Origin of the sequence: Pseudoalteromonas sp. CnMc7-15 (assembly GCF_022347925.1) — a bacterium.
Classification (GTDB): Bacteria; Pseudomonadota; Gammaproteobacteria; order Enterobacterales; family Alteromonadaceae; genus Pseudoalteromonas; species Pseudoalteromonas ruthenica.
Genome location: NZ_JAKRFT010000010.1, coordinates 1 through 51,539, shown reverse-complemented (window position 1 = coordinate 51,539; position 51,539 = coordinate 1). Strand labels below are relative to the sequence as shown.

53 protein-coding genes are annotated in these 51,539 nt (G+C 46.7%); 33 read left to right on the top strand and 20 right to left on the bottom strand.

Going from position 1 to position 51,539, the window contains the following annotated elements:
- The first annotated feature begins 466 nt into the window (after positions 1-466).
- The 9 genes from MHM95_RS18355 to MHM95_RS18315 all read left to right on the top strand — a co-directional run bounded on the left by MHM95_RS18355 (position 467) and on the right by MHM95_RS18315 (position 10,814).
- Positions 467-976, top strand: coding sequence for a hypothetical protein (locus MHM95_RS18355; RefSeq protein WP_239385973.1), 510 nt, complete (start codon positions 467-469; stop codon positions 974-976).
- Between the two features lie 14 nt (positions 977-990).
- Positions 991-2,256 carry a hypothetical protein gene (locus tag MHM95_RS18350; protein ID WP_239385972.1) on the top strand — a complete coding sequence of 422 codons (1,266 nt, stop codon included), beginning with the start codon at positions 991-993 and terminating at the stop codon, positions 2,254-2,256.
- A gap of 23 nt (positions 2,257-2,279) precedes the next feature.
- On the top strand, positions 2,280-3,716 hold the full coding sequence (locus MHM95_RS18345; protein WP_239385971.1) for a hypothetical protein: 1,437 nt from the start codon (positions 2,280-2,282) through the stop codon (positions 3,714-3,716).
- Between the two features lie 5 nt (positions 3,717-3,721).
- Positions 3,722-5,710 (top strand): PEGA domain-containing protein, encoded by a 1,989-nt coding sequence (locus MHM95_RS18340; protein ID WP_239385970.1) that lies wholly within the window; start codon positions 3,722-3,724, stop codon positions 5,708-5,710.
- Between the two features lie 131 nt (positions 5,711-5,841).
- A complete protein-coding gene (locus MHM95_RS18335; protein ID WP_130147963.1) occupies positions 5,842-6,612 on the top strand; it encodes a MotA/TolQ/ExbB proton channel family protein in 771 nt (256 codons plus the stop codon).
- Between the two features lie 6 nt (positions 6,613-6,618).
- Positions 6,619-7,686, top strand: a complete 1,068-nt coding sequence (locus MHM95_RS18330) for a vWA domain-containing protein (protein WP_239385969.1) — start codon at positions 6,619-6,621, stop codon at positions 7,684-7,686.
- The gene (locus tag MHM95_RS18325) at positions 7,683-8,627 is read left to right on the top strand and encodes a hypothetical protein (RefSeq protein ID WP_239385968.1); all 945 of its coding nucleotides are present in this window, start codon (positions 7,683-7,685) and stop codon (positions 8,625-8,627) included. Before MHM95_RS18330 ends, MHM95_RS18325 begins: the two co-directional genes overlap by 4 nt.
- Positions 8,628-8,691: 64 nt before the next feature.
- The gene (locus MHM95_RS18320) at positions 8,692-9,384 is read left to right on the top strand and encodes a DNA-3-methyladenine glycosylase I (RefSeq protein WP_235420151.1); all 693 of its coding nucleotides are present in this window, start codon (positions 8,692-8,694) and stop codon (positions 9,382-9,384) included.
- Positions 9,385-9,392: 8 nt separating this feature from the next.
- Positions 9,393-10,814, top strand: coding sequence for a YdiU family protein (locus MHM95_RS18315; RefSeq protein ID WP_239385967.1), 1,422 nt, complete (start codon positions 9,393-9,395; stop codon positions 10,812-10,814).
- 48 nt (positions 10,815-10,862) lie between these two features.
- Here the strand turns inward: MHM95_RS18315 and MHM95_RS18310 are convergent, their stop codons facing one another.
- Positions 10,863-12,056 (bottom strand): dipeptidase, encoded by a 1,194-nt coding sequence (locus MHM95_RS18310; protein ID WP_022945922.1) that lies wholly within the window; start codon positions 12,054-12,056, stop codon positions 10,863-10,865.
- A 224-nt stretch (positions 12,057-12,280) separates the two neighbouring features.
- On the opposite strand from MHM95_RS18310, the gene MHM95_RS18305 reads away from it, so the two are divergent.
- Positions 12,281-12,673, top strand: a complete 393-nt coding sequence (locus MHM95_RS18305; RefSeq protein ID WP_239385966.1) for a hypothetical protein — start codon at positions 12,281-12,283, stop codon at positions 12,671-12,673.
- A gap of 139 nt (positions 12,674-12,812) precedes the next feature.
- On the opposite strand, the gene MHM95_RS18300 is transcribed toward MHM95_RS18305, so the two are convergent.
- From MHM95_RS18300 to MHM95_RS18280, 5 genes are all read right to left on the bottom strand, one after another.
- A complete protein-coding gene (locus MHM95_RS18300) occupies positions 12,813-13,076 on the bottom strand; it encodes a YheU family protein (RefSeq protein ID WP_138547935.1) in 264 nt (87 codons plus the stop codon).
- Complete coding sequence (locus MHM95_RS18295) at positions 13,073-14,047, bottom strand: hydrolase (RefSeq protein WP_239385965.1); 975 nt, start codon at positions 14,045-14,047, stop codon at positions 13,073-13,075. The genes MHM95_RS18300 and MHM95_RS18295 overlap by 4 nt, the downstream gene beginning before the upstream one ends.
- Before the next feature lie 164 nt (positions 14,048-14,211).
- A complete protein-coding gene (locus MHM95_RS18290; RefSeq protein WP_165381132.1) occupies positions 14,212-14,358 on the bottom strand; it encodes a hypothetical protein in 147 nt (48 codons plus the stop codon).
- 85 nt (positions 14,359-14,443) lie between these two features.
- Positions 14,444-14,917, bottom strand: coding sequence for a TIGR02444 family protein (locus tag MHM95_RS18285; protein ID WP_052698222.1), 474 nt, complete (start codon positions 14,915-14,917; stop codon positions 14,444-14,446).
- Positions 14,904-16,817, bottom strand: coding sequence for an ATP-binding cassette domain-containing protein (locus MHM95_RS18280; RefSeq protein ID WP_045979526.1), 1,914 nt, complete (start codon positions 16,815-16,817; stop codon positions 14,904-14,906). Before MHM95_RS18280 ends, MHM95_RS18285 begins: the two co-directional genes overlap by 14 nt.
- A gap of 133 nt (positions 16,818-16,950) precedes the next feature.
- Here MHM95_RS18280 and MHM95_RS18275 point away from each other — a divergent pair, with 133 nt between their 5' ends.
- Positions 16,951-17,151 (top strand): YheV family putative zinc ribbon protein, encoded by a 201-nt coding sequence (locus tag MHM95_RS18275; RefSeq protein WP_022945930.1) that lies wholly within the window; start codon positions 16,951-16,953, stop codon positions 17,149-17,151.
- Here MHM95_RS18275 and MHM95_RS18270 read toward each other — a convergent pair whose 3' ends face one another.
- Both MHM95_RS18270 and MHM95_RS18265 read right to left on the bottom strand, forming a co-directional pair.
- Positions 17,152-17,364 carry a SlyX family protein gene (locus MHM95_RS18270; protein ID WP_022945931.1) on the bottom strand — a complete coding sequence of 71 codons (213 nt, stop codon included), beginning with the start codon at positions 17,362-17,364 and terminating at the stop codon, positions 17,152-17,154. It lies immediately after the preceding gene.
- Positions 17,361-18,347 (bottom strand): hypothetical protein, encoded by a 987-nt coding sequence (locus tag MHM95_RS18265; RefSeq protein ID WP_151173336.1) that lies wholly within the window; start codon positions 18,345-18,347, stop codon positions 17,361-17,363. Before MHM95_RS18265 ends, MHM95_RS18270 begins: the two co-directional genes overlap by 4 nt.
- A gap of 208 nt (positions 18,348-18,555) precedes the next feature.
- Between MHM95_RS18265 and fkpA the strand changes: the two genes are divergently transcribed.
- Positions 18,556-19,311, top strand: a complete 756-nt coding sequence (fkpA, locus tag MHM95_RS18260) for an FKBP-type peptidyl-prolyl cis-trans isomerase (protein WP_022945933.1) — start codon at positions 18,556-18,558, stop codon at positions 19,309-19,311.
- A 93-nt stretch (positions 19,312-19,404) separates the two neighbouring features.
- Here fkpA and MHM95_RS18255 read toward each other — a convergent pair whose 3' ends face one another.
- Positions 19,405-19,872 (bottom strand): Rsd/AlgQ family anti-sigma factor, encoded by a 468-nt coding sequence (locus tag MHM95_RS18255; RefSeq protein ID WP_022945934.1) that lies wholly within the window; start codon positions 19,870-19,872, stop codon positions 19,405-19,407.
- A gap of 465 nt (positions 19,873-20,337) precedes the next feature.
- Here MHM95_RS18255 and hemE point away from each other — a divergent pair, with 465 nt between their 5' ends.
- Entirely contained in the window at positions 20,338-21,402 is a 1,065-nt protein-coding gene (gene hemE / locus MHM95_RS18250; protein WP_022945935.1) for a uroporphyrinogen decarboxylase, read from the top strand.
- Between the two features lie 78 nt (positions 21,403-21,480).
- Here the strand turns inward: hemE and MHM95_RS18245 are convergent, their stop codons facing one another.
- The 3 genes from MHM95_RS18245 to MHM95_RS18235 all read right to left on the bottom strand — a co-directional run bounded on the left by MHM95_RS18245 (position 21,481) and on the right by MHM95_RS18235 (position 25,571).
- Entirely contained in the window at positions 21,481-22,860 is a 1,380-nt protein-coding gene (locus tag MHM95_RS18245) for a TonB family protein (protein WP_239385964.1), read from the bottom strand.
- A gap of 123 nt (positions 22,861-22,983) precedes the next feature.
- A complete protein-coding gene (gene sthA / locus MHM95_RS18240; protein ID WP_022945937.1) occupies positions 22,984-24,423 on the bottom strand; it encodes a Si-specific NAD(P)(+) transhydrogenase in 1,440 nt (479 codons plus the stop codon).
- Between the two features lie 17 nt (positions 24,424-24,440).
- Complete coding sequence (locus tag MHM95_RS18235; RefSeq protein ID WP_239385963.1) at positions 24,441-25,571, bottom strand: fatty acid desaturase; 1,131 nt, start codon at positions 25,569-25,571, stop codon at positions 24,441-24,443.
- Between the two features lie 111 nt (positions 25,572-25,682).
- On the opposite strand from MHM95_RS18235, the gene fabR reads away from it, so the two are divergent.
- The 6 genes from fabR to MHM95_RS18205 all read left to right on the top strand — a co-directional run bounded on the left by fabR (position 25,683) and on the right by MHM95_RS18205 (position 32,014).
- Positions 25,683-26,297 carry an HTH-type transcriptional repressor FabR gene (gene fabR, locus MHM95_RS18230; RefSeq protein WP_053911819.1) on the top strand — a complete coding sequence of 205 codons (615 nt, stop codon included), beginning with the start codon at positions 25,683-25,685 and terminating at the stop codon, positions 26,295-26,297.
- Between the two features lie 385 nt (positions 26,298-26,682).
- A complete protein-coding gene (gene leuA, locus MHM95_RS18225) occupies positions 26,683-28,233 on the top strand; it encodes a 2-isopropylmalate synthase (protein ID WP_053911818.1) in 1,551 nt (516 codons plus the stop codon).
- Complete coding sequence (gene leuB, locus MHM95_RS18220) at positions 28,230-29,306, top strand: 3-isopropylmalate dehydrogenase (RefSeq protein ID WP_239385962.1); 1,077 nt, start codon at positions 28,230-28,232, stop codon at positions 29,304-29,306. The genes leuA and leuB overlap by 4 nt, the downstream gene beginning before the upstream one ends.
- Before the next feature lie 20 nt (positions 29,307-29,326).
- On the top strand, positions 29,327-30,730 hold the full coding sequence (gene leuC / locus MHM95_RS18215; RefSeq protein WP_138589236.1) for a 3-isopropylmalate dehydratase large subunit: 1,404 nt from the start codon (positions 29,327-29,329) through the stop codon (positions 30,728-30,730).
- Positions 30,727-31,326 carry a 3-isopropylmalate dehydratase small subunit gene (gene leuD / locus MHM95_RS18210; RefSeq protein ID WP_239385961.1) on the top strand — a complete coding sequence of 200 codons (600 nt, stop codon included), beginning with the start codon at positions 30,727-30,729 and terminating at the stop codon, positions 31,324-31,326. Before leuC ends, leuD begins: the two co-directional genes overlap by 4 nt.
- 85 nt (positions 31,327-31,411) lie before the next feature.
- Positions 31,412-32,014 carry a hypothetical protein gene (locus MHM95_RS18205; protein WP_022946121.1) on the top strand — a complete coding sequence of 201 codons (603 nt, stop codon included), beginning with the start codon at positions 31,412-31,414 and terminating at the stop codon, positions 32,012-32,014.
- A 10-nt stretch (positions 32,015-32,024) separates the two neighbouring features.
- Here the strand turns inward: MHM95_RS18205 and MHM95_RS18200 are convergent, their stop codons facing one another.
- Positions 32,025-32,372 (bottom strand): hypothetical protein, encoded by a 348-nt coding sequence (locus tag MHM95_RS18200; protein WP_052698221.1) that lies wholly within the window; start codon positions 32,370-32,372, stop codon positions 32,025-32,027.
- Between the two features lie 69 nt (positions 32,373-32,441).
- On the opposite strand from MHM95_RS18200, the gene MHM95_RS18195 reads away from it, so the two are divergent.
- From MHM95_RS18195 to MHM95_RS18185, 3 genes are read left to right on the top strand one after another with little or no spacing between them, the layout of a single operon-like run.
- Positions 32,442-32,891: a TerB family tellurite resistance protein gene (locus MHM95_RS18195; RefSeq protein ID WP_022946123.1), complete on the top strand. Its 450-nt coding sequence runs from the start codon at positions 32,442-32,444 to the stop codon at positions 32,889-32,891.
- A gap of 21 nt (positions 32,892-32,912) precedes the next feature.
- The gene (locus tag MHM95_RS18190) at positions 32,913-33,476 is read left to right on the top strand and encodes a Crp/Fnr family transcriptional regulator (RefSeq protein WP_239385960.1); all 564 of its coding nucleotides are present in this window, start codon (positions 32,913-32,915) and stop codon (positions 33,474-33,476) included.
- 55 nt (positions 33,477-33,531) lie between these two features.
- Positions 33,532-34,038: a YgjV family protein gene (locus MHM95_RS18185; RefSeq protein ID WP_239385959.1), complete on the top strand. Its 507-nt coding sequence runs from the start codon at positions 33,532-33,534 to the stop codon at positions 34,036-34,038.
- Here MHM95_RS18185 and MHM95_RS18180 read toward each other — a convergent pair.
- Positions 34,022-34,591: an NAD(P)H-dependent oxidoreductase gene (locus MHM95_RS18180; protein ID WP_053911811.1), complete on the bottom strand. Its 570-nt coding sequence runs from the start codon at positions 34,589-34,591 to the stop codon at positions 34,022-34,024. The two genes, MHM95_RS18185 and MHM95_RS18180, sit on opposite strands and share 17 nt — an antisense overlap.
- Positions 34,592-34,711: 120 nt before the next feature.
- On the opposite strand from MHM95_RS18180, the gene MHM95_RS18175 reads away from it, so the two are divergent.
- Positions 34,712-35,596: a LysR family transcriptional regulator gene (locus MHM95_RS18175; protein ID WP_239385958.1), complete on the top strand. Its 885-nt coding sequence runs from the start codon at positions 34,712-34,714 to the stop codon at positions 35,594-35,596.
- 40 nt (positions 35,597-35,636) lie between these two features.
- On the opposite strand, the gene MHM95_RS18170 is transcribed toward MHM95_RS18175, so the two are convergent.
- Positions 35,637-36,347 carry a hypothetical protein gene (locus MHM95_RS18170; RefSeq protein WP_239385957.1) on the bottom strand — a complete coding sequence of 237 codons (711 nt, stop codon included), beginning with the start codon at positions 36,345-36,347 and terminating at the stop codon, positions 35,637-35,639.
- A gap of 111 nt (positions 36,348-36,458) precedes the next feature.
- Here MHM95_RS18170 and MHM95_RS18165 point away from each other — a divergent pair, with 111 nt between their 5' ends.
- Together MHM95_RS18165 and MHM95_RS18160 are read left to right on the top strand one after the other, a co-directional pair.
- Positions 36,459-36,842, top strand: a complete 384-nt coding sequence (locus tag MHM95_RS18165; RefSeq protein ID WP_022946129.1) for a hypothetical protein — start codon at positions 36,459-36,461, stop codon at positions 36,840-36,842.
- 109 nt (positions 36,843-36,951) lie between these two features.
- Positions 36,952-37,458: a hypothetical protein gene (locus MHM95_RS18160; RefSeq protein WP_239385956.1), complete on the top strand. Its 507-nt coding sequence runs from the start codon at positions 36,952-36,954 to the stop codon at positions 37,456-37,458.
- Between the two features lie 50 nt (positions 37,459-37,508).
- On the opposite strand, the gene MHM95_RS18155 is transcribed toward MHM95_RS18160, so the two are convergent.
- From MHM95_RS18155 to MHM95_RS18145, 3 genes are all read right to left on the bottom strand, one after another.
- Entirely contained in the window at positions 37,509-37,793 is a 285-nt protein-coding gene (locus MHM95_RS18155) for a hypothetical protein (RefSeq protein WP_239385955.1), read from the bottom strand.
- 55 nt (positions 37,794-37,848) lie between these two features.
- On the bottom strand, positions 37,849-39,351 hold the full coding sequence (locus tag MHM95_RS18150) for an SIR2 family protein (protein WP_239385954.1): 1,503 nt from the start codon (positions 39,349-39,351) through the stop codon (positions 37,849-37,851).
- 84 nt (positions 39,352-39,435) lie between these two features.
- Entirely contained in the window at positions 39,436-40,377 is a 942-nt protein-coding gene (locus MHM95_RS18145) for a hypothetical protein (protein ID WP_239385953.1), read from the bottom strand.
- Positions 40,378-40,575: 198 nt separating this feature from the next.
- Between MHM95_RS18145 and MHM95_RS18140 the strand changes: the two genes are divergently transcribed.
- The 5 genes from MHM95_RS18140 (at position 40,576) to MHM95_RS18120 (ending at position 44,271) form a co-directional block, all read left to right on the top strand.
- Positions 40,576-40,866 carry a hypothetical protein gene (locus MHM95_RS18140; protein ID WP_239385952.1) on the top strand — a complete coding sequence of 97 codons (291 nt, stop codon included), beginning with the start codon at positions 40,576-40,578 and terminating at the stop codon, positions 40,864-40,866.
- A gap of 256 nt (positions 40,867-41,122) precedes the next feature.
- Complete coding sequence (locus MHM95_RS18135; RefSeq protein WP_239385951.1) at positions 41,123-42,196, top strand: IS1595 family transposase; 1,074 nt, start codon at positions 41,123-41,125, stop codon at positions 42,194-42,196.
- Between the two features lie 130 nt (positions 42,197-42,326).
- Positions 42,327-42,857, top strand: a complete 531-nt coding sequence (locus MHM95_RS18130; RefSeq protein WP_239385950.1) for an ATP-binding protein — start codon at positions 42,327-42,329, stop codon at positions 42,855-42,857.
- A gap of 3 nt (positions 42,858-42,860) precedes the next feature.
- Positions 42,861-43,916, top strand: a complete 1,056-nt coding sequence (locus tag MHM95_RS18125) for a hypothetical protein (protein WP_239385949.1) — start codon at positions 42,861-42,863, stop codon at positions 43,914-43,916.
- Positions 43,894-44,271 (top strand): ASCH domain-containing protein, encoded by a 378-nt coding sequence (locus tag MHM95_RS18120; RefSeq protein ID WP_239385948.1) that lies wholly within the window; start codon positions 43,894-43,896, stop codon positions 44,269-44,271. Before MHM95_RS18125 ends, MHM95_RS18120 begins: the two co-directional genes overlap by 23 nt.
- A 72-nt stretch (positions 44,272-44,343) precedes the next feature.
- Here the strand turns inward: MHM95_RS18120 and MHM95_RS18115 are convergent, their stop codons facing one another.
- Positions 44,344-45,966, bottom strand: coding sequence for an endonuclease (locus MHM95_RS18115; protein ID WP_239385947.1), 1,623 nt, complete (start codon positions 45,964-45,966; stop codon positions 44,344-44,346).
- Between the two features lie 295 nt (positions 45,967-46,261).
- Between MHM95_RS18115 and MHM95_RS18110 the strand changes: the two genes are divergently transcribed.
- Genes MHM95_RS18110 through MHM95_RS18100 form a run of 3 tightly spaced genes read left to right on the top strand, consistent with a single transcriptional unit; the run spans position 46,262 to position 50,594 of the window.
- Positions 46,262-48,073 (top strand): assimilatory sulfite reductase (NADPH) flavoprotein subunit, encoded by a 1,812-nt coding sequence (locus MHM95_RS18110; RefSeq protein WP_239385946.1) that lies wholly within the window; start codon positions 46,262-46,264, stop codon positions 48,071-48,073.
- Between the two features lie 36 nt (positions 48,074-48,109).
- Positions 48,110-49,828: an assimilatory sulfite reductase (NADPH) hemoprotein subunit gene (gene cysI / locus MHM95_RS18105; RefSeq protein ID WP_239385945.1), complete on the top strand. Its 1,719-nt coding sequence runs from the start codon at positions 48,110-48,112 to the stop codon at positions 49,826-49,828.
- Between the two features lie 25 nt (positions 49,829-49,853).
- Positions 49,854-50,594, top strand: coding sequence for a phosphoadenylyl-sulfate reductase (locus MHM95_RS18100; protein ID WP_045979512.1), 741 nt, complete (start codon positions 49,854-49,856; stop codon positions 50,592-50,594).
- Between the two features lie 26 nt (positions 50,595-50,620).
- Here MHM95_RS18100 and MHM95_RS18095 read toward each other — a convergent pair whose 3' ends face one another.
- The gene (locus MHM95_RS18095) at positions 50,621-51,079 is read right to left on the bottom strand and encodes an RNA-binding protein (protein ID WP_239385944.1); all 459 of its coding nucleotides are present in this window, start codon (positions 51,077-51,079) and stop codon (positions 50,621-50,623) included.
- Between the last annotated feature and the right edge of the window lie 460 nt (positions 51,080-51,539).

Sequence of the window (51,539 nt, the reverse complement as noted above, 5' to 3'; positions counted from 1 at the left end):
ATGCCGAACTCAGAAGTGAAACGGAACTGCGCCGATGATAGTGTGGGTTCGCCCATGTGAAAGTAGGTCATCACCAGGCTTCTAATTAGAGAGACCCGTTGCACCAGTGCAGCGGGTTTTTTTATGCGTGTAGACAAGGCTTCAGGCTTGCATCACCCTAGTCAGGGTAAAACCCTGACCCACAACACAGCTAAACATTCATCACCATATCTATATCTGTAGGCAAGGCTTTAGCCTTACAGAATCTAGTCGGGATAAATCCCGACCCACAACAGAACCAAACAACTAAAAGAAACCACACCTGTAGGCAAGGCTTCAGCCTTGCAAAAGCTACCATCAATACCACTGTTGAGATCTCCAGCTAACAAAATCCTACAAACTAATGATTGCTTTTATGGCTTAAAAAACGATACATATAGTCTATCTGTTGTCTTTATAAAGCAGTTGAACTCTGCCGAGGAGGTATATGCGTACTTGCTTTGTACTATTAATACTATTGAGCAGTTTATCAGTGAGTGCTGAGCAACCTCCTTATCGCGCCTATGATTGCACGGCGGTAGAGATTGAAGAGGTCGATCCGGCAACATTAACCAAAGAAGAGCGTATCAGCCTAATGGAAAATGCGTTACTTGATTCAGTTAACCGATACAGTACTTGCATGGACCAAGTGCAACAAAGCATGGCGGCACAGCAGGCGGGTGAAGATACAGGAAATAACAATGCCCAAGCAACACAGCAAACACAAAAGCAGGCTCAGGGGCAGAACGAAATGCTACAACAGCAAGCACAAAATAACACTGAGGTGGATGATAAAGAGCGTAAGGCAGGCCCTGGTCGAGAGCAGCAAGTGGTCGCGCCAAAAGACAACGACTCGATAATTTGCACTATGCTATACGAAGAGATTCAGAAGGAAACCAATGAGGCAACACGCAGTGCTTTACTGCAGCAGTATGAAGACTATCGTTGTACTCAGTAAGGATGGGCAGTGACATGAAATATTTAGTTCAAATACACCTAATGAGCGCATTATTGATATCACTCTTATTGGTGAGTGGTTGTAAATCTACCACTACACGGACTGGGCCTATAGCCGTGGGGCCGGGCGTCACGCAATCACAAAGCCCGTCTCCCGAGGCGAAGCGCTATACGTATAACAGCGATATTTATTTAGATGTGGCTATTCCTGTTTTCAACCCCGGCTTCCCTATCGACGATGATACCGGCCACGTTGATTATCAAGAGCTTGATGAGCTAGATATATGGCCACAACTACGCCGTGCTGAGGCCAAGCGTTTTGCCGTAGAAACCAAGCAGGCTTTAGCCAAGACCAAAGCATTCGGTTCCGTATCCGTGGTGCCCAATGCTAACACCAGTGCCGATTTATACGTGCTAGGTACAGTTTTACATTCAGACTCAGAATTTATTCGTTTAGAAGTCACCGTGGTCGATAGTAGCGGTGAACCCATTGACACTGAAGACTTTGAACACCAAGTATCGGAAAGCTTCTTTCGCGATGCAATGAACCAAGATAAAGACCCCTACGAGCCGGTGTTTGTTGAGGTAGCCGATTATGTCTATGAGCTGTTAACGGATATGTCAGAGCAGCAAAAGCAACAACTTAAAAACACCACTCTAGTGCGTTATGCCCACTACTATGCCCCCGATGCTTTCGATGGGTATTTATCGCAACAGTTAGAAAGTAAAAGAGGGACGCAGTTCTACAAGTACGAACTGAACGCCATGCCAGCAGAAAACGACCCTATGCTGCAGCGCATTGAGGTATTGCGTAATCAAGACATGCTTTTTGTCGACCGTCTACAGGATCAGTTTGCTGTTTTTCAGCAAACAACCAATGGCCCCTATCGTAAATGGCAAAGAGAGACCTTACCGGAAGCCGTACGGGCGCGCGAAGCGCGGTCCGAGCGCAATACTAAAGCGGTTATTGGGGCGTTAGGCTTTATTGCCGCCCTCGCCTTGGGTAATAACTCCACTTCCACATCCACAGCGGTAGCAAAAACCGCTGGAGCGTTGGGTAGCGCATGGCTATTGAAAGATGCATATCAGGCCAATGAAAATTTGCGAGTAGCGTCGGCGGTTATTGACGAAATGGGTCAAGGCTTAGACCTCACCCTAAGCCCTCAGGTGATGGAGTTCAATGAGCAAGAAGTTGAGCTGACAGGCACTGCGGCGGAACAATATGAGCAATGGAAAGCACACTTGCGCAAAATGTATCAGTTGGAAAGTAGTGCAAACTAATGCAGTAACCTAAGGCCATTGTTGTGCAACCAGAACAAAGCTCACTTGATGAGCAGTTAAAAAAGCAGACTCAGGTTCGCCAATCGCAAGTGGGTACTTATGTGGCGATTGCCCTAGCTAGCGTATTGTTGGTAGCTACTGGCATTGCGGCTTATTACTTCACCACCTTGGAGGTACAGCAGCAAGCCAGCACGCCGACAGAGGTGGCAGGCAGCGCTGTTGAGGCAAATGAACAACACCGTGAGCAAGCGCAGCAGGCGATACTTGCTTATGAGCAGCAATATCAACCACTATTAGCCCGAAGTCAGATTCAATCCTTTGCCCCAGCTAAGCACCAACAAGCAACGCAGGCCTATGAACTGGCCTTGAAAGCCTTTGCGCAAAGCCAATTCCGCGAGGTTGAAACGCACCTTAAGCGTTCGATAGCCATGGCTGAAAAGTTACAGAAGCACTGGCTTGAGGCAGCTGATAGCTGGTATCAACAAGCTGAGCAGGCATTGACTCAGCAGCGCCCGCAGGAAGCGCAGTTATATGTGCAAAAGTTAACGGCGGTTAATGACCAAGATATGCGCATCAAGGAATTGCAACAGCGCATTGATGGTTTTGCGCAGCAACAGCACTGGTGGCGCGTTTATCAAGGAGCGTTAGCGGAGCGAGATGTACCTAAGCAAGTCACTGCATTGCAACAGCTCGTTCAAGTGCAACCCAACCGAGATGAGTTAAAACAAAAATTAGCAGCGGCTCAAGAATCATTGCGACAAAACCAATTGAGTGCAGCCGTAGAGCAGGCTCAGCAGGCGTTGCAACAACAGCAGCTGCAACAGGCCCAGCAAGCGATATCGCGTATTGCACAATTGCAAGGTGATAAGAATACTCTGGCGCTGCTAAAGGCTCAGTTAGCTAAACAGCAAAGGCAATTGAGCACCGAGCAAACGCGCGCTTTACTCCTACAAGCCAGCGAGCAGCAACAGTGGCAACAGGTTATTCAGTTGGCCGAGCAATATCTACAGCAGGCGCCAGGAGATAGCACCATTACTGCGCTAGCCGCACGAGGACGCGAGGTGTTAGCCGCCAAGCAAAAACTTAATGTGTATTTAACGCGGCCACAGCGCTTAAGCGATAGCAGCGTGCGTGCTCAAGCCGAACAAGCGCTCATGAGCGCTCAACCACTCAAACCTTACTCCCGGGATTTAGCTCGTGGTATTGATACCTTGCGTGCGCACCTAAAAGAGATGAGCACGCCTGTGCAGATCACTTTGCTATCAGATGGCGAGACCCAGGTACGAATTTTTGGTGTTGAGCGCCTTGGTGAGTTTACTGAAAAAACGCTTCCGTTGTTGCCCGGCAGCTATACCATCGAGGGACGACGCTCTGGCTATGTCACGGTAAAAGAGAAACTCATCGTGAACAGTGACAGCCACAGCGTATCGCTCACCATAGCCTGTACTAAAAGGATTTAAGATCTATGTCTGATTTAGACGCACAACTCAAGCAGCGGCAAAAAAGCACTTTGTTGCCAATGCTTATTGGTGCTTTGTTAGCGCTGTTATTAGCGCTTACGGTTGTTGTCTATCTATTTGTAGTTAAAGGCCACACCATTAAAGTCTCACCTGAGCCTGCTGCGCAACAGGCACAGTTTAAGGTCACTTCAGGCATGGGGTGGTTGTCTGACAATGTACTATATCGCTTAGCCAGTGATGTGAGCGTGCAAGTGTCATCACCAACATACTATGACCATGCACAGCAAATCACAGCCACGACAGCCAGTGTGGTAGAGGTGGAGCTGAAGCCAAAGCCGGGCACGCTGGCAGCGAAAGTGTCCGTGCCCTTCGCCGAGCATACCTTGTGGGTCGTGGATGGGCGATTACTGGGCAAAGGCGCGGCCATCAGTGAGCCCCTTGAGCAAGGGCAATACCAGTTAAGCATAGAGAACCCTTACTACCAGCGCTGGCAAAAGCGCATTGAACTAGAGCGTGCACAAACATTAACCCTTGAGCCTTTACTTAAGCCTATTAAGGGCGCCTTGAACGTTGCTTCCGTCCCCAGTGGGGCGGATGTCTATGTCAATGACCAGCTTCAAGGACAAACGCCATTCTCCCTCTCCGTTAGTGGGGGAATTTATCAACTCACCGTGCAAAAGCAGGGCTACAGAGACAGTACCGAAGAGATCGAGGTAACCGAGCAGTTTCCCAGTGTGGAGCGCAACTATCAACTCAAGGCGCAACAAGCAACCCTCGCTTTTACCTTGCAGCCCAGCGGCGGCAGCTTATTTGTTAATGGTCAGTTGGTCAGTGAGACTGAGCTCTCGGTTGATGCCAATACCATGCATAGCGTGCGTTATGTCAAACCGGGGTTCTACAGCTTTAATAGCAAGGTGATTTTACCGCCGCAGGCCCATAAGGCGTATCCTATTACTCTTAAGCCTGAGCAAGGCAAGGTGACTATTACCAGTAATGTCCAAGCTCAGGTGTATATTGGTGAGCAGCCTGTGGCTACCACCCCATTGACCACCACGTTGCCAGCGTTGGCCCATGATGTGAAGGTGGCAAAACCGGGCTATCGCGCGGTACACAAAAAGCTTACACCGAGCGCTGAGCACCCAACCACTATGCATGTTGAGCTATTAACCGAGTTTGACGCTCGGCGTAGGGAAGGGCGGCCTTTGTTTGTATCAACCTTAGGTATAGAGATGAAGCGTTTCTCTATGGATGCCTTTACCATGGGTTCGCCGCAAAATGAAATAGGTCGTAAACGCAATGAGTTTCCGGTAAAGGTCGATTTTTCACGAACAGTGTGGGTGTCGGCGCATGAGATCAGCGAAGCGCAATTCAGTGCCTTCGCCAACGATGTCGCTCCATCCCCTTTACCCGTGAGCAATATCTCTTGGCTACGCGCGCTGCAATACTGTAATTGGTTGAGTGAGCAAGAGGCGCTTACACCCTACTATCGCATCGCCAATAACCAATTGCTTGGTATCAACCCACAAGCACGAGGTTACCGGTTATTAACGGAGGCGGAGTGGGAGTGGTTGGCGAAAAAAGCAAAACGCGCTCGCGCCACTAAATATGTATGGGGCGATAGTGAGCGTATTCCTCGTGATGCAGGTAACTTTGCTGATAGCAGTTTAAAGGGTCAGCAGCCTTTCTACTTTGCCAACTATCAAGATGGCTTTGCTAACAAAGCCCCAGTCGGTAGCTTTCGCGCTGATAAAGCGGGGCTGTATGATTTGGCAGGCAATGTCAGTGAGTGGGTGTTTGATAGCAGCTCTTATGTTACTCCAGATCTGAGCAAAGTGCATATCGACTACACCGGGCCGCGCTCTACTGGGAGCCCCATTGCTAAAGGGGGCAATTATTTATCTGGGCGCATGCAATCGCTGCGCGGCGCCGTAAAGATCATTAGCGACGGGCCAAGTGCCACTATTGGCTTTCGCATAGCGCGTTATGAGAGGTAAAAATGAAACGTAAACTTATTGTCGGCTTAGTCAGTGTCATATTGGCATGCACGGTAGGGGGAGTGGCGGTGGCTGCAAAAATTAGCCTCGACTCGCCGGCCACTTTCCCCGTTGATATTTAAGGATGCACTATGAGTAGTGATAATACGCGCATGAATTTACCACTTTGGGTGTCGGTGAGTGTGTTTGTGCTTACCGTCGTTGTTGTGCACCTCTTGTATCAGGGCCTTATCCGTCCCGCCGCTGAGGCTGCTATTGCCGCTCATGGGGCCGGAGCCACAGCGAATGTGTGGGTAATACTCAAAGATGCTGAGCAACAGGCTTGTATCACTTTGGCTATATTCTGCTTGATTCTGATGGCGTACAAATATTACCGCATTGTCAGTAAAGAGGAGCCGGTATTTACCTTCGATTATTTGCAAACCTTTGCCAAGGATAAGCCTTTAGTTGTGGATGAGGCGCTGGCTTATCTGGAACAAGGCGAAAGTGCGAAAAACAGCTCAGTTGCTACGTGGATCAACTGCTTACGTCGTTATAAAAACACGCAAAACGTGCAGCACGCTGCCGATGCGATTCGTGATAGCGTCGAGTCTCTTGCCGCGCAGTTAGAGGCAGGTAACGCCATGATCCGTTTTTTCATTTGGGCCATTCCCAGTATCGGATTTGTCGGCACAGTGCGTGGTATCGGCTCGGCGCTGGCCAAGGCCGAAGAAGCCGTCGCTGGGGATATTGCCGGCATGGTCGATAAGCTTGGCGTCGCCTTTAATTCAACCTTAGTGTCACTGCTGCTGTCCATTGTCTTGATGTATGTGTTGTTTCACTTAAATAACCGCCAAGATGAAATGGTGTTGAAGACCAAAAACAACTGTGAAACTCATCTGTTGACGCATTTGCATAAGTAACTGCTGATGTTTAAACGCCGCGCCGAGCAGGGGGTTAACCTATCTTTTTTAGACGTCATGGCATGTGGCCTTGGCGCGGTATTGCTGATCTTAATTGTTATTAAGTTTCAAGCTTATACAGCAGTGCCCAGCACCGAAATAGAGCGCTTACAGCAGCAATTGACGGCTGCAGAGCAGCGTGTTCAGACAGCACAAGCACAGCTGGACGACATGAGCGCGCAAGTTAAGCAAGCGCAGGCGGATGGGCAGATCAGTAAAGCGCGGGTGGAGGCATTGCAAGTGATTCAACAAGCGGCGCAGCAGGCCTTAGCGCAGCAACAAGCACTCGTTGCTCAGTTGCAGCAGTCAATTGCCGCAGCGGGGCCGGCCAAGGCCGATGATCCTGTCGCCTTGAGTGGGAGTGGTGAAGAGCAATACTTGTTGGGCCTTAAGGTCGAGGGCCAGCGCATTGGTATCTTGATTGATACCAGTGCGTCAATGACCGATGAGCAGTTGATTCAGGTGATCCGGCGAAAAATCGGCTCGGTGCAGCAAAAACAGCAAGGGCCCAAATGGCTGCGCACTAAGCGCGTAGCAAAATGGCTGTTAGCGCGCCTTCCTAACAATGCTCAAGTCAGTGTAATAAGCTTTAACTCCAGCACCCAAGTACTGGGTCTACGCGCTATCAACTCGGCCAAAGTCGAGTCCAGCATGCAAGCCGTCGTTGCCGATATAGATGCCTTGGTGCCAGAGCATGGTACAGACTTATATACCGCTTTAAAGACGATGCGCAGTACCTTGGAAAACCTTGATGCCCTGTATATCATTACCGATGGCTTACCCACCATGATGGCCGGTGCCCCCGGGTTTCGGGAAACTAAAAACTGCAAACCCCTGAGCGGCAATATGAAAACAATCGATGGTGACTGCCGTGCGCGTATTCATCAGTTTAGTGTTGCCGAGGCGGCCCCAAAGGTGCCCACCCATATTGTGTTGTTACCGCTTGAGGGCGACCCTTTAGCTCCGGCTCTTTATTGGAACTGGGCGAATGCCACCGGTGGCTTAATGATAAGCCCGGCTGGGAGTTGGCCATGAAAAGACGCGAGCCCATAGAGATATTCAGCCTGTCGTTTTTGGATATTATCTCCTGTGCCTTTGGGGCGGTTGTTATGCTTATTTTATTAGCAAAAAATGCCGATCAGGGCGAGTATAACGACGCCGGTCAAGTTGCCAATCTAGTGATTGCCCTCGATGGCGCCGAGCAGCAACTACAGCAATTACAGCAAGCGCTTAGGCAAAGTGAGCAAGCATTGGCGCAGGCGCAAGCACAAGGTGCCAGTAATGCCACCCAGCAACGCGCACTGGAAGCGCAAGTGGCCCGTGCCAAAAATAACGTGCAGCAACTGAGCGATGCCGCCTCTGGCCTCGAACAAAGCTTAATTGAACGCCAACGAGCAGCCATTAGTGCCGCTCAGGCCCCAGCACGTGATGATGAAGTAGGCGGCATTCCGGTAGATAGTAATTATGTGGTGTTTATTATCGACACCTCAGGGTCAATGAAGACAATTTGGCCGCGTGTGTTAACAACGCTGGATGAGGTACTTAACAACCACCCTCAAGTTACCGGCTTTCAGGTGTTATCCGATAACGGTGATGTGTTAGGTGGCAGTCAACTCGGTTCATGGCGTAGCGATAGTAAAGCGCAACGAGCCGGGGTATTACGGGGATTGCAGCATTGGAGTGGCAGCTCAAACAGTTCACCGGTTGAGGGGATTGCCGCCAGCTTAAAGGCTTATGCCCGTTACCAAGGTGATTTAGCCCTGTATGTGTTTGGTGATGATTATACCGGCACTAGCTATGATGCAGCGTTGGCACAAATTAATCGCCTCAATCGAAACCATGGCAATCAACCCATTGCTCGGATTCATGGTATCGCCTTTAAACGCCATAGCGGGGCCTCACGGGATATGGTCAAGTTCTCCACATTAATGCGCGAAGTGGCGCGACAAAACAACGGCACTTTTATGGGCTTATAGAGCCTTCTCCTGATGCTGCTCGCATGTTTAAATAGCGGCTATAGAGTCTATTGGTAAGTACGTTATGGAAACCTATCGCGCTATATACGAGCGTGCGCTTGAGCGAAAAGGCTCGTCAGCGCAGCTAGAAGCCTTATTGAGTCAACCCCTGAGCACCGCACAACTGCAGCGCCTTAGCGATGATGCCTGGTTAGAAGAATTTACTCGTAAGATATTTCAAAGTGGCTTTTATTGGTCGGTTATTAATGCCAAATGGTCAGGGTTTCGTGAGGTTTTTTGGGACTTCAATATCGACAAGCTGCTGATGATGTCGCCAGAAATACTCGAGCAAAAGGCCGCCGATGAGCGCATCGTGCGCAATTTTAAAAAGGTACAAACGGTGCCCGAAAATTGCTATATGATCTATGAAACAGCGCAGCAGCACGGCAGTTTTAGCAACTTCGTAGCGCAGTGGCCAAGCACCGACATTATTGGCCTGTGGCAGTATTTGAAAAAACAGGGTGCGCGCCTAGGTGGTAACACTGGGGCTTACGCGCTGCGCAGTATGGGCAAAGACACCTTTGTGTTATCGCGGGATGTGGAAGCCTATTGCCGCGCCCACGAGGTGATCGACGGTGGTTTGCACAGTAAACGCTCACTCACCGCTATTCAAGCTATGTTTAACGACTTGCAACAACAAAGTGGCCGCTCTTTACAAGAGCTCAGCTTACTTATCGCCTACAGTGTTGGTGACAACCGTGTTGGCATCGCCAGCTAAGGACAATTATGAAGCTTCACAACCCATATCAACATATTCCAGCCCTGAGTCATCAGGCCGAAGTTAAGCACTTCGAGCAAGCCCAAGTGTTGCTATGGAACGCCCCACTGGCTGAGCAATTTGGCCTAGGCGCCGATGAGCAAAAGCGCTTGCTGCTGGGTCAAGGAGTGAAGAAAACCACGGCCTTGGCTTATGCTGGACATCAGTTTGGCAATTATGTGCCGTTATTGGGAGATGGGCGGGCACATTTGCTCGGCGCGTTAGTGGATGAGCAAGGTTTAAGTTGGGATATTCAACTGAAAGGCTCGGGAGCTACGCAATTTTCTCGTGGCGGCGATGGCCTCTGTGCCATAGGGCCCGCAATTCGTGAGTTTATTATGAGTGAAGCGCTGGCAGGGTTGGGTGTGCCTACCAGCCGTTGTTTAGGCGTGGCCTTAACCGGCGAGACCCTTATGCGTCAGCAGCCAAGTGCCGGTGCCATCGTCAGCCGTCTTGCTAGTAGCCACATCCGCGTCGGCAGCTTTCAGTTTTTGGCGGCGCAGCAAGAAACGCAAGCCTTACAACAGCTGGTGGAGCTAACTATTGCTCGTCACTACCCGGAGTTGGCAGGTGAAACGGGGGACGCGCGTTTACTGGCTTTGTTTAATGCGGTGATGGCGAAGCAAATTGAGCTGGTGGTACAGTGGATGCGGGTTGGCTTTATTCATGGCGTTATGAATACCGACAATACCCTGGTGAGTGGTGAAACCATAGACTACGGTCCGTGTGCGATGATCAATCAATTTGATTTTAATCGTGCCTTTAGCTCGATAGATCGCCAAGGCCGCTATGCATATGGTAATCAGCCACAGATGGCCAACTGGAACTTAGCGCGCTTTGCTGAGACCTTAATTGATCTGTTTGCGGCGTCGCGAGAGCAGGCGGTGGAAGCGCTGACGAATGCGCTAAACCAATTTGGTGACAAATTTAATTTGGCATTAAAACAGATGTGGATGAGTAAGCTGGGATTACTGGCAACGGACGGTGAGCAAGAGCCATTAATTAATGAGCTGTTGATGAGCATGCAGCAACAGCAATTGGATTTTACCAATACCTTTGCGCAACTCACTGACTATTGCCAAGGTAAACAAACGGGCTTGGCTCAACTCGAAGCGGATTTAGGCCCGTGGTTAGAGCAATGGCAGAGTGTGGTGAACCAACACTTACGCCAAAGTGCGACCTTGATGAGTAAGGCAAACCCCCAGGTGATCCCCCGTAATCATCAAGTTGAAGCGGTGATTGCGGACTTTGAACAGCAAGGCCACAGTGACAAGCTTGCGCCCTTGCTGGCGGCTTTAAAAGACCCTTATCAAGTGCAAGCACGCCATCACTATCTACAGCACCCGCCCGCTACGAGTGATGAGCAGTATCAAACTTTCTGCGGCACTTAAAACGCCTGCGTTCGGTAAAAAAGCCCGGCATGAACCGGGCTTTATGAGTTAATGGGCTTTGGCGTAGCTTTCGGCTTGGCGCCATACTCGCAGCAGATTCTCGCCTAAAATCTTTTTAATGTCGGCGTCGCTGTAGCCACGATCTAATAGCCCTTGTACTAGGTTAGGGTAAGTCGACACGTCTTTTAAACCCACCGGCAATGAATCGCCAACACCGTCGTAATCAGAGCCAATACCGACGTGTTCGATGCCAATAAGCTCAACTACGTGATCAATGTGATCCAGCACTTGCTCTAAACTGGCATAAGGGAAAGGGTTCTTTTTACGGAATGCGGCTTTAAAGTCGGTGGTGTCCTTACCAGACTGCTTGGCTTGTTGCTGCGCTTCATCACGGCGGTCGTACCAAGTGTTGGCTTGGTTAGTCACAAAGCTAGAGCCAAAGTTTATTTGGATCACCCCGCCATTTTTCTTCAGCGCGAGTAGCATGTCATCGTCCATGTTGCGCTCAAAGCCAGGTGTGTACTTACGCAGCGATGAGTGCGAGGCAATAACCGGTACGTTGGAAATATCCATGACCTGATAAAATGCATCGTCGGAAATATGCGAAACATCAATAAGCATGCCGACGTTATTCATTTCCTGTACTAACTCTTTGCCAAATGGGCTTAAACCCTTCCATTTGCGGCGAATGTCGTAACTTGAGTCAGAAATATGGTTACTTTGCGAGTGCGCAAGAGTGATATAACGCACACCACGCTCATAGAAGTGGTGCAGATTTTTCAGCTCGCCCTCAATGGGTGAGCCATTTTCCATCCCCATTGCCAGCGACATAACGCCATTTTTAAACTGCTGCTCAACATCGGCCACTGAATCAGCAATGGCAAATTTGTCTGGGGCACGGTATGCGAGCGCCTCCATCATATCAATAAGTTGGTTTGCTAACTCGTAGCTTTTCCCCTTACCTTCGAACTCTAAGTGGGCGGGGATGTAAATAGACATAAACGGCGCGTTAAGGCCGCCTTCGATAGCACGCGGGTAATCAAAGTCACCGCGTTCGGTCGCTTTACTGACATCATCCCATTTATTGTGAATGCGATAGGGTACATCGATATGGGTATCGATAAGAATATTGTCTTTTGCCAGTTGAATTGCTTTTTCTGATGCCTGGTAGTCATCCTGTGCTGCAACACTTGTGCTGCCTAGTGCGATTGCTAGCGCTGCGCCTAGGGTGGAAAGTTTCATATCTGCCGCTCTTTATTGTTATCGTAGTGAGTGAACCATTGTCGCTAGAATTAGCCGGTAACTCAAGTGCAGCGCGGTGGTTGCCAACCGAACAGCCGTGCATATAATGTAGACAGCAAGGAAGTTCGTTTTAGCAAGGAGTACGCAATGCCACCTGAAAATGCCATCTTATATAACAGTTCAACCGGTACCGCGAAGCAAACTTATCCTGTTGAGAACATATAATGAAAAAGGCGATAACTGCGTTTATCTCGCTTCTTCCCCTGAGTTCTTTGGCGCAAAAAGAGCTAGCATCTGATCATTTCCTCGATATGTTTGAACAACAGTTTCCGGAGATGTTTTGTCAGCCCGAGCAATTTGCCCGTGTTTGTTTCACTTATAATTTCAATCAATGTGTGCAGCATACTCAAAACCACCTTTCCGAGTGCATGGCGTCTATTGCTCCGCAGGTGCCAAATGCAATTACATCGCGTGCACAAGCGACTGAATGGGGTGGCAAAATAGGGCGGTGTACAGGTAGTCGGTTTGGTCGCAGGCAGTTGATGGATGCCAGTATCACTACACAATGTTTAAACGTCGCTAGTGAGGCTTTTATCCAAGAGTTTATGAATAACTGAGCGCTTTTTATTTAGCCGATGCGGATCAGCGAGCCTTTGGAAAGTGCTTAAGCGACATGTATGAGAGGTGTTTTGCAAAGCGTTGCTGGATTCGCAGGCGTTAGTACCTTATTGAGTTTGTATCCTCCGGGGCGATGAGTTAAAACTCATCGCGATCGATTTGGTAATCCCCTTCTTCGGCCTGCATTTGCTTAAACTGCTGTGCACTCATAATGTTCACTTCTTCATGAAGCTCAGAGTACACAATCAGTGCTTCGCCGTTTTTCAGTTGTGTCAGAACCTGCTCAATTTTAGTTTGGTTGCCCACTTCGGTTTCACCATAGTCGGTTCCTTCACGCAGGATGAACTGCTCTATAAGGTTGGTAAGTGCTTCTTTACTTAGTTCTTTATAGGGAATAATCATGATTGTCCTAGGTGTTTGGCAAAAAACTCTGGGACGGCTTTCTCGAGCCAAAACTCCGCCCCAAATAGGCCTTTATTGCTAATAAATCCAACATGGCCTCCGCGCTTGGATACGCGTAAGTCGACGGCATGTGACACATCCTCAGGGCGTGGCACGGCTTCGGGTGCCAGCATCGGGTCATCCTCGGCATGGATAATTAGTGTGGGGGTGGCTATGCGCTTTAAATAGGACTTGGCACTGCTCTTTTGGTAATAGTCCTCAGCATCGGTAAAGCCATGCAGCGGCGCCGTCACCTGATTATCAAAATCCCAGAGGTCATTAATACTGCGTAACTGTTGTTCATTGAGTGCCAGCGTGTCTTGCAGCTGGGGAAGTTTACGCGCCATGGACTTTTTCATTCTACCGAGTAGGTAGTGCTGATAAATCTTTCCTAGGCTCTTACGGATCACCTGACATGAACTGGATAAGTCATGGGGAGCGCTGACCACTGCCGCAGCGCTGAGACCACTTTTTTCACCTTGCTCACCCAGGTATTTGGCCAGTACATTTCCCCCTAACGAAAAGCCCACGGCCGCTAAGGGGCGTTGGCCAAAGCGTTGTTGCAAAGTGCGAATTAAAAATCCCAGATCCTCGGTTTCACCACTATGATAAGCGCGAGGTTGGCGGTTCACTTCGCCAGAGCAATTACGAAAATGCATTAATACGGCATCAAGTCCTGATTGCTGCAATGCCTTCATCATGCCTTTAGCATAAAAACTATCTATATTGCCTTCCAAGCCATGCAAAATAATCACCAACGGCTTATCGGGTTGTGCGGGCTGTGCCCAAGCAAGATCGAGGAAGTCATCGTCTTCGGTGGTGATCACTTCGCGGTGATAAGCCACTTTAAAGCCGGGACGAAAATAGCGCGGTAAGATAGTTTGTAAGTGACGGCCTGGCATCCACCAAGCAGGAGTAAAATGTGTGCTCACAACATATTAACCAAGAATATCCAGAGCCTAATAGTATCAAACTTTCACTGCTGGCTATAGACACAAAAATAAAGCCCCCGCTAATACCGAGATTAGAGGAGGCTTTGTGCGTCGTGCTTAATTTGGTTGGTTATCACCTCGCACAGCGAGGAGGTGATTGGTTGTTACTGTCCTTCAGGAACCTCAGCGTCCATTACTTTCTTGATAAAAAAGCCCACATAAAACAAGCAAAGTAGGATCACTACAGTGAGGAAGCCGAACGACAAAAACAATACTGGGTCTGAGAAAAAGTCGCGAAAAAATACTTGCATGGTGGCGTCTCCTGTTCCTTTGATGTGTTAAGTGTAGGGGACGCCAGGGGGATGAGATATGACCTAGATCAATATCGCGTTGGCCTTAAGCAGGGCTTTGGTGTAGAGCTTGATCCAGATCAGCTTTTAATGGCAATAACGCATTAGGTAAATACAATGCGAGGTTAAAAGCCTGGGTATTATGGCGCAGAGTTAAGGTGTTGCAGGCGCTCACAAGTTGATGCTGCTGCAGCTTTTCCATGGCCAGCTCTAAGTCCAGTATCTGTGTGCGAATATTATTGTAGTTCACAACACTGCTTTGGTTGCGTTTGAGGTAACCGCGAATATCACGCAGTGGTTGCAGTGCATGCTCATTAAAATCGCCAATACTGGCTATCAAGGAGTCTAACTGCTCTGCTTGAAGTGCCACATGTTGATAATCTAAGTAAGCCAAGAATAAACACAGGTTGACGTTCAGACCATAATCATTTTGCCAATTAAGCAAGGTTTTTTGTACTTGCTCATTGTCATACACACTTAGGCTGAACTGCCAAAAATCGGCGGCATCAATTGCTTTCATAAAAGGCCTGCTCCTGTTGCTCAAGTTCATCCATATGTTCGAGCAATTGTTCTTCGGCAGCCTCCTGTTGCTGAGCATAATCGCTCTGCTGAGCCAATAATTGTTTTAGTCTCTCTTTATGCTGCTCCTCGTAAACACTATTGTCGCTGAGCTGACTTTCAATATCGGCCAGCTTGGGCGCGAGTGTATCGAGCTGTTTTTCCAGCTTGTCGATGGCTTTTTTTAGCGGTTGCACATGTTTGCGAAACTCTGCTTCTTTGCGTTTTTGCTCTTTTCTGTTGGCGCTGGAGTTGGCTTTATCGGGCTCAACCTGAGTCTGCTTTTGCTCTTGGTTAGCCTTCGTTAGCCACTGGTAGTAAGCATCTAAGTCATAGCCAAACTGGCGAACTTCGCCACTATCAACCAAGTAAAACTCATCGGCGGTATTTTTCAGTAGGTGGCGATCGTGGGACACGGTGACCATGGCGCCATCAAAACTTTGCAGCGCCATCACGAGGGCATGGCGCATCTCTAAGTCAAGGTGGTTAGTGGGCTCATCCAGCAGCAGTAAATTGGGCTTTTGATACACTAACATGGCCAATACCAAACGTGCTTTTTCACCGCCTGAAAACGGCGCTACAGGGTCTAGGGCTTTATCGCCGATAAAGGCAAAGCCACCCAAAAAGTCGCGTAGCGACTGTTCGCTGGCCTGCGGGTTTAGGCGCTGCAAATGGGTTACCGGACTTGCTTGTAAATCAAGCGCTTCAAGCTGATGCTGGGCAAAGTAACCGACTTTGAGGCCTTGGTGGAAAAATACATCACCCGCTTGCGGGGCCAACTCTTGGGCTAGTAGCTTAATTAATGTCGATTTACCTGCGCCATTGCGCCCGAGTAGGGCAATGCGGCTGCCCGGGACTAGGTTTAGCTTAATACTGTGTAAAATGGTGGTGTCACCATAGCCGGCCTGGGCGCCATCGAGGGCAATCAAGGGGTTGGGCAGGGCATCCGGCTCTGCGAAGCTAAAATCAAACGGCGAGTCGACATGCGCAGGCGCCAGTTTTTCCATGCGCTCCAGTGCTTTCACGCGGCTTTGCGCCTGTTTGGCCTTGCTGGCTTTCGCTTTAAAGCGGGTAATAAACTTTTCCAAGTGAGCAATTTGCTCTTGTTGCTTGTCGAATTGCGCTTGTTGTTGCGCTAAACGCTCGGCTTTTTGTCGCTCAAATTGAGAGTAGTTACCTTTATAAACATTAATTTGCTGCTGATCGATATGCCAAATCTCACCGACTACTGCATCTAAAAACTCCCGGTCGTGAGAAATCAGAACCAAGGTCCCGGCATAACTGCGTAAAAATCGTTCGAGCCAATATACAGCGTCTAAGTCTAGGTGGTTAGTAGGTTCATCCAGCAACAATAAATCGGCATCACGGATCAACGCTTGCGCCAAATTCAAGCGCATACGCCAACCACCAGAGAAGTCACTGACCGCATAGTCTATTTGGGTATTGGAAAAACCGAGACCATGCAGCAATTCGCCAGCTTTGGCCTCAATACTATAGCCCTTCATCAGCTCAAGCTGTTGGTGCACTTGAGCTTGTGTCTCGCCATCGCCTTGTTGCTCTGCTTGTTTTAGCTGACAGCGCAACGCGTAGTAATCCGGATTACCTTGTAGCACGTATTCCAAGGCAGTGATCGCCAATGCAGGCGTTTCCTGCTTTACCGAGGCTATAGACCACTCTTTTGGCACCTTAGCGTTGCCTGCATCGAGTTGTAGCTCACCTTTGAGTAGGGCAAACAGGCTTGATTTACCGCACCCGTTGCTGCCCACTAGGCCCACTTTATGCTGCGGGAACAAAGTGGCATTGGCATTTTTTAACAAGCATTTAGGGCCGCGTAAAAGCTCGATATCGGTAATCTGAATCATAGTTACTGCACGCTAATTAGTAATGTGCGAATGATAACACGGCCAGCACACTCAAGCGGGAAAGTTTTTGTGATACACTAGCGGCAGTTGCTGCACCGAGCCACACGCAGCGATGGCCAAAGAGGTAATGATAATGAAACAGAAAAAGCGCTTTATCGCAGGGGCTAGCTGCCCTGAATGTCAGCAAATGGACACCATGATGCTATATAAAGAGCACGATGTAGAAAAAGTGCAGTGCGTGCAATGTGGCCATATTATGACCCAGCCCGAAAACGCCGTGCAGGCGTCCACGCGTCAGTTTGAACAAGTGATTGGCGTCTTCAAGCCGGAATAATTAATAATGCGGCGGTGGTGGCTCAAGTTCTTGCGTGCCACCGGAGTTACTTTGCACTTCTCTTAGCTTCTCACCCAGTAATTCCATTTGTCGGCGCATTTTAGCGAGTTGCTGCTGGTGGGCCTTGATTTCATCATTGAGCACATCAATCGTTTCGTCTTGAAACGCTACCTTGGCTTCAAGGTTCTCTATACGTGTTTCTAATTGGTTCATGGCATGCCCTTTATATTGAAATATTCACTCAAGCCGCTGGAGCTCTCCGTGAGTAATTGATTGTTGTTGGTAAAGGCGACGGCAAACACCACCGCAGATTTTGGCTGGCTATTTGCTCTAGCTGCCACTTGGTAGTCTAATACTCGCTTACCCGAGTGAGTATCCCATAGCGCAAGCTCGCGGCTAGGCGAACCTGTAGCCAGCCACTGACCATCGTTGGAAAAGCGCACCGCGCTGAAAATCTTTTGTCGCGCAATATACTGCAATTGGCTATGTTGTGCACCTGTGCGCAAATCCCAAATACTCGCTTGGCGTTTGCTCCCAGCACTAAATGCGAAGCGCCCTTGAGGGTCGAGTGCAACTTGGGTGACGCGACTAGCATGGTTAAAGCGATAGACCACTTGACCACTTCGCGTATCCCACAGATAAGCCGCGTAGTCATTGGCACCGCTTAGCGCGTAGCGGCCGTTAGGTGATAAGGCGACGGCGTTAATTTTCTCTTGATGGCCTAAAAACTCAATGCGCCGCCCGGTTTGTAAATCTACATGCACAGCGACCCCATCAGCACGACCATAAAGCACATAACGGCCTTGATTTGCTATGGCGATGTCACGAATGTGAGACGCCTTAATGCTATAAAAGCCAAGGTTCTCACCGCTTTGTATATCCCACACTGCAAACTCTGTTTTAGTTGCCGTAACAGCGGTGCTATTGTCGTCGGCAATAGCTAATGCGATAACAAGATTCTGTTCATCTTCTTTAAGGTACCATTGAAATTTTAACGCATTGGCTTGATTGTCCCAGACTGCGACACCATGTTCTATGGTGGAGACCAAGCTGTATTGGCCATCAGCAGAAATGGCGGCATCAAAAGCCCCTGCGCTGGCGTGTTGATACTGCTTTATGGCATCCGAATGTTGTGGCTGGCAAGCAATTAAGAGCGCTAAGCAGATAACAATGGAGAGTGAGCGAATTATTAACATAAATTTACCAGCGTCCCTTAACTCTGCTGTCGCAAGCAGTTAGACTAGAAGTCACAACTCTAGGTTGTTTTCCTAATTATTTCATTAAAGTAATTAGAAAAACAGCCTCATGCTGGAGTTGAAAGCCAGAGCTAGCTTTATGCTAACTCTAATCAAAATTTAGTTTTGTAACCTTAAAATGGCAACACCAAGTTGCTGGAGACTATGTATGAAAAAAACAATTAAGCTATCGCTCGTTGCAGCGTCTGTACTAGCACTTACGGCGTGTAATCAAGAAGCGGCTAAGCCAGAGGTAAAAGAAGTAAAACTAGAAACCGAAGCTCAGCAGCAATCTTATGGCATTGGTGCGTCTGTTGGTAACTTCTTAAACAAAGATTTAGCGGATAAAAAAGAACTGGGTATCGAGCTTGATCAAGAGCTTATGTTACGTGGTTTTAAAGATGCACTTGCAGGTGATGCAAAAATCGAAGAAGAAAAAATCCGTGAAGTACTGACTGCACTAGACGAGTCTGTTCGCGCTAAGCAACAAGAGCAGGCGAAAGCGGCAGCACAAGAAAACCTAGCAGAAGGCGAGAAGTACCTTGCTGAGAATGCTAAAAAAGAAGGCGTTGAAGTCACTGAGTCAGGCCTGCAGTACGAAGTACTTGAGCAAGGCGATGGTGAAAAGCCTGCTGAAACAGATACTGTAAAAGTACACTATAAAGGTACTTTACTTGATGGCACTGAGTTCGACAGCTCATACTCACGTAACGAACCGACTACCTTCCCACTTAATCGTGTGATCCCAGGTTGGACTGAAGGCCTGCAACTTATGCCTGTGGGTGCGAAGTACAAATTTACTATTCCGTCAGAGCTTGCTTATGGCGAGCGTGACCTTGGCAAGATCCCAGCTAACTCTACTTTAGTATTTGAAGTTGAGTTGCTAGAGATTGTTAAGCCTAAAGAAGAAGCTGCAGCAGAATAAGTAGCTAGATAAAAAAAGAGAGCCTAGGCTCTCTTTTTTTGTGCCTGTAAAGCACTAAAAATAACGCCTCCTTTTTGCTGAGGCGTTATTTTTCTATGTATGATTGGTGTAGAGGTTGTGAATCAGTTCATCCTCTAATTCAAAGCGGGTGCTAAGTGCTTCCCCTAATGCTGACAAGTCATTGTCGAAGTTTTCCATCAGGTCATCACCTTTAACCTCGGCGTAGCTGTCGTTAAAGTCTAAAGCCACATCTGTAGTTGCAGAAATTTGTGGGTAAAGGGATTGAGCCAGCTCTAAGCTCTCTGGTCCACGACTTTCACATTGCTTAACGATGTCATCATAGATTTCAAAGTGTCCGGCAGATAAGTAATCCATTAACAACTGACAAAATTGCTGGATAGTCGCCGGCTCGGGCAATGCTTTATCATGCTTCGCGTTGTGCGAATTGCCCGCCATATTGCAGTACTGCACAAGCAGCTCCTGGCGCTCTGCTAACCATTTATCAATAACTGTGTGGCTGCCGCCCCATTTCTGTTGTGCTTTTTCCAACCGCGATAACATCGTTGCTCTCCTAACCTGCGTTGGTCATACCCCTATAAAAAGGAAATCTGCGTCAAAGGTCAACCTATTTTTGCGAATTAATCGATCTATAAGTGTATGGAATCAGCATAAAACTTGGCTATACAAGGCGTATTGAGGGGGAAGGCGTTAGAAAAGAAAAAGCCACCGCAAGGGTGGCCGAATTTCTTTAGCAGTCTCGTTAATCGAGCTTCTTTTTATTTAATGTGTTTCTAGCTTTTTATTATTGTTCTCTAGCAACGGATATAGTTATACCAAGGTCGTATGTGTGTTGCAAGTTCTTTAACAGAAAAATTTACTTTTTTTTATCAAAAATCACTAAAAGCTGAACAGTGAATCTTTTTAAAAGCGCAAGATTTTGTCTGATTCAATGATCTAATTCATAGTGCCACAGTGCGGTTGTGTTAGAATAATCGCAGTTTATTTTCAGTAAAAAAGAGTCACGCCATGAGCGAATTGAAAAATGATCGTTATCTTCGCGCCCTAGCAAAACAGCCAGTGGACCAAACTCCGGTCTGGATGATGCGTCAAGCTGGACGTTACCTTCCTGAGTATCGCGCTACACGAGCTCAAGCGGGTGACTTTATGAGCTTATGTAAGAACGCGGAACTGGCCTGTGAAGTGACCCTGCAACCACTGCGCCGGTACCCTTTAGATGCCGCCATACTCTTCAGTGATATTCTCACTATTCCTGACGCGATGGGTCTTGGGCTTTACTTCGAAACCGGAGAAGGGCCTAAGTTTGAGCGCCCATTAAGTAGCTATCAGGAAGTTGCCAATCTTGCTATTCCTGACCCTGAAGACGAGCTTGGCTATGTGATGAATGCAGTGCGTACTATTCGTCGTGAATTAAAAGGTGAGGTGCCACTGATAGGCTTTTCTGGCTCGCCTTGGACACTTGCTACTTATATGGTTGAAGGCGGTAGCAGTAAGACGTTCGGCAAAATTAAGAAAATGGCATTTGCTGAGCCTAAAACTTTACACTTGTTATTGGATAAGCTCGCAGACTCGGTTACTAGCTATTTGAATGCCCAAGTAAAGGCCGGTGCGCAATCACTCATGGTATTCGATTCTTGGGGTGGGGTGTTAAGCCCGCGTGATTACGAAGAGTTTTCTTTGCGTTACATGCAAAAGATCGTTGATGGTTTAATCAGGGAGCATGATGGTCGTAAAGTGCCTGTCACCTTGTTCACTAAAAATGGCGGCCAATGGATTGAAAAAATCGCGGCTACTGGTTGTGATGCAATCGGTTTGGATTGGACCATTGATATTGCCGATGCTAAGCGCCGAGTGGGAGACCAAGTCGCTCTGCAAGGAAATATGGACCCGTCTATGCTGCATGCTTCGCCTGAGCGCATCCGCTCAGAGGTTGAAACTATTCTTGCAGGCTTTGGCGAGGGCACAGGACATATCTTTAACCTAGGCCACGGTATTACTCCGGATGTTAACCCAGAGCACGCTGGTGCGTTTATTAATGCCGTAGGTGAGCTAAGCCGTAAATACCACAAGTAACGATTTACTAGGCAATAAAAAGCCCGCTTTCGCGGGCTTTTTTGTATTTGTAATGAAGAGGTTATATCAGGCGTTAAGTTAATATATTAAGCTGGTGCCATTGGCCATCATGGATGCGCGGCCTTCCATCAGCTCTAAGTAGTTTTGTGTTGGCCAATTACGACGTTTAGCTTCGTCATAGGCTTGGCGCAGGTACTTTTCGCCCTGTTGCATGCGACCCAGCTCGCTATAAGCCACTCCCAATACTGACAGTAACACTGGGTTGTCAGGCGCATCTGATCGCGCTAGCTCGGCATATTTTACCGCTTCTTCGTAATTACGAATTGACTCTTTGTCTGCGAAAGCGAGCAACTTTGCGTATGCGATCATGGCCGGTAAGTACTGGTTGTGAGTCGCTTTTCTGAGGATATCTGCAGCTCTATCTAAGTCATAATGAATGGTTTCATAATCAAGTAGCTTAGTTGCTAGTTGATACTGTGCCCGCTCATTACCACTGTTACTCGCAAGCTCTAACCATGAAAAGGCTTTATCTTTATCGGCTTTACACGCGGTGCCGTACTCAAAACAGCGTACCATCCACAATTGCGCGTCATAGTTACCATTGCGGGCAGCACGGTAATACCAATCTAGGTAGTGATCTTTTGACTGTTCAATCAGATCGCTCTCTAGCATCATGGCATAGCGAGCCTGGGCATAGTTATTGCCATCCTCGGCCAGTGCTTTTAGCTTTTGTGCATACTCAGCTAACTGCGATTCATATTCGCGACGATGGCTCTTTTTAGAAGCTTCTAACTTGAAGGTATGGGTTAGGTCATAAACGGCTTGCGGTTCACCACTGTAGTCGTTGGGCACCTTATATTGCCATTGGCTAATGGCCTCTAGGGCGGCGTCATCAATGACATCTTTAGGGAATGAAGCAATAACACGGTGGTTAACAACCTGGCCTTGTTGATTAACGTCAAAGCCCACGGTAGCCCAAGCACTTTGTACTTCAGCTAAGCTACTTCCATACTCCGGCTCAACTTTGCTTTTGACGGTGATATAGCGGGCATCATGTCCAGATTTATCTTTTACTGGAGCCAAGACGCGCTGGTGAACATCAAAACCAAAATCACGAGCGAGTGCTTTGTAGTGATCTTTGCCTTCTTTGCGCGAAGGAACCATACGACGGATCTTACGATAGCGATCTTTGGCATCATCGTTGCCAAAGTCCAAAGCAATCATGTACCAGGAGAATGCACTGTAAATATCTTCCTCGGTACCGAGCCCAAGTTCATACATACGTGCCAGCTCGTACATTGCCTTAGCGTGGCCTTGTTGTGCTAGCTGTTTAAATTCGTTAAACGCAGCAGTGTAATCTTCATTTTTGAGATCTTTTGTTGCACTGGAGTAGTCAGCGAAAGCGGTGAAGCTAGCAAGACCGAGCGCGGCACAAAGCCCTAATGCACGTATACCCATTCCCTCATTACCTGTCTTTTTTTCTTATATGTTTAAGAGTTTACAATAATTTTACAGGCGAACAAGAGCTCTTATAGAAAAAATGGGCACAATGCCCATTTTTTCAGTTATATATGATGTGTATCAAACCAAACGATTTAGCCCGTTAAGCGCTGCAACGCGGTAGGCCTCGGCCATCGTAGGATAGTTGAAGGTGGTGTTAACAAAGTATTCGACATTATTGCCACTGCCTTTTTGCTCCATAATAGCTTGGCCGATGTGGACAATCTCCGAGGCGCGTTCGCCGAAGCAATGCACACCCAGTACTTCTTTAGTCTCACTATGGAAAAGAATTTTTAAACTACCGACGTCGGTACCAGCGATTTGCGCTCGAGCTAGGTGTTTAAATTGGGCGCGACCCACCTCGTAAGGAATTTTTGCGGCGGTAAGTTGTTGCTCTGTTTTACCCACTGAACTCATCTCTGGGATGGTATAAATCCCGGCAGGAATATCAATAATCAGCTTTTCTTTGCACTCACCTTGAACAATGGCATCGGCGCAAATACGGCCTTGGTCAAAAGCTGCACTGGCTAGACTTGGGTAACCAATTACATCACCAACGGCATATACATTATCGACTTCGGTTTGGTAGCTCTCGTTGACTTTCAGCTGACCACGACCGTCGGCTTTAAGGCCAATGGCTTGCAAGTTTAGGGTATCAGTATTACCGGTTCGGCCGTTGGCAAATAATAAGCAGTCGGCTTTGACGCGTTTGCCTGATTTCATATGCATGATAATGCCATCGTCTTTGGTTTCGACGTGGTCGAATTCCTCATTATGGCGAATGAAGATGCCACTGTTCCAAAAGTGATAACTTAAAGCGTCGGATATTTCATCATCCATAAAGGCCAGCAAACGGTCGCGAGTGTTGACCAAGTCTACCTTCATGCCCAAACCTTTAAAAATAGATGCGTACTCACAGCCAATCACGCCAGCACCGTAAATAAGAATGCGCTGAGGATCGTCTTTGAGGCTTAAAATGGTGTCGCTGTCGAATACCCGAGGGTGGTTAAAATCAATTTCTTTAGGGCGGTAAGGGCGTGAGCCCGTGGCGATTACTATAATAGGCGCGCTTAAGCGTTCAAACGAACCATCTTGATGCTGCACGTTAACCGTTGTTTTATCAACGAAACTGGCTTCTCCTTGAAACAAGTCAATACGGTTACGCTCGTAAAAGCTGCTGCGTAAACTTGACTGCTTAGAGATAACTGAACTGGTATGATTTAGGATGTCGGCAAAGGTAATGCGTCCTGGGCGTTCGGTGATATTGAATAGCGGATTTGCTTTGTACTCAATATAGCGGCTCACTGAATGGCGCAACGCCTTTGAAGGAATGGTTCCCCAGTGCACACAGCCACCGCCTACGGCTTGCTGACGTTCAATGACAGCAACCTTCTTATTGCTTTTCGCAAGATTCATGGCGGTTCCTTCACCGCCAGGACCTGTGCCAATGATAATGGCATCGTACTGATACGATGCCTCTGCTTTAGGTTGCTGTTTTTTGCTTGCTGTTTGCTTTGCCACGGTGACTCCTTAGGGCATTAACAATGAGCCTTAAGCAAGCGGGCGTTGAGGGCTAACCAAGCTTGTTTTTGCGCTTGCCAGGCATCTTCTAATTCATGGTATTGCTTCATTAAAGCGGATTTTTCGCATTGTTGCAGCACCGAATCGCGCTTTGCTTCAAGTACTTGCTTTTGCACTTGGCAAAAATGCTGAAGTTTTTTCAACAGTACATCATACTCGCTTTGAAGCAAAACCAGTTTTTCCTGAGCACTTTCAATGGCTGCCAGTTTACCTTGGGTACGGCTCATTAAAGTTTGTGCTTTGGCGCGCTCAATACGCTCCACTGGAGTGCGCTTTAGCTTTTTCGCTAAGCCGACCCATGAGCAGGCGCGGATCAGCCACTTGGTCGGATCATAATGCCACCAACGAATGCCATTGCGATAGTCGCTGGCGAAAATATGGTGAAAATTATGATAGCCCTCACCATAAGTTAATAGCGCCAAGAAACCATTATCGCGGGCGGTGTTTTTTTCGGTGTATGGGCGTGAACCCCAAATATGCGCCAAAGAATTAATAAAAAACGTAAAGTGTTGTGATAGTACCAGGCGCAGTAAGCCCACAAGTAACATCATGCCTAGCACGTTACCAAAGATCAGCCCTAATAGCAGTGGCAGGCCGAGGTTCATCGCCCAGACCAACTTCATATAATGGCGATGCTGCCACATCACTATTTTATTACGCTGTAAGTCACGGGCGTTGTTGTAGTTACTGTATTGTTCACCCTGATAGTCTCTGAGCATCCAGCCGATATGGCTGTACCAGAATCCGCGCGTGGCGGCGTAGGGGTCTTTTACTGGATCGTCAACCTGGCCGTGGTGTACACGGTGATCGCTACTCCAATGCAACGCACTGTTTTGCAGTGCGAAGGCCCCGCCGAGTGCGAAAATCACTTCGATAACAGGGTGTGCCTCATAGGCTTTGTGCGCCCATAAGCGGTGATATCCAGCCGTGATTGATAGCCCGGCATAAAACATACAGGCAATAAAGGCAATCCAGTGCGCGCTTGTGTATCCGTAGGTGATTCCATACCAGGGAACTAACGTAATGGCGGCCAAAAATGACAGGCTAAAAAACAGCACATTGACCCACAAAATAGGTGGTTTTTTCATTCTATAACTATTCTATAAATAATCTCAGCGTACAACTGTACGCTAAAATAGAGGTTCAATCCTTTAGCGTCAAGTATTAGACTTAAGTTTTTAACTGCTTAGGTGGCAAAGATGGCCGGAGTTCGCGCCCAGCAAAAACTAAAAACTCGTCAAGCTCTGATAGAAGCAGCATTCAATCAGCTCAGTGCTGAACATAGCTTTTCCAACTTGAGCTTGCGTGAAGTCGCGCGCGAGGCGGGGATTGCTCCCACTTCTTTCTACCGCCACTTTAAAGATATGAATGAGCTGGGCTTAACTATGGTCGACGAGGCAGGCCTGACTTTGCGTCAACTTATGCGCCAGGCTCGGCGACGAATAGCCAGTGGTGGCAGCGTCATTTCCACATCGGTACTGACTTTTTTGGAGTTTATTGATAATCAACCGAATCAGTTTCGACTGTTGTTACGCGAGCGCTCAGGCACCTCAAAAGCGTTTCGTGCCGCCGTGGCCCGAGAAATTAAGCATTTTATCCTCGAATTAGCGCATTATTTGGAAAGCGAGACGCGCTGTGATGCCTCGCACGCCCATATGCAAGCCGAAGCCATGGTCACCATAGTGTTCACATCTGGCGCTGAAGCGCTTGACCTAGAAGGGCAGTCGCGTGAGGAGCTAATAGAGCGGTTGATTTGGCAGCTGCGTTATATCTCTCATGGCGGCAACCACTATGCACAAAAAGCGAACAAATAAACGCTTTTGGAAAATAAAATAACCTTGGCGCCATTTCTGTTTTTTGAGCGCCTTCTTTGTCCTCTCAGTATCTAATTTGCTATTTTAATTCGCTTCATCTCTGGTTATTGAATTATGATTCCTTTATTTGCGGGTTTTTGCAGCGAATTTTGGAATTTTTATGCTTGCCCCGCTGTTCTCTTAGTGTTAAAAAATAGCCATCTTACTAACAGCGATGCTCAATTATGCGCACCAATCAATTCATTACATTGCTCCTAAACCTGCTACTCCTTGTGAGCTTTAGCGGGGCGTGATGTATTGATTGTTAGTAATACGAAACGAACACAACCCCGCCCTCCCGAGCGGGGTTTTTTATTTCTGGCGGTAATCTTTTAGAGGACTGAGTATGCAAGACAAGGTATGGATATTTGACACCACCCTTCGCGATGGTGAGCAAGCATTGAAAGCAAGTTTGACGGAAGACGACAAACTGCAACTGGCTCATGCAATCAGTCGTCTTAACGTGGATGTGATGGAAGTTGGTTTCCCGGTGTCCAGCCCTGCTGATTTCCGTGCCGTCCAGCGTATTGCTAATGAGGTGCAAGGGCCCATTATTTGTGGCTTAGCACGAGCAGTGAGCAAAGACATTGAAGCATGCGGGGAGGCGCTGAAGGGCGCGCAGCGAGCCCGCATACATACCTTCATCGCCACCAGTCCACTGCACCTAGAACATAAGTTACGCATGACGCTCGCCGAGGCCACCGACATGGCGGTGCAGGCAATTAGCCAAGCCCGTCAATACACTGATGACGTTGAGTTTTCCTGCGAAGATGCCGGGCGCACACCCCATGATGATTTATGTTATGTCGTCGAGCGCGCCATTGCCGCAGGCGCCAGCACTATCAATCTGCCTGACACGGTCGGCTATGTTACTCCAGATGAATACGCTGCCATGATCCGTTATCTCAAAACGCATGTCAGCAATATTGATCAAGCACGCTTAAGTGTGCATTGCCATAATGATTTAGGCTTAGCGGTAGCCAACTCTATTGCCGCTGTGCAAGCGGGAGCACGACAAATCGAATGCACCATTAATGGCATTGGTGAGCGCGCTGGAAATTGCTCGTTAGAGGAAGTGGCGATGATCATGAAAATGCGCCAAGACCATTTGCAAGTGCACAGCGATATTCGCAGTGAAGAGATATATCGGGCGTCGCGTCAGGTCGCTAAGATCTGCAATATGCCAGTGCAGCCGAACAAGGCCATTGTCGGCGAAAATGCCTTTGCCCACAGCTCAGGTATTCACCAAGACGGTGTACTCAAGGCGCAGAATACTTATGAAATCATGTCGCCAGAGAGTGTTGGAGTGCCCAATAATCAACTGAATATGACCTCGCGCTCGGGCCGTCATGTTATTGAACATCGCTTGAGTGAACTAGGTTATCAAGGCGGTGACTACGATATGGATAGCTTATACGCCAGCTTTTTGGAGCTAGCCGATCAAAAAGGCACGGTATACGACTACGACCTTGAAGCCATTATTTATTTCAATCAAATCACCGATAAAGACGATTATTACCAGTTGCAGTTTGTTAATTCCGCGTCGAACTCACAATCAGTCGCCAGTTCGACCATCGGCTTGAGTATTGCCGGTGAACAGCGTCAAGAAGCGGCCACGGGTAACGGCCCGGTAGAAGCGTCTTTTGCTGCCATAGCCCGACTAACCGGCATGGCGGTGGAGGTGATTGAATACAACTTAGATGCCACCGGGCAAGGAGCTAGCTCTTTAGGCCAGGTTGACATTATTGCCCAATATCAGGGGCGTACTTACCACGGTGCGGGGCTTGCCGCCGACATCGTCGAAGCGTCGGTACGTGCCATGATCCGCGTTTACAACATTATTCATCGAGCACAGCAAGTGTCGAGCTTAAAGCAGCAACAAAGGAAAGCAGGATGAGTCAAAACAGTTACAGTATCGCCGTATTACCCGGCGATGGCATTGGTCCAGAAGTGATGGCCGCAGCAGAAATGGTATTAGCGGCATGCTGTCGCGAATTTGGCTTTAGCCTTAACCTGCATCATCACGCCGTTGGCGGCGGCGCCATTGATGAGTTTGGTGTAGCGCTGCCGCAGCAAACGTTGGCGGCATGTGAAACCGCAGACGCGATACTGTTTGGTGCCGTAGGGGGACCAAAATGGGAAAACCTCCCTCCTGAGCAACAGCCAGAGCGGGCGTCATTATTGCCGCTACGCAAGCACTTCGGGTTATTTTGTAACTTACGCCCAGCGCAATTATTGCCTGCGCTGAGCACCTCCTCTCCGCTGCGCCAAGATATTAGCGCTCATGGCTTCGATATACTCTGTGTACGCGAGTTAACAGGGGGGATTTATTTCGGAGAGAAAGGACGCAGTGGTGAAGGGCAGCACGAAGCTGCGTTTGATACGCAAACCTATGCTCGTAGTGAAATTGAGCGCATCGCTCGGTTTGCTTTTGAAGCGGCGCGGCTGCGCCATAATCATGTTACCTCGGTGGATAAGGCCAATGTCTTGGCCACCAGTGTGTTGTGGCGAGAGGTAGTGAATGACGTAAGTAAAGACTACCCCGATGTCACGCTCGATCATATCTACATTGATAATGCCGCGATGCAGCTCGTGAAGCAGCCGAGCCAGTTTGACGTGCTGCTGTGTGACAACTTGTTTGGCGATATTTTGTCCGATGAGTGCGCCATGATCACCGGCTCTATGGGGTTGTTGCCCTCGGCTAGTCTTAATCAATCCGGCTTCGGTTTATATGAACCTGCCGGCGGCTCGGCACCAGATATTGCTGGTAAAGGGGTCGCTAATCCCATTGCGCAAATACTTAGTGCGGCATTGATGTTGCGCTACTCATTAGCGCAAGACGAGGCTGCACGGCGTATTGAGAAAGCCGTAGCCGAAGCTGTAGCTGCAGGGGTTGGCACGCCAGATATCTTTCCCGATGCAGGCTATACCACGCGCGATGTAGCGACAGCCATCGTCGAGCGCATTTAACTAGTAAAAGGATGTAGCAAGTGGCATACACGTTATACGATAAAATTTGGCAGGCTCATTGCGTCGCCAGCCTAAATGAACAAACCGACTTACTGTACATAGACCGTCATCTTGTGCATGAGGTCACCTCACCCCAAGCCTTTGCCGGATTGCGCGAGAAAAATCGCACCGTGCGTTGTCCAGAAAAAACCTTCGCAACCATGGATCACAACGTCTCGACCAAATCTCGCTCTTTGGATGCCGCAAGTACTGTCTCGCGTAACCAGTTACTGGCACTGCAGGCGAATTGTGATGAATTCGGCATTAGATTGTACGACCTCAACTCCATTAATCAGGGCATTGTGCATGTGATGGGTCCTGAGCAGGGGATCACGCTGCCCGGGACCACCATTGTCTGTGGTGATAGCCATACCTCCACGCATGGTGCGTTTGGGGCATTGGCTCACGGTATTGGTACGTCCGAGGTTGAGCATGTGCTTGCCACCCAGACATTGCAGCAAAAAAAGGCGAAGTCGTTAAAAATTCACGTTCATGGCAAGCTGCGAAGCACGGCAACAGCGAAAGACTTAATTATGGCTATAATCGGCCAGTTAGGAACGGCGGGTGGCACCGGTTATGTTGCCGAGTTCTGTGGCGAGGCAATTAGCGCTTTGTCGATGGAATCGCGTATGACACTGTGCAATATGAGCATTGAAATGGGGGCCAAAGCAGGACTTATTGCCCCCGATGAAACCACCTATGAGTATATTAAAGGGCGGCCTTTTGCCCCGCAAGGCGAAGACTTTGACAAGGCCGTAGCCTATTGGCGCACATTGCATTCGGATGCTGACGCGCACTTCGATAAGATCATCGACATTGATGCTCAGCAGGTGCAGCCACAAGTCACCTGGGGTACCAGTCCAGAGCAAGTGCTGGGCGTGGATGAGGTTATTCCCGATCCGGATAAAGAGACGGATTTGATAAAGGCTGATGCTATTCGCAGTGCCTTAAAGTATATGGATTTGCGACCTGGGCAAAAGATCAGTGATATCTGTGTCGATACGGTGTTTATTGGCTCATGCACCAACAGCCGCATTGAGGACTTGCGCGCGGCCGCTGCGGTGGTCGCCGGTCAGCAGGTAGCCAAAGATATAGAAGCGTTAATTGTGCCCGGCTCAGGACTGGTAAAACAGCAGGCTGAGGAAGAAGGCTTGGCGGATATTTTTAAAGCCGCAGGCTTTGAATGGCGAGAGCCTGGATGTTCCATGTGTTTAGCTATGAATGATGACCGACTCGCTCCGGGCAAGCGTTGTGCGTCGACCTCCAACCGTAATTTTGAAGGACGCCAAGGGCGCGGCGGGCGCACCCACTTGGTGAGTCCGGCGATGGCCGCTGCGGCAGCAATAACTGGGCGCTTTACTGATATTCAAGGAGAGGCACAATGAGTTGTTTTCATCAGGGGCTAGTGGCCCCGTTGGATAAGAATAATGTCGACACCGACCAGATTATCCCCAAGCAATTTTTAACCTCCACCAGTCGAGATGGGTTCGATAAAGCGCTGTTTTACGATTGGCGTTACCTTGGCGATGGCCAACCCGATCCAGAGTTTGTGCTTAATTACCCGCAATACCAAGGGGCCAGTATTCTTCTTAGCCGTGATAATTTTGGTTGTGGTTCGTCACGGGAGCACGCCCCCTGGGCACTGAAGCAATATGGGTTTTCGGTGATCATTGCCGAGAGCTTTGCTGATATCTTCTTTAATAACTGTGCTAATAACCAAATGTTGACCATCGCCTTGGCGAGCGCGCAGCTGGATGCCTTATTTGCACTGTGTGAGTCTGAGCAAGTACTGCATATTGAGGTGGACTTGGCGAATCAGCAGCTGCGCAGTTCACGCTTTGCACCGATTACTTTCTCGGTGCGAGCAGACGTTAAAGAGCGGTTGTTAAGTGGCCTGGATTTTATCGGTGTGACTGAGCAATATAATGCCCAAATTGAAGCCTTTGAGCAGCAACTAAAGGCGCAGCGCCCCTGGCAGTGAATGGCCGCTAGTACTTCAACGTAAAAAGTAGGAAAGCAACAGTGAAAGCGCTATATTGGCGCTTTTACTTTACTTGGAACTCAGCATGAAATTAGCGATTACGTGTGCGGCGTTATCTGTGATAGGCGCTGTTGCCACTGGTGCGCAAGCGCGCCCTGCGCCTTTGGTCTCAATCCCTTCCCACGATGCATTTTTTAATAATATCAAAGCGCATTGTGGTAAAGCGTATCAAGGAAAGGTGACGGTTGATAACGCTGGACCAAGTAGCTTCAGCGAAGCAAAGCTGGTCATGCACGTGCGCCGTTGTACAGAGCGCGAGTTACAAGTGCCGTTTCATGTCGGTGATGATGCCTCGCGCACCTGGATTATTACTAAAACGGGCAGTGGTTTAAGCTTAAAGCATGACCATCGCCATAAGGATGGCAGCGATGACGTCTCCACTATGTACGGCGGTCATACCGTGGATGCCGGTTATGCCACCATGCAGTCATTCCCGGCCGATCAGTACTCTAAAGAGTTATTTGTACAGCAAGGGATCCCGCAATCAGTGGGTAATACTTGGCAAATGTATATTTACCCAGAGCAATTTACTTATCGGCTAGTGCGCCAGGGACGAGAGTTTCGCGTTGATTTTGATTTGACCCAGCCCATTACCCCGCCAAAAGCCCCTTGGGGATATAAAGACTAATTGCGCAGGGCTACTCACAAATGAGCTCAGCAACCAAGTTGGGCTCATAACCTCGCGGGTGAGTAGGGAAGCGTTCATAGTCTTGCACACCTTGGGTAATGCGCAAAGAGAAGGTGGAATCGTTACACAACTGAGCACTGTGACGTAATAAAAACACACTCTGGTTGGTGAACTGTTGGTAGCCATCCTCAACCACTTCCAGACGATAGCGCTTTTTACTTAACCTAGTTTGGTAGTAATGCACTTTATTATCAAAGTCATAGAACTTTTCTTGCTCACCAATAGGCGCAGGAGTGTAGCTACATCCCCAGTTCATTGCGACCATGAAAAGCAGAAATGCATAGCGATATGACGACATAAACAACCCTTGTTGTGTGTACTGGGAGTATCCTTTACAGTGAGTGTAACACCAAGCGGGAGGCGTGCCATGCTCAATAATTTAAAACGGTTCTTTAATTCTTTACAGTCACAGCCACAGCAAGATGACTCGCCTGATTTTAAAACCTCAGTCGCAGCGCTACTGGTTGAGGTTATGCGTGCCGATAGCGAACTACAAGAAGATGAGCGCAAAGCCATGGTCGTACTGTTGCAGAAATACTTTGATTTAGGCGAGGAAGAAGTAAACAACTTAATCACAGCGGCCAGTCAAGACCTTGATGAAGCCATTGATTACTTCCGTTTTTCTAAACAGATAAATGACAATACCAATGCACAGGAGCGTATTGAGATTATCGAGTTGTTATGGCGACTGGCCTATGCAGATGGCCAATTAGATAAGCATGAAGAGCATGTTATTCGCCGTGTAGCTGATTTACTCTATGTAACTCATAATGATTTTATTCAAGCAAAGTTGGCAGCGACAAATGTGCAAAGTTAACCAGTTGCAGAGGCTTGTGCCTTGGCTTATCAGCAATTAGGGCAGGCCAGTCAAGTTGTGAGTGAGCAACTGCAACAGTTACTCGCTCACAGTAATGCCATAAAAAGCTTAGAGATGAACGCTCATGATGTATTACTCGAACAGCAACAACAGCAGCGTTACGCATACTTTGTACAATCCGGGGTGTTAGTTGCCGCGTATCTCGATGAGCAAGGACAACAACATTATAAAGAGTTCTATTTTCAGGGTGAATTGGCGTTTATATACAGTGCCTGGATCACTCAACAGCCTGCAAACTACAGCTTAGAGGTACTCAAACCCAGCCGTTTGTTGCGTGTGCCACTGGCCGAGCTGGCACAGCCTCGGTGGTACTCATTAACTATGGCTTTGCTACAGCAACAAGTCTTATTTAAAGAGTCTAAAGAAGCCTTCCTGTTGCTGCAAAGTCCACAGCAGCGTTACCAGTTTTTATTGACCCACCGACCACACTGGTTGGCGCAATTATCGCTTACGCAAGTGGCCAAATATTTAGGGATTAGTGCCGTGAGTCTGTCGCGGATACGCACTCGTTTAGGATTGAATTAACAAAGGTTAAGGCGGCCCCAGCCTATACTCGGCATACTCCGGCAGTGGAGGGAGTATGGATTGGTTTTGGTTATCTCAGCTACTGGTTGCTATCGCTATTGTCTGCGATTTAGTATCGTTTCAATTACCACAAAGGCGCAGTGTCCTAATATGCCTGGTGCTATCTACGGCTCTGACCAGTGGCCATTATGTTTTATTAACTCAGTACAGCGGCGCCATCCTGATGCTGCTGGCGTCTTTGCGCTTTGCGCTCAGTATTCATTATCAACAACGGCGGCTGATGGTGATATTTATGGCTCTGTCGATACTGACAACTTTATTTGTATGGCAGTCGCCTATTTCGCTGTGGGCTTTGGCGGGAAGTTGTATACAAACCTTCGCTGCATTTCAGCGCCGGCAATTGACGATGCGTTTACTGATGTTCTTGGGTAGTGGTTGTTGGCTAGCGTATGGCTTTGCTGCAGGCTCCCCCATGGCTGCGTTACTTGAGGGCTTGTTTGTAAGCAGCAACGTCATTGCGTTATATCGCTATCGCCGGCAGCTTTTTAGCTTTTCAACTTAGACGTTACGTCGATAAGTTGTGACGTAAGCCCGGCTATTTTCTCGCTGGTGGCGCTGTCGGTCAGCTCTCCTTGGTCGTTGACAAAGCCGTGGATACCAGCAATAGCGAGTTGGTCACCAAGCACTAATGCGCCAATGCCACTGAGGATGTCACGCACGTGATTTAAGCCGCGTAGGCCACCGAGTCCGCCAGGAGACGCTGCGAATAACGCTACCACCTTGTTACGAAATGCGGGCGTTGCACCGGCTTCAGTACGTGATGCCCAGTCTATGGCGTTTTTTAATACCGCTGTGATTGAGCCATTGTATTCCGGGCTGGCAAGTAAAATAGCATCCGCTGAACGCAATTTATCTTTTAGTTGTTGCGCACTGCTTGGTACACCTTGTGCTTCAATGTCTTCATCAAACATGGGCAAGTTTAACTCCGCCAAAGAAATTACTTCGACTTCGCTGCCCTGCTGTTGCGCCAATTGTGCGGCATGATTGATCACTGCCTGATTGAAACTATTTTTACGAAGGCTGCCTGCGAGGGCGATAATTTTTGCTGTTGCCATAGTGAATATCCTAATGCTGTCAGTTGGTCTGTGTTAGTACGTACTTTAGCCAAAATCAGACTTGCAAAAAAGCGCAAAAAACGCAAAGCTTATGTGCGTATATACACAGAGAATGCAACCATGGCGATAGAATTTAACGACTGGCAGGATATCAAAGTAGCATTTGAAGTTGCCAGAAGAGGGACTCTTACCTCAGCGGCCGAAGCCTTAGGTGTGCACCATAGCACAGTGCTAAGACGCATTAATCATCTCGAGCAAAGTTTGAATGCGCGATTGTTTCACCGTCATGCTCGAGGTTACTCCATGACAGAAACCGGTGCCAAACTGTTTGCAAGTGCAGAGCAAATCAACGAGCAGTTAGAGTTATTACACAACGATATTATGGCTGCAGACACGACTTTGTCTGGCTCGTTACTGCTAACAACAGTAAGCGGCTTTATCGATGTGTTGGCGCCGGTATGTGAGCAGTTTCAAACACTGCACCCCCAGGTGCAATTAGAAGTGCTGTTGGATCAAAAGCGCTTGCGCCTCGATCATGGCCAAGCACACATTGCTGTGCGTGCTGGTCCGCGCCCAGATGAGGGCGATTATATTGCCCAACACCTCAGTACTATCGAGGCAGGGTTGTACGCTCATGAACGTTATTTGGCTCGCACCGGTGAACCACAGTCCATGGCCCAGTTGCAACAGCATCATTTCATATCTGGTGTGGCCGGGTTCAATAGTCGAGTCCCTTATTTTGCTTGGGTGGATGAGCATATACCGGTTGAGCAGATCACCTTGCGGGTGTCAGAAACGTCTGATGCCAATCGGGCGATTGCCAGCGGCCTAGGGATTGGCGGGATGCAAAAAGAAGTGGCAGCTTTATACCCACAGCTAAAGCCTGTGCTTGGCAGTGAGTTAAGCTGGCACAGTGATATTTGGCTCGTCACTCACCATCAAGTGCATCGCAGTGCTAAGGTCCAAGCCTTCGCGCAATTATTGAAGCAACACTTTCGTAAATAGCAATGGCGATGTATTCACCTTTAAGGCATCGCCTGCCTGGCTATTTAGGGCGCTTCTTCCGTCGGCGCCAAGGTGGGTTTTGCAGCAACAATATCCCCCCTGTGATAGCAAATAACACAGAGGCAGCTGCAAAGCTTATCAGCAGCGGGTTGTTGAAATCTTTGCGCTCTTGATAATCCATAATGTGCAGCATCCAGAAAAAGTCAAAAATACGCCAAATAGTTGAGCGAACAGTAATGAACTGGCCACTGTGCGCGTCTAAATAAAGCGTTGTTGCACACCAGTCATCGAACTCGATACGCCACACATCTTGACGGTAACCGATCTCCTGTGGCCCAGTGATAAGGTGCTCTGCGAGGCTAACCTGACCCTCACCAAGATAATGGTTATAGGCAATACGCTCAGCCTGCTCTTGGTTAAGAGCCACAGATAGCTGACCCGTTTGGGCGTGAAAAACATGCTTCTGCTTGCCCTCTGCCGCGATAATGATCGGTTGGTTGAGGCGGTGAGTAAATTGTAGCTGCCTCAATGAGGGCATCTGCATGCGAATGTTATCCAAGGAGGCGGTATAGTCGCTACTGGAAAAGGGGTTCTCTAGCGTGCGTTTTGCCAAATGCTTACCATGTACCTTGTCGAGCGGCAGTGCGCTCATTACAAGGCCACCCATGAGCCAAGCAAATAATTGCAACACAAGTGCGTATCCAGCCCATCTGTGTAATGTTCGGCTGTGCTTGAAAAGACGTTTATTCATATTGTTGTTGTCTTTGTGGCAGGTGTAACTCAGTTTACGCTCTTGTTATTGGCGGTCAATGTGACACAATGACGCAGTTAATAACTAGTGCGTGGATAATAGGAACGGTGCATGGCAGATATTCAATTTCTTAATGTGGATCTTGAGCTGGAGTCACAACATGATATTAGCGCGCTAGTCGCTGATTTAGACAAAAGCGCCATTGTTTTGCACTATGACAAAGACGAAACACGCCAGCTCGCGCGCATTGAGGCTAACGTCGATAGCCCGAGCCCAGATAAAGCCATCAATGAATTGTGCGAGCTGATTGAGTCATGTTCTAAAGCCGGACTTAAACAATGGCTGAGCTGCTCGCGTCGTACGTTTGATTTGGGCTTTAGTTCAGGTCACTCGCCTAAATGTTTTAATGAAGCCATTAGCGCCGATACTTTACTTCGTATTTCTGCTATTGGTGCAGGTATTGAGATTACGCTGTACGGCTTAGAACAAGATTAAAGTCATTTAAAGTGTAAGAAGGCGCCAATTGGCGCCTTTTTAGTTGTGAACCGCTATTATGTAGCTGTTGCATATGAAATTTGATTACAGGGTAGTTAAGCTACCCTGTATGAGTACAAGAACCCCACCTTCAATTGCTTGGCTAGCCAGAAAGTATTGCTTCGCAAAGTCGGAACTTGCCGATTTAGAAAAAGAGTTAGCAGCTATCCTTACAAGACGTGACTCCTTGCAGTCAGACGTTGAATCACTTGCGCGTGTGATAAACATCCACGAGGTACCCATAGAAGCTTCTGAATTAGCGTTGAGTAGAAAGAATACGAGTCAGAAAAAGCTAAAATATGGCACTTTGACAAAAACGATTCTTAACTATTTACACAACCTTCCATCACGGCAAGATGCAAGCATATCAGAAATATTTTATGCCGTTATACGCTCTGCTGATGTTGAAGTTTTTTCTGAGTTGGAGTATTTAAAATTAAGAAAAAGCGTTTCGCATCAACTTAGAAACTTGTGCAGACAAGGTAGAATAATCAGGACGGAAAAAGGTACAGGAAAATATACTTCTCGATATAGAACCCTGGCGCATGGAGATCAATTACAGTGGGATTTTCTCTGAGCTGCAGTGAACTAAAGTCGATTGATTTAGTTCACTGCTCGTACTAAAAGTTAGTATTTTGACCAGTGGTCATTTAACCAATTAAAGACTTTTTCTTGGCCCCTGGTTGTGCTAGGCAGATGCTCTTTAATCATTCTTTCAGCTTTTTGACCTGAAGTTACACTGGTCAAGTCTCTGTGCTCAAGAGTCTTATCTATCATGTAGATAACTTCATAGCCTTCCTTTCGGCTGAATAAAGTGCTATCAGGTTTTCCTGTAATTTTTGGGTCATCATCCCCGTATACAGTCCAGCTGTAATCGTCATACTTCAGATCGGATTTTTTAAATTTAGCCATATACAACCTCCTAATGTCGCGTTATTGGCTTTTATCATAGTAGATAATTTAGATGTCATTCTTCTACGCCATATTTTTTTAAATCATATAGGCATAGCAACCTTCTATACTGAGTATCTACTTTTTTGTCCATACTAATCAAGAACTTTGCGAAATCATCAAGTTCTACATTGCCATTGTGGACAGCCCAAAAGATAGCATTTAGCTTCTGAGCTCTAGATATGCCCTCGTCGTCCATGATGGACTTTATATTAGAGTGCGCAGAGACACATCCTTGACTTAACCCGTTAAAAAAGCTCAACAGCTTATCTTTTTGTTGCTGCTTTAGTTCGTCTGTTCTCTCTATTTCTGGGCAAATTTGACTAAACGCGAAAACTGGGAACCATTGGGTGCTACTAATGGTAATCTTGTTTATCAATTTAAGTAGCTGGGCATTGGATTCATCAACGATACTAAAATAATTCGACATCATCTCAGACGCGTTTTGAAACTGATAGCTGATGGTGTTCTTGGATCCGATGGCAATAATCTTGTCGCTATTACTTATTGAGTCGAGATCCTCAGTAATATTTACTTGGATATTTCCACCCGCGTATATTTCTTTTACTATTCTTTGAACTTTTCTAATGTCCATTGCCGAAATAGGTAGCGATAGTTCCGACAACGCTCTATAAACTTCAATAAAATCGTCAGTTTTCACTTTATTGATTCGAATAGTTGAAAACCCTTCCAAGTCTATATCATGCTCACATATCTCATGCGATGAAGAGCCTTCCTGGTACTCAACAAGCAAAAAGTTATCTCTTATTCTTGCTGCATCCTCTGAATTGGGTTCAACATAAGTAAAAATTGTTTTCAGCAAACTTTTAATATTATCGTCCCCAATAGCGTAACCGATGAATATAATCGGGTTATGGATAAATATTGAAAGTAATTGAGCTCGAATTAATTCGTACTTTTCTTGAAAACTTTCATAGTCACTCGATGTAATTATTATTTTTGATGGGCATGAGTTACATCCATGAATTTTATATACTGAACCGTAAGGGTTGCTAAGCAATATATCGTTACCTATCAATGGGTTAAAATCAAAAAGGTGCTCGATTAATTTATCGTAGTTGGTCGTAATGATTGAACCGATGTTTTTCCGGATTTTCTTTAACTCGGAAATCTCTTCCAGCTTCTCTTCCTTGAACTCTAAAGAGGATAAAAGCATTGAGATATATATTTTTAGCCGGCTAAGGTTGTTACCGGCTTCCATCTCCTTATAAAATATATCATTGACTTCTTTGAACTTCCCATTCCGATCTTGTCGAAGTGTCTCATTAAAATCCTCTTCAAGCTGATGTGCAATTTTCGAAAAATCATATCGCCCATCGATTTCACACTTTGACTTAAGATCAAGGTAATATTCAGGGCTTCCTTTCAATTCCGTTGCTATTTTTTTGAGAAGGCTATCCCATGTATATGAATTCTCTAAATATCTCAAACTAAAACCCGTGCCAATGAATAAAACGGGGTGATTACGGTAACTTGATATAAATTCCCTTATTTCCATAACTTATCCAGATATTTTTAGTTAGCCAAAACCAATGTAACACGCAATAAAGAGACTGCATACAAGGGGGGAGATGGAATTCTCTCAGGGGAGCTGTGATAGAAAGTTGATTCGTTCCTTTGCTTTGCGAAGTGTATTTAACTTTTTAACAAGCAGAGATAAGTGAGGAAACTCACCAACCCCATTATTCCTATATTGCTCCATTTCCCAGATAATTTTCTCAGTTTTATTGATATGGAAGTAAAAAAGAAATTGCCTAGCTTGTTGGTGAGTCGAGATGAGGCCTATTTTTTGGGCAATGCCTAAATAATAAGCGTCGAGTTCAATCGTCTCTGGAACGCTGTAATCTGGTTGTTGCCAACGTGTTATTTGCCGAAGATTAAAAGTGTGTCTGTCAGGGAGAACCACGTATTTCTTAAAGTAGTTCCATAGCTCGATACAAAAAGGCCTAAAGGGTCGATGCTGGCAAAAAGCAAAAAACAGCCGGTATATTGCTACATCTAGGGAGTGTACATAAAGCCCCAATTTATTGGCTGAAGCATCTCTAGCCAAAGCAATTAAAAAAGCAAACCCTTCACGATCACAATGTTTCTCTATGGCATCTATTTCACTATGGCGAGGATATCGTCTTTTAAATGAATCACCGAAAGGGGCGTCTTTCTCAAATACGTGTTTTTGAAATCTGATTGGCATGTTTTTATAAAACTCAGTCCAATATTCGCTTCCCAGCTGTCCTGCAAATAATGCGCTCCACAGCGGTGAATACCAAAGTTCAACAAGGTTGTTTGCAAGCTTAGTACTACCATGTTGGGTTTTTATCTTATTTAGGATCAAGTTAATTGTGCCTGGTGAAGGTGTCTTTTCTCCTGCTATGAATCTTTTCCACTTGCTGCTCGCCCGACGAGTACCTTCGAAATAATAAGAAAGTTCCGGACCAAAGAGTTCTATACCCAACTCATCACACAGGTTATGCATGAATATCTTTGTCTGGATAACTTCAACAGGGTTACGTTTAGGACGTGCCATAAAAGTTTCGCAAATTGCCTGCGTAATTGTGTCAATTCAGTTTCATCAACGTTAAATAACACACAGTCACGCATAAACACAAAATAAACTGGTAAAAATGCGGATCGAAACTAACGCTATATATCTTTATAACTTATCCCAAATTATCTATCTTTTCCGCTAAAGTAATGTGTACAGGCGTTAATAGGCAGAGTAGATATGGTACAAGGTAAAGACATCGATCCTGTAGAAATACTAGCGGAAGAGCTTAAAGATGATCTAATGCAGCTATACGGTCCTATGATATATGGAAAGGCATTATACATGTCTCTAGGATACGGAAGTGGGGATGCTTTTCGCCAAGCAGTTAGCAGAAAGTCGGTACCAGTGCCTGTTTTCCCCATTGAAAATCGCAGAGGAAAATTTGCTTTAACCAAAGATGTTGCATTGTGGATAGCTAAGCAACGTCTAGACCTACGAGAAGAAACTAAGGAGGAACATATGAGTTAGTGGTTATAAACCACAATAAATTCCACTGAGGCTAAGAAACACAAAAGCCAAAGTTGCTACTAACAACCTTGGCCTATCTTGGCCTATTATGTAGTATCAAAAGTTTGAGTCGCCTTTGATACTTTCATTTTGTGCCCTTCTTATAAAAAAGTCAAATATTGGCTGACTTCGTTCAGTCGATGCGAGCTTGTTTGCCTCTGAACTTAAGATTGGGATGTAAAACTTTTTACATCCAGACAGTTAGAGGGTGATTACTATGTCACAACACTTTTTATTATCTAAAGAATATCGAGATATTAGTCTTCATGGCTTACTGCGAATGACGGATGAAGAGCTATTTGAGTTTGTTCGAAAGATCTGGTCTGGTAATAAGACCGCAATGCCATGCACAAGATGTGGAGCCATCGACAAGCATTCGTTTCTTAAAAGCAGGAAAATATGGCAATGCAAACATTGTAATAGAGGTTTTAGCTTAACTTCCGGAACGGTCTGGGCTGATATGAAACTGCCATTATCCAAGTTAGTGATGATCATCCATCAGTTTTGCACTAGTGCCAACGGAATCTCTGCCGTAAAAGTTAGTGAAGAAGCGGGTGTCACACATAAAACGGCATGGGTTGTGATGCATAAATTGAGAGAAACGATCATGCGTTCAGTAGATGAAACCTCGATGTCGGGGGAAATTCATATCGATGGAGGGCATTTTGGCGGTAAGCCAAGGAGCGGTCAATTCAGACCATCTCAAAAAGCAAGATGGGCTGCCGCAGCTGATAAGCTCGCAGGTAAAACACAAGGTATCAAGCGACGAGGTATCAGTCGAGCGAACTACGAACGTAAAAAACGAAATAGAAGGATTGTAATGGTTGCCCGGCAAGTTGTTCCTGGTGAAGGGGCCAACAAAACCAGAGTGTTTTTAAGCTCGGGTGAAAATGAAGCAATTGCAAAGCACATTGCTCAGAATTGCATTTCTAAAGGGAGCTTAGTGCGTACTGATGAGAATAAAGCATATGAGTCATATGATTTACGGTTCCAACATGAAACGGTCGAGCATTCCAAAGAATATTCAACCATAGATGGAGTAAATAACAATCAAGCGGAGTCTTATTTCAGCAGGCTTAGAAGGTGCGAATACGGGACAACCCATCGAATGCAAGCTGCCTATATGATTGACTATGCACATGAGATGGCCTGGAAGGAAGATTGGCGAAGAAAGTCAGCCTGTGAAAAGCTGGTTAATTTATTAGAGCGCTCTTTTAGCATCGGACTATCGCGGTGGTGGCGGGGTTATTGGCAAGGCTACCGGCGAAATGACGAAATGTTAATGGCCTGACATTTATCGGGGCTATCATGTTACGTGTGATAGCCCTAAATCCACATCAAATATTTGTTAACAATGCATTGACAATAGATGGAGGCTTTAGTTCTATATATATGTTTATACCGTATATGGAAATGTAGTGATGAAAAGGAAAGTAATATTTATTGGCGGCATTCATGGTGTCGGCAAATCTACCCTCTGCAATAAACTAGTTTCTGAATTAAAAATCCCCCATTATTCAGCCAGCGAGCTGATAAAGAGGGCAAAGCAAGGCCTCTTTACCAAAGACAAAGCTGTCGCTAATGTATCAAAGAACCAAGATGTTTTACTGACAGCCTTAAATGAGTTTGTGGACGAGCCTCATTTTTTGTTAGATGGGCACTTCGCATTGTTTGATACGAATCATAAAGTTCAACTAGTGCCAGAAGAAACATTCGTATCTATTGAGCCCGTGGCTATGTGTGTTCTAACTTGTGATATTAAAGTAGTACTGGAGAGAATTGCCGCAAGAGATGGCATACAACACGACAAATCAGCATATGAGGACCTGAGTAATAGTGAACTAGAACATGCAAAGTCTGTAGCCGAACGACTAGGTGTTCCTCTTTTTATCCACGATACCAATAACAATACACTAGAGCTGACTCAATTTATCAGCACCCACTTGGAGTAAGCTATGGAAAGCCTTCACTATGCGCCTTTCAGGCAAATTAATCTACAGGATTCTTTTTTTGATACATTGCGAGCTGATTATGCTGAGTTTCCTGCTTGGTTCTCCCGCAAAGCAGAGCAAAATGAGTGTGCATACGTATTGGTAGACGGGCATGCTATTGATGGATTCATGTACTTAAAAGAAGAAATGGGTCCTATTACCGATATTTCTCCAAACTTACCACCTGGCAAGCACCTGAAAGTTGGTACTTTTAAGTTCAACTCACATGGAACACGCCGAGGGGAAAGATTTATTAAAAAGATTTTTGACCATGCGCTAGCACAAGACGTTGATAGTATTTATGTTACTGTATTTGACAAGCATCATTATTTGAAAGACTTATTTGCCAAATACGGATTCACAGTCCATGGTACAAAAAGTACCCTTAATGGCACTGAGTCAGTTATGGTTAGATCTATGCGCAATCAGCTCGGCTCCACACTTAATACTTATCCCTTCGTTAAGCTAAGCCAAGCGAACCCATATCTATTATCCATATACCCCCAATTTCACTCAAGAATGCTCCCAGACTCTATCCTGAACAACGAGACTCACGATGTCATTCAAGATGTTTCGCACACGAACAGTATTCATAAAATATACATTTGCGGCATGGATATGGTGTCTTCATTTCGGCCAGGAGATAATATAATCCTATACCGTACTAGTGATAATAAGGGCCCCGCTCGTTTTCGCTCAGTCGCTACCTCGATTGGCGTTGTTGAGGAATACAGAAATATAAGAGAGTTCGAGTCACTACAGGCCTTCTTAAAGTATTGTGCGCCGTATTCAGTGTTCAGGGATGATGAATTAATACGTATATATAACGAAAAAAGATACTGCCACATTATCAGATTCACTTATAATGCAGCCCTTTCCAGACGTATTACTCGTGGTCACCTAATAGACGAAGTCGGGTTAGATGAGAGTGAATACTGGGGGGCTATGCAGTTAACAAACCAGCAGTTTAGGCATATTGCTAGTTTGGGAGGAGTTAATGAAAGTCTTATTGTCGATTAAGCCTGAATTTGTAGATAAAATTCTCGAAGGCACAAAAAAATTTGAGTTTAGGAAAAACACCTTCAAACGAGATGGTGTTAAAACAGTAGTAGTGTATTCAACTATGCCTGTAGGTAAAGTTGTCGGTGAGTTTGATATTGAAGCCGTCATATCCGAACACCCAGATCTACTGTGGCGCCGAACGAAGAAAGCTGCAGGCATTTCTAAACAGTTTTTCGATGAATACTATTTAGGCAGGGAAAGGGGTACAGCCATCAAAGTTGGAAATGTTGTCAAATATGAGCGCCCCTTATGTTTAAGTGAGCTTGGTGAGAATATCACCGCCCCTCAATCATATAGATACTTACCCGTGTAATACGTAAAAAGGAGAACATCAGTTCTCCTTTTTCATTTATATGCAACAGCTACATAATAGCGTTGTGAACGACTATTGCCAAATCAGGGCTGCAAACTCGGGATGATCGATATAAGGGTTACGATTGCCTTGGTGGCTGTAAGCGCCGTTATTGCGGTCTATTTCTGCTTGAGAGACTGGGTCTTGCTGATGCCACTGCAATAACATCGTCAGTGCCCATGAGCTGAATACTTGATTGCTGCTGCCATCAAGCACGGCACTGCCATAGGTCGAATTGTTCTTCCAGCCGGCAATACGGTCTTGATAGCGTGTTGCCATGTAAAAGTGGGCACGTGCAAAGTCGCCCTTGAATTCATCAATTGGCTCAAACACCGTGCCACTGTAACCTAAGCCACTGCGCGCGGCGCCTAATTTTGAACCATTGCTGGAAGTGTAGCTAGCACTGCCGACCTCGCCAAAAGGATAACTTCCACGTTTGGCATTTACATAGCCATCAGATGCGAAAATATGGTGTACGTCTGAGTTCATGGGCTCAACCTTGCCACCGAACCAGCTCTTTGGAAAGCTATGCTCGCGGTTGTAGCAATCACCCTCTCGACTGTAGCTGCCACATTGGTCGTTGATGCTAATGAAGCTGTGTGAGTCAGTGCTTAAAGGACGCTCTGAGTAGCGATCGAGAATACTGTTGTCATTCTCATAATAGCTGTCTCGAGCGTACTGATCATAGAAACCCCAAATGGCACCATAACCCTGATTGGCATGGTTACTGATGAGGTTATGTAGTTCGGTTTTTAAGGCATATCCGCTTAACCCTGAAGCTGAGCTATAGTAACCGTCGACTGGAGGGGGCTCTACTGGGTCGCTGTCGCCAAGGGTAAACGATGTGGCTTGCGAATAGGTGAATTGCCCGCCACTGGCTAGTACGGTGCTGCCATTACTTAATTCGTAAGAGCCAGAGCCTTGTCCACAACACATCCCATCGCCATAGCTATCAAAAATGGTGAAGGTATAGTCACCATCGGCCAAGCACATGTCTTCATTGTATTCTTGGTTAGATTGGTAGCCACTGCCATTGGCGACGTTGCCCCCTTGTTGGCTCAGCTCCCAGCTTGTTTCACTACCATAGTTATCGGTGTGCAGAGTTAAGGTGACAGTGTGCTCACTGCAAGAGCCTGTTGGTGGTTCACTGTGGCCGTTGCTCGGAGTAAATTCGTCGATATAAACCACTTCACTGCCATCAAAGCCACTGACATCATAAAAGCGTAAGCCAACTTCTATCTGACCACTGCTAGTAGCAGTATAGGTATAGCTTAACTGTTGCCATTGATTTATTTGTGCTGGATTAGAATAGTTTTGATAGCCATCAACGTACAGCCGAGCACGCACGTTGCCTTCGGTGTGTTTAACCCAAACGGCAAATTGATATTGCTGGCCGGCACTTACATCAATACTTTGTCGTAGGTCTGTACTGCTTTGTGAGCCGGTAGTTATGCGCACCTTCGCGCCATAGCTGCCAGCATATATATTGGCAGACTCTTGACTCACTTCAATACCAGTATCGATCGTGATCCACCCGGAAGGAACATTCGCGTTCCAAGCCTCAAACCCACCATTGTCCAATAGCTGAGCTTGAGCAGCGAAACTAGTTGTGGACAGTAGCGTGAGCGCCACGATGTTGTGTGAAAAATTTCTCATTGTTATACCTGTTGATTCTTTTGGTTATAAATTGTGCCGAAGGAGTATTACCCCAAAGTGACACAGGGTAACTATAGTCGTTGATCCGTTAAATTGTTTTTGTTGGATAAATTCTAATTTCATAACCAAATGGAATAACAAAGCAGATTCTATTCTTTTTTCCAAGCGTCGCTCATAGGTATGCTTCACGCTAACAAAAACCCAAAAAAGTGACTTGGGTTGCCAACGTAGTACGAATTTAATCAGCCACCGCAAACTTAAATGGTGGCGTTTTTCATGGGTCAGAGGAATTAAAATGTTGTTAAACCAGCTGCATGCGGCTGCAAGCCCGCTTACACCTGAACAGGTGCAGAAGCTCCAAGGTTTGGTGGCTGAACTTAATCCAATTCAGCAGGCGTGGGTCAGTGGTTATCTCGCTGCCAACGCAAATACTGCAGCCATGGCTGGTGGAGCTGTGAGTGCGCCCGCTGCCACTGAGGCTGCTGCTTTAACGATCCTTTACGGATCGCAAACGGGTAACGCGAAAGCGGTGGCCACACAACTTAAAGAGCAAGCCCAAAGCAGAGGGTTAGCCGCGAAACTAGTTAGTATGGCGGACTACAAGCCTACAGCATTAAAGAAAGAAAAATTTATTAGCATCGTTGTTTCTACTTATGGTGAAGGCGAGCCGCCAGAAGATGCTGAGGCCTTACATGAATTTTTAACCACCAAAAAAGCGCCAAAGCTCGATGACGTTAAAATAGCGGTCCTTGGTTTAGGCGACTCAAGCTATGAGTTCTTCTGTCAAACGGCGAAAGATTTTGAAGAGCGCTTAGTTAAGCTCGGGGCGCAAAGCATTTACCAACGCGCTGATCTGGATGTTGACTATGAAGATCAAAGCGAGACCTGGATTGCTGGAGCCCTAGATGCATTTGAGCCTGAGCTGAAAGCGCAACAAGGCGGCGAGGCAAATGTGGTGAGCATGCCATTTGGCGCTGCGAGTCCAGCGGCAAGTCAGTACAACAAGAAAAACCCCTTTGCAGCTGAACTACTGACTGTGCAGAAAATTACCGGCCGTGACTCGACTAAAGATGTTCGTCATATTGAGATTTCACTGGAGGGGTCAGATATCACCTACACTCCAGGTGATTCATTAGGTGTGTACTTCTTAAATGAGCAAAGCAAGGTCGACAAGGTATTGTCACTCTTGCAGCTGGATGGTGCTACGCAAATAACGCTCGGTGATGAGAGTCTCAGCCTACGTGATGCGTTAATAGAGAAGTTAGAACTCACTCAGTCTTACCCAGGGTTTGTGGAAAAGTACGCCTTAGCTACTAACACACCAGAGCTATTAGCCCTTATCGAAGATAAAGCGGCGATGCGTGAATACATTGAAGCGCGACAAACGTTTGATGTGATTTTCCAGCATCCGGCACAAATTGGTGCTCAAGAGTTGGTTGATTGCTTGCGCAAGGTGCAGCCGCGTTTGTATTCCATTGCCTCGAGCCAAAGCGAGGTTGAGGACGAAGTACACCTTACCGTTGGTGTCGTTGAGTTTGACGCCTTTGGTGAGAACCACCTAGGCGGCTGTTCAGGGTACTTATGTCGTGTTGCAGAAGAAGGCAGTGAAGTTCGCGTATTCACTGAGCACAATGATAACTTCCGTTTGCCTAGCGACGACAATACGCCAGTCATTATGATTGGCCCAGGAACCGGCATTGCGCCATTTAGAGCGTTTTTACAAGAGCGTGAAGCCCGTGACGCACAGGGCAAAAACTGGCTCTTCTTTGGTAACCCACACTTTACGCAAGACTTTCTGTATCAAACCGAAATTCAGGGTTATTTAAAATCGGGTTTACTCACTAACATTGATGTTGCCTGGAGTCGCGATCAGGCTGAAAAAGTGTATGTCCAAGATCGTCTGCGTGAGCAAGGTGAACAACTCTTCGCATGGCTAGAGCAGGGAGCTCACCTGTATGTGTGTGGTGATGCGAACCGTATGGCCAAAGATGTTCATCAAGCTTTAATTGATGTCGTGAAAACTCATGGCAACAAAGACGACGAAAGTGCTGAGCAGTACATTAAAGATTTACGCAGCGCCAACCGTTACCAAAAAGATGTTTATTAAGCGCACTCCGTCAGCGCAAATAATGTAGGAATTGATATGAGCGACTACAAGCCAAATAGCAAGCATGACCCCGAGGCGAAGTTTGCTGACAACGAGCGTCTTAAAACGCAAAGTAACTTTTTGCGTGGCACCATTGAAACTGATCTTAAGGATCAGATCACTGGTGGTTTTAACGCTGATAACTTCCAGTTGATCCGTTTTCACGGTATGTATCAGCAGGATGATCGCGATATTCGCCCAGAGCGGGCAAAACAAAAGCTAGAGCCATTACACAACGTGATGCTACGGGCGCGGATGCCAGGCGGTATTATCAAGCCACAACAGTGGTTGGCCATCGACAAATTTGCTGATGAAAAAACCATGTACGGCAGTATCCGTTTGACGACGCGGCAGACCTTCCAGTTTCACGGCGTGCTCAAACCTAACATCAAAGATATGCACCAGATGCTCAACAGTGTCGGTATCGATTCTATCGCTACTGCGGGTGATGTGAACCGTAACGTGTTGTGTACCACAAACCCAGTAGAGTCTGAGCTACATCAAGAGGCTTATCAGTGGGCTGCGAAGATTTCTGAGCATTTGTTGCCGAAGACCCGAGCATACGCGGAAATTTGGCTTGATGGTGAAAAGTCAGAGAGCACAGATGAAGAGCCTATTTTGGGGTCTACTTATCTGCCGCGTAAGTTTAAGACGACGGTCACTATTCCACCGAATAATGAAGTGGATGTACATGCCAATGATTTGAACTTTGTAGCGATTGCTGAAAATGGCAAGCTTATTGGTTTCAACGTACTTGTGGGCGGTGGCTTAGCCATGACTCATGGTGATGTGAATACCTATCCGCGTAAAGCAGACGACTTCGGCTTTGTGCCTTTAGAACACACCCTAGCGATTGCAGAGCATGTGGTATCAGTACAGCGTGACTGGGGTAACCGTGTAAATCGTAAAAACGCGAAAACGAAATATACCTTAGACACCTTTGGTAGCGATGCCTTTAAAGCGGAAGTTGAAAAGCGTGCTGGCGTCAAGTTTGAACCAAGTCGTGACTATGAGTTTACTCATCGTGGTGACCGTTTTGGTTGGGTTGAGGGCATCGATGGTAAACACCATCTTACTTTGTTTATTCAAAATGGCCGTATCCTAGATTTTCAAGGTAAGCCTTTAAAAACAGGGTGCCGAAAAATTGCTGAAATCCACCAAGGTGATTTCCGCATGACTGCAAACCAGAACCTTATCATCGCCGGTGTGCCTGCACAGCAAAAGGCCACAATAGAACAGCTGGCGCGCGAGCATGGCCTGATAGATGACGGCGATAGTGAGCAGCGCAAAGCGTCTATGGCCTGTGTGTCATTGCCCACATGTCCGTTGGCGATGGCAGAAGCTGAACGTTATTTACCGAGTTTAATCGAAAAAACGGAAGCCTTACTAGCCAAGCACAATGTTGCCGATGAGCACATTATTTTGCGCGTGGTTGGTTGTCCTAATGGTTGTGGTCGAGCCATGCTCGCCGAGGCTGGTTTAGTGGGTAAAGGGCCGGGTAAGTATAACTTTTATCTCGGGGGCAACCGAGAAGGAACACGTATTCCTAAGTTGTATCTAGAAAATGTCGGCGAAGAGACTTACTTAGAAGCCCTAGACGAGCTAATCGGTCGTTGGGCCAATGAACGCGATCAAGACGAAGGGTTTGGTGATTTTGTTATTCGCCAAGGCATCGTTACTGAAGTCAAAGTATCAAAGACAGATTTCCACGCATAACTAAGTGCGGGAATGAGGACAAGTCATGAGTGATTTTAAGCACATTTTAACGCTTGAAAAAGAGCAGCAACAAAGCTTGCTAACCGATATAAACGGAATACTTGCGGACAAAACCCCAGAGCAACGTGTTGCGTGGGCGCTGGATAACTTGCCAAGCACACCCATGCTGTCCTCCAGCTTTGGTATTCAAGCGGCGGTGATGCTGCATATGCTAACGGCGCAAAAGCACGACATTCCCGTAGTGCTGACTGATACAGGGTACTTATTTCCAGAAACCTACCAGTTTATAGAGCAGATGACTGAGCGCTTACAGCTTAATCTAAAAGTCTATAAAGCAGCTATCAGTCCCGCATGGCAAGAAGCTAAGTATGGTAAGTTGTGGGAGCAGGGAGAGGCTGGCATTAAGCTTTATAACCAGATCAACAAAGTTGAGCCCATGACCAGAGCATTGAACGAGCTGGAAGTAGGTACGTGGTTCAGTGGCTTACGTCGTCAGCAGTCGAGCACTCGCCAGGACAAAAATGTGGTTGAAATTAGTCGCGGTACGGTCAAGGTTTATCCTATATTGGAGTGGACGAACCGTGATGTATACCAGTATCTAACTAAACATGATCTGCCGTATCACCCTTTGTGGGAGCAAGGCTATGTTTCGATGGGGGATGTGCATACTACTCGTAAACTGGAGCCGGGTATGAGCGAAGAGGAAACGCGCTTCTTTGGCCTCAATCGAGAATGTGGTTTGCATATAGATGGTGATGGAATATAAAAAAAGAGGGCTTAAGCCCTCTTTTTTTATGCGTTGCCTTCTTGCTTTTGCTTCGCTTCTCTAACTTTCAGAGTCCGTTCTTGGTACTCATTGTCATTCAGTTTATCAATTATCTTATCCGCATCTTTCAATGCGACTTCGACAAAACCAAAACCTCGGCGCTTGCCTGTGTGTTTATCTTTGAGTAATCGAACACTGAAAACAGTGCCATGTTGTTCAAATAACTCCTTAACCATATGCTCGTTTGCACGGTAGGGTAAGTTACCAACATAGAGTGTTTTCGTATCGGCTACATCGGCATCTACCGCATCATGCTGCGGTGACTGGCTGAAAGCTAAGGGAGCGAAACCCGCCAATATAGCGCCTAGCGCAAATGTAACGGCTGGTGAAAGCTGCAGCTGAGGAACTGCAAATTGCAGTATAAGAAAACCCAGAACAGCGATAGAAACTGAGATTATAATTGCTTTTAAATTAGGTGACGTCATTGTGATCTACCAAATATACATAGAATAAACATAAAATTAACAAAATGCAGTGTGTTATCTTAACGACATTACAACACATAGCAACAAGTAAAGCGGGAAACTTCGGGTTTTATTGCTCAAGCTCAGTATAGATGTATTAAAAATGAGCAAAAAACACATTTTTGTTGCTAAATTGAGCGATCAGAAAAGATCTTTAAAAAAAAGTGTTGATCTCATTTTCGATCTCCCTATAATGCGCATCCATCGACACGGCGGACTGCTTACAAACAAGCACTTCAATGAGTCAGGTGAGTCAAATAAAACTTAGTTTAAAGTGAATTAAAAAACTTGAAGTTAAGTGTTGACACAAAATCAGGAAAGCGTAGAATGCGCAGCCCTGAACGGGAGCAAAGCTTCCGAGGCGAAAGCCTAAAACGTTCTTTAAAAATATGAAGCAATCATCTGTGTGGGCACTCGTACA

Coding starts and splice junctions, on each gene's coding strand:
- MHM95_RS18160 (WP_239385956.1), top strand. CDS start 36,952: ATGAGTACAAGAACCCCACCTTCAATTGCTTGGCTAGCCAGAAAGTAT.
- MHM95_RS18205 (WP_022946121.1), top strand. CDS start 31,412: ATGAAATTAGCGATTACGTGTGCGGCGTTATCTGTGATAGGCGCTGTT.
- cysI (WP_239385945.1), top strand. CDS start 48,110: ATGAGCGACTACAAGCCAAATAGCAAGCATGACCCCGAGGCGAAGTTT.
- MHM95_RS18350 (WP_239385972.1), top strand. CDS start 991: ATGAAATATTTAGTTCAAATACACCTAATGAGCGCATTATTGATATCA.
- MHM95_RS18285 (WP_052698222.1), bottom strand. CDS start 14,917: ATGAAAGCAATTGATGCCGCCGATTTTTGGCAGTTCAGCCTAAGTGTG.
- MHM95_RS18200 (WP_052698221.1), bottom strand. CDS start 32,372: ATGTCGTCATATCGCTATGCATTTCTGCTTTTCATGGTCGCAATGAAC.
- MHM95_RS18195 (WP_022946123.1), top strand. CDS start 32,442: ATGCTCAATAATTTAAAACGGTTCTTTAATTCTTTACAGTCACAGCCA.
- leuD (WP_239385961.1), top strand. CDS start 30,727: ATGAGTTGTTTTCATCAGGGGCTAGTGGCCCCGTTGGATAAGAATAAT.
- MHM95_RS18245 (WP_239385964.1), bottom strand. CDS start 22,860: ATGGGTATACGTGCATTAGGGCTTTGTGCCGCGCTCGGTCTTGCTAGC.
- MHM95_RS18170 (WP_239385957.1), bottom strand. CDS start 36,347: ATGAATAAACGTCTTTTCAAGCACAGCCGAACATTACACAGATGGGCT.
- MHM95_RS18275 (WP_022945930.1), top strand. CDS start 16,951: ATGAAACAGAAAAAGCGCTTTATCGCAGGGGCTAGCTGCCCTGAATGT.
- MHM95_RS18140 (WP_239385952.1), top strand. CDS start 40,576: ATGGTACAAGGTAAAGACATCGATCCTGTAGAAATACTAGCGGAAGAG.
- MHM95_RS18355 (WP_239385973.1), top strand. CDS start 467: ATGCGTACTTGCTTTGTACTATTAATACTATTGAGCAGTTTATCAGTG.
- MHM95_RS18290 (WP_165381132.1), bottom strand. CDS start 14,358: ATGCAAGTATTTTTTCGCGACTTTTTCTCAGACCCAGTATTGTTTTTG.
- leuA (WP_053911818.1), top strand. CDS start 26,683: ATGCAAGACAAGGTATGGATATTTGACACCACCCTTCGCGATGGTGAG.
- MHM95_RS18165 (WP_022946129.1), top strand. CDS start 36,459: ATGGCAGATATTCAATTTCTTAATGTGGATCTTGAGCTGGAGTCACAA.
- MHM95_RS18110 (WP_239385946.1), top strand. CDS start 46,262: ATGTTGTTAAACCAGCTGCATGCGGCTGCAAGCCCGCTTACACCTGAA.
- MHM95_RS18320 (WP_235420151.1), top strand. CDS start 8,692: ATGGAAACCTATCGCGCTATATACGAGCGTGCGCTTGAGCGAAAAGGC.
- fkpA (WP_022945933.1), top strand. CDS start 18,556: ATGAAAAAAACAATTAAGCTATCGCTCGTTGCAGCGTCTGTACTAGCA.
- MHM95_RS18255 (WP_022945934.1), bottom strand. CDS start 19,872: ATGTTATCGCGGTTGGAAAAAGCACAACAGAAATGGGGCGGCAGCCAC.
- MHM95_RS18135 (WP_239385951.1), top strand. CDS start 41,123: ATGTCACAACACTTTTTATTATCTAAAGAATATCGAGATATTAGTCTT.
- MHM95_RS18315 (WP_239385967.1), top strand. CDS start 9,393: ATGAAGCTTCACAACCCATATCAACATATTCCAGCCCTGAGTCATCAG.
- MHM95_RS18125 (WP_239385949.1), top strand. CDS start 42,861: ATGGAAAGCCTTCACTATGCGCCTTTCAGGCAAATTAATCTACAGGAT.
- MHM95_RS18300 (WP_138547935.1), bottom strand. CDS start 13,076: ATGATTATTCCCTATAAAGAACTAAGTAAAGAAGCACTTACCAACCTT.
- MHM95_RS18325 (WP_239385968.1), top strand. CDS start 7,683: ATGAAAAGACGCGAGCCCATAGAGATATTCAGCCTGTCGTTTTTGGAT.
- MHM95_RS18270 (WP_022945931.1), bottom strand. CDS start 17,364: ATGAACCAATTAGAAACACGTATAGAGAACCTTGAAGCCAAGGTAGCG.
- MHM95_RS18150 (WP_239385954.1), bottom strand. CDS start 39,351: ATGGAAATAAGGGAATTTATATCAAGTTACCGTAATCACCCCGTTTTA.
- MHM95_RS18100 (WP_045979512.1), top strand. CDS start 49,854: ATGAGTGATTTTAAGCACATTTTAACGCTTGAAAAAGAGCAGCAACAA.
- MHM95_RS18265 (WP_151173336.1), bottom strand. CDS start 18,347: ATGTTAATAATTCGCTCACTCTCCATTGTTATCTGCTTAGCGCTCTTA.
- hemE (WP_022945935.1), top strand. CDS start 20,338: ATGAGCGAATTGAAAAATGATCGTTATCTTCGCGCCCTAGCAAAACAG.
- fabR (WP_053911819.1), top strand. CDS start 25,683: ATGGCCGGAGTTCGCGCCCAGCAAAAACTAAAAACTCGTCAAGCTCTG.
- MHM95_RS18120 (WP_239385948.1), top strand. CDS start 43,894: ATGAAAGTCTTATTGTCGATTAAGCCTGAATTTGTAGATAAAATTCTC.
- MHM95_RS18235 (WP_239385963.1), bottom strand. CDS start 25,571: ATGAAAAAACCACCTATTTTGTGGGTCAATGTGCTGTTTTTTAGCCTG.
- MHM95_RS18155 (WP_239385955.1), bottom strand. CDS start 37,793: ATGGCTAAATTTAAAAAATCCGATCTGAAGTATGACGATTACAGCTGG.
- MHM95_RS18145 (WP_239385953.1), bottom strand. CDS start 40,377: ATGGCACGTCCTAAACGTAACCCTGTTGAAGTTATCCAGACAAAGATA.
- MHM95_RS18180 (WP_053911811.1), bottom strand. CDS start 34,591: ATGGCAACAGCAAAAATTATCGCCCTCGCAGGCAGCCTTCGTAAAAAT.
- MHM95_RS18175 (WP_239385958.1), top strand. CDS start 34,712: ATGGCGATAGAATTTAACGACTGGCAGGATATCAAAGTAGCATTTGAA.
- MHM95_RS18185 (WP_239385959.1), top strand. CDS start 33,532: ATGGATTGGTTTTGGTTATCTCAGCTACTGGTTGCTATCGCTATTGTC.
- MHM95_RS18340 (WP_239385970.1), top strand. CDS start 3,722: ATGTCTGATTTAGACGCACAACTCAAGCAGCGGCAAAAAAGCACTTTG.
- MHM95_RS18330 (WP_239385969.1), top strand. CDS start 6,619: ATGTTTAAACGCCGCGCCGAGCAGGGGGTTAACCTATCTTTTTTAGAC.
- MHM95_RS18305 (WP_239385966.1), top strand. CDS start 12,281: ATGAAAAAGGCGATAACTGCGTTTATCTCGCTTCTTCCCCTGAGTTCT.
- leuB (WP_239385962.1), top strand. CDS start 28,230: ATGAGTCAAAACAGTTACAGTATCGCCGTATTACCCGGCGATGGCATT.
- MHM95_RS18130 (WP_239385950.1), top strand. CDS start 42,327: ATGAAAAGGAAAGTAATATTTATTGGCGGCATTCATGGTGTCGGCAAA.
- MHM95_RS18310 (WP_022945922.1), bottom strand. CDS start 12,056: ATGAAACTTTCCACCCTAGGCGCAGCGCTAGCAATCGCACTAGGCAGC.
- MHM95_RS18095 (WP_239385944.1), bottom strand. CDS start 51,079: ATGACGTCACCTAATTTAAAAGCAATTATAATCTCAGTTTCTATCGCT.
- MHM95_RS18335 (WP_130147963.1), top strand. CDS start 5,842: ATGAGTAGTGATAATACGCGCATGAATTTACCACTTTGGGTGTCGGTG.
- MHM95_RS18115 (WP_239385947.1), bottom strand. CDS start 45,966: ATGAGAAATTTTTCACACAACATCGTGGCGCTCACGCTACTGTCCACA.
- MHM95_RS18280 (WP_045979526.1), bottom strand. CDS start 16,817: ATGATTCAGATTACCGATATCGAGCTTTTACGCGGCCCTAAATGCTTG.